This window comes from Paraburkholderia fungorum, from assembly GCF_046026025.1.
Classification (GTDB): Bacteria; Pseudomonadota; Gammaproteobacteria; order Burkholderiales; family Burkholderiaceae; genus Paraburkholderia; species Paraburkholderia fungorum_E.
The window spans coordinates 57,672-103,458 of the sequence record NZ_JAQQFL010000034.1; the positions used below are offsets into that span (position 1 = coordinate 57,672).

The 45,787-nt window shown below is 62.7% G+C and carries 33 protein-coding genes, 1 tRNA gene and 2 riboswitches (1 of these 36 running past the window's edge); of the genes, 14 read left to right on the forward strand and 20 right to left on the reverse strand.

Going from position 1 to position 45,787, the window contains the following annotated elements; genetic code table 11:
* The 3 genes from PQR67_RS29870 to PQR67_RS29880 all read left to right on the forward strand — a co-directional run.
* On the forward strand, nt 1-1,450 hold the 3' portion of the coding sequence (locus PQR67_RS29870; protein WP_408466418.1) for a primosomal protein N'. 797 nt of this gene lie to the left of the window's left edge; only the last 1,450 of its 2,247 coding nucleotides appear in the window; its start codon lies beyond the left edge, outside the window; its stop codon occupies nt 1,448-1,450.
* A 177-nt stretch (nt 1,451-1,627) separates the two neighbouring features.
* Complete coding sequence (locus PQR67_RS29875; protein ID WP_408466419.1) at nt 1,628-3,058, forward strand: YeiH family protein; 1,431 nt, start codon at nt 1,628-1,630, stop codon at nt 3,056-3,058.
* Entirely contained in the window at nt 3,058-3,303 is a 246-nt protein-coding gene (locus tag PQR67_RS29880) for a hypothetical protein (RefSeq protein ID WP_408466420.1), read from the forward strand. The genes PQR67_RS29875 and PQR67_RS29880 overlap by 1 nt, the downstream gene beginning before the upstream one ends.
* Nucleotides 3,304-3,453: 150 nt before the next feature.
* On the opposite strand, the gene PQR67_RS29885 is transcribed toward PQR67_RS29880, so the two are convergent.
* The gene (locus tag PQR67_RS29885; protein ID WP_408466421.1) at nt 3,454-3,624 is read right to left on the reverse strand and encodes a hypothetical protein; all 171 of its coding nucleotides are present in this window, start codon (nt 3,622-3,624) and stop codon (nt 3,454-3,456) included.
* A gap of 324 nt (nt 3,625-3,948) precedes the next feature.
* Here PQR67_RS29885 and putA point away from each other — a divergent pair, with 324 nt between their 5' ends.
* On the forward strand, nt 3,949-7,890 hold the full coding sequence (putA, locus tag PQR67_RS29890) for a trifunctional transcriptional regulator/proline dehydrogenase/L-glutamate gamma-semialdehyde dehydrogenase (RefSeq protein WP_408466422.1): 3,942 nt from the start codon (nt 3,949-3,951) through the stop codon (nt 7,888-7,890).
* Nucleotides 7,891-7,980: 90 nt separating this feature from the next.
* Complete coding sequence (locus tag PQR67_RS29895; RefSeq protein ID WP_408466423.1) at nt 7,981-9,129, forward strand: branched-chain amino acid ABC transporter substrate-binding protein; 1,149 nt, start codon at nt 7,981-7,983, stop codon at nt 9,127-9,129.
* Nucleotides 9,130-9,275: 146 nt separating this feature from the next.
* On the opposite strand, the gene PQR67_RS29900 is transcribed toward PQR67_RS29895, so the two are convergent.
* From PQR67_RS29900 to PQR67_RS29935, 8 genes are all read right to left on the reverse strand, one after another.
* Nucleotides 9,276-10,985 (reverse strand): thiamine pyrophosphate-binding protein, encoded by a 1,710-nt coding sequence (locus tag PQR67_RS29900; RefSeq protein WP_408466424.1) that lies wholly within the window; start codon nt 10,983-10,985, stop codon nt 9,276-9,278.
* 204 nt (nt 10,986-11,189) lie between these two features.
* The gene (locus PQR67_RS29905; protein WP_408466425.1) at nt 11,190-12,578 is read right to left on the reverse strand and encodes an L-serine ammonia-lyase; all 1,389 of its coding nucleotides are present in this window, start codon (nt 12,576-12,578) and stop codon (nt 11,190-11,192) included.
* Between the two features lie 27 nt (nt 12,579-12,605).
* Nucleotides 12,606-13,736 (reverse strand): alginate lyase family protein, encoded by a 1,131-nt coding sequence (locus PQR67_RS29910; protein WP_408466426.1) that lies wholly within the window; start codon nt 13,734-13,736, stop codon nt 12,606-12,608.
* 118 nt (nt 13,737-13,854) lie between these two features.
* Entirely contained in the window at nt 13,855-16,791 is a 2,937-nt protein-coding gene (gene gcvP / locus PQR67_RS29915) for an aminomethyl-transferring glycine dehydrogenase (protein ID WP_408466427.1), read from the reverse strand.
* 94 nt (nt 16,792-16,885) lie between these two features.
* On the reverse strand, nt 16,886-17,266 hold the full coding sequence (gcvH, locus tag PQR67_RS29920; protein ID WP_408466428.1) for a glycine cleavage system protein GcvH: 381 nt from the start codon (nt 17,264-17,266) through the stop codon (nt 16,886-16,888).
* A 65-nt stretch (nt 17,267-17,331) separates the two neighbouring features.
* A complete protein-coding gene (gcvT, locus tag PQR67_RS29925) occupies nt 17,332-18,450 on the reverse strand; it encodes a glycine cleavage system aminomethyltransferase GcvT (protein WP_408466429.1) in 1,119 nt (372 codons plus the stop codon).
* A gap of 80 nt (nt 18,451-18,530) precedes the next feature.
* Nucleotides 18,531-18,702, reverse strand: a riboswitch (glycine riboswitch).
* A 33-nt stretch (nt 18,703-18,735) separates the two neighbouring features.
* Nucleotides 18,736-18,837: riboswitch (glycine riboswitch) on the reverse strand.
* Nucleotides 18,838-18,978: 141 nt separating this feature from the next.
* The gene (locus PQR67_RS29930; protein WP_408466430.1) at nt 18,979-19,332 is read right to left on the reverse strand and encodes a hypothetical protein; all 354 of its coding nucleotides are present in this window, start codon (nt 19,330-19,332) and stop codon (nt 18,979-18,981) included.
* Between the two features lie 212 nt (nt 19,333-19,544).
* Nucleotides 19,545-20,594 carry an oxidoreductase gene (locus PQR67_RS29935; RefSeq protein ID WP_408466431.1) on the reverse strand — a complete coding sequence of 350 codons (1,050 nt, stop codon included), beginning with the start codon at nt 20,592-20,594 and terminating at the stop codon, nt 19,545-19,547.
* Nucleotides 20,595-21,006: 412 nt separating this feature from the next.
* On the opposite strand from PQR67_RS29935, the gene PQR67_RS29940 reads away from it, so the two are divergent.
* Nucleotides 21,007-23,097: a UvrD-helicase domain-containing protein gene (locus tag PQR67_RS29940; protein WP_153137962.1), complete on the forward strand. Its 2,091-nt coding sequence runs from the start codon at nt 21,007-21,009 to the stop codon at nt 23,095-23,097.
* A gap of 123 nt (nt 23,098-23,220) precedes the next feature.
* A complete protein-coding gene (locus tag PQR67_RS29945) occupies nt 23,221-23,799 on the forward strand; it encodes a hypothetical protein (RefSeq protein ID WP_408466432.1) in 579 nt (192 codons plus the stop codon).
* 108 nt (nt 23,800-23,907) lie between these two features.
* Here PQR67_RS29945 and PQR67_RS29950 read toward each other — a convergent pair whose 3' ends face one another.
* On the reverse strand, nt 23,908-24,807 hold the full coding sequence (locus tag PQR67_RS29950; RefSeq protein WP_408466433.1) for a c-type cytochrome: 900 nt from the start codon (nt 24,805-24,807) through the stop codon (nt 23,908-23,910).
* A gap of 297 nt (nt 24,808-25,104) precedes the next feature.
* Between PQR67_RS29950 and PQR67_RS29955 the strand changes: the two genes are divergently transcribed.
* Nucleotides 25,105-25,180, forward strand: a tRNA-Arg gene (locus PQR67_RS29955).
* A gap of 359 nt (nt 25,181-25,539) precedes the next feature.
* On the opposite strand, the gene PQR67_RS29960 is transcribed toward PQR67_RS29955, so the two are convergent.
* The 5 genes from PQR67_RS29960 to PQR67_RS29980 all read right to left on the reverse strand — a co-directional run bounded on the left by PQR67_RS29960 (nt 25,540) and on the right by PQR67_RS29980 (nt 30,463).
* The gene (locus tag PQR67_RS29960; RefSeq protein ID WP_408466434.1) at nt 25,540-26,589 is read right to left on the reverse strand and encodes a virulence RhuM family protein; all 1,050 of its coding nucleotides are present in this window, start codon (nt 26,587-26,589) and stop codon (nt 25,540-25,542) included.
* 601 nt (nt 26,590-27,190) lie between these two features.
* On the reverse strand, nt 27,191-27,445 hold the full coding sequence (locus PQR67_RS29965) for a SymE family type I addiction module toxin (RefSeq protein ID WP_408466435.1): 255 nt from the start codon (nt 27,443-27,445) through the stop codon (nt 27,191-27,193).
* A gap of 100 nt (nt 27,446-27,545) precedes the next feature.
* On the reverse strand, nt 27,546-27,902 hold the full coding sequence (locus tag PQR67_RS29970; RefSeq protein ID WP_408466436.1) for a helix-turn-helix domain-containing protein: 357 nt from the start codon (nt 27,900-27,902) through the stop codon (nt 27,546-27,548).
* A 359-nt stretch (nt 27,903-28,261) separates the two neighbouring features.
* Nucleotides 28,262-29,281, reverse strand: coding sequence for an NADP-dependent oxidoreductase (locus PQR67_RS29975; RefSeq protein ID WP_408466437.1), 1,020 nt, complete (start codon nt 29,279-29,281; stop codon nt 28,262-28,264).
* Between the two features lie 117 nt (nt 29,282-29,398).
* Nucleotides 29,399-30,463, reverse strand: coding sequence for an HAD family hydrolase (locus tag PQR67_RS29980; RefSeq protein WP_408466438.1), 1,065 nt, complete (start codon nt 30,461-30,463; stop codon nt 29,399-29,401).
* A 618-nt stretch (nt 30,464-31,081) separates the two neighbouring features.
* Between PQR67_RS29980 and PQR67_RS29985 the strand changes: the two genes are divergently transcribed.
* From PQR67_RS29985 to PQR67_RS30010, 6 genes are all read left to right on the forward strand, one after another.
* Nucleotides 31,082-31,876 carry a hypothetical protein gene (locus PQR67_RS29985; protein ID WP_408466439.1) on the forward strand — a complete coding sequence of 265 codons (795 nt, stop codon included), beginning with the start codon at nt 31,082-31,084 and terminating at the stop codon, nt 31,874-31,876.
* 172 nt (nt 31,877-32,048) lie between these two features.
* Nucleotides 32,049-33,536 carry a DUF1254 domain-containing protein gene (locus tag PQR67_RS29990; protein WP_408466440.1) on the forward strand — a complete coding sequence of 496 codons (1,488 nt, stop codon included), beginning with the start codon at nt 32,049-32,051 and terminating at the stop codon, nt 33,534-33,536.
* Between the two features lie 101 nt (nt 33,537-33,637).
* On the forward strand, nt 33,638-34,606 hold the full coding sequence (locus tag PQR67_RS29995; protein WP_408466441.1) for a SphA family protein: 969 nt from the start codon (nt 33,638-33,640) through the stop codon (nt 34,604-34,606).
* 36 nt (nt 34,607-34,642) lie between these two features.
* Nucleotides 34,643-35,803, forward strand: a complete 1,161-nt coding sequence (locus PQR67_RS30000) for a BamA/TamA family outer membrane protein (protein ID WP_408466442.1) — start codon at nt 34,643-34,645, stop codon at nt 35,801-35,803.
* Between the two features lie 166 nt (nt 35,804-35,969).
* Nucleotides 35,970-36,698 (forward strand): LbetaH domain-containing protein, encoded by a 729-nt coding sequence (locus PQR67_RS30005; RefSeq protein ID WP_408466443.1) that lies wholly within the window; start codon nt 35,970-35,972, stop codon nt 36,696-36,698.
* A 131-nt stretch (nt 36,699-36,829) separates the two neighbouring features.
* Nucleotides 36,830-39,214 carry a carbohydrate-binding family V/XII gene (locus tag PQR67_RS30010; RefSeq protein ID WP_408466444.1) on the forward strand — a complete coding sequence of 795 codons (2,385 nt, stop codon included), beginning with the start codon at nt 36,830-36,832 and terminating at the stop codon, nt 39,212-39,214.
* Between the two features lie 21 nt (nt 39,215-39,235).
* Here PQR67_RS30010 and PQR67_RS30015 read toward each other — a convergent pair whose 3' ends face one another.
* From PQR67_RS30015 to fliD, 5 genes are all read right to left on the reverse strand, one after another.
* A complete protein-coding gene (locus PQR67_RS30015; RefSeq protein ID WP_408466445.1) occupies nt 39,236-39,910 on the reverse strand; it encodes an acetyltransferase in 675 nt (224 codons plus the stop codon).
* Between the two features lie 32 nt (nt 39,911-39,942).
* Nucleotides 39,943-41,091 (reverse strand): dTDP-4-amino-4,6-dideoxy-D-glucose aminotransferase VioA, encoded by a 1,149-nt coding sequence (gene vioA, locus PQR67_RS30020; RefSeq protein ID WP_408466446.1) that lies wholly within the window; start codon nt 41,089-41,091, stop codon nt 39,943-39,945.
* Nucleotides 41,092-41,137: 46 nt separating this feature from the next.
* Nucleotides 41,138-43,507 (reverse strand): tetratricopeptide repeat protein, encoded by a 2,370-nt coding sequence (locus tag PQR67_RS30025; protein WP_408466447.1) that lies wholly within the window; start codon nt 43,505-43,507, stop codon nt 41,138-41,140.
* A gap of 299 nt (nt 43,508-43,806) precedes the next feature.
* Nucleotides 43,807-44,106 carry a flagellar protein FliT gene (locus tag PQR67_RS30030; RefSeq protein ID WP_408466448.1) on the reverse strand — a complete coding sequence of 100 codons (300 nt, stop codon included), beginning with the start codon at nt 44,104-44,106 and terminating at the stop codon, nt 43,807-43,809.
* 18 nt (nt 44,107-44,124) lie between these two features.
* Nucleotides 44,125-45,639, reverse strand: a complete 1,515-nt coding sequence (gene fliD / locus PQR67_RS30035) for a flagellar filament capping protein FliD (RefSeq protein WP_408466449.1) — start codon at nt 45,637-45,639, stop codon at nt 44,125-44,127.
* Between the last annotated feature and the right edge of the window lie 148 nt (nt 45,640-45,787).

Sequence of the window (45,787 nt, forward strand, 5' to 3'; positions counted from 1 at the left end):
GACGCCGCAGTTCGAGTCGGCCTTCCGTGCGCGCTTTGCCGCCCTCGACGGCACGTCGATCGTCACGTTGCACAGCGGCCTCGCGGAAGGCGAACGGGCCCGCAACTGGTTTGCCGCGCACACGGGGCGCGCCCGCATTGTGCTCGGCACGCGGCTCGCGGTGCTCGCCTCGCTGCCGAAACTCGCGATCATCGTCGTCGATGAGGAACACGATCCCGCTTATAAGCAGCAGGAAGGCCTGCGCTACTCGGCGCGCGATCTGGCGATCTATCGCGCCAAACAACTCGCGTTGCCGGTTGTGCTCGGCTCGGCCACGCCGTCGCTGGAAAGCTGGTGGCAGGCTGATCAGGGGCGCTATCAGCGGCTTACCTTGTCGCGCCGCGCGGTCGCCACGGCCGTTCTGCCAACCGTCAAGCTGATCGATCTGGAAGAAGAGCGCCGGCGCGGGCGGGCTTCGGTGGAAGGCCTGTCCGGGCCTTTGATCGCGGCGCTGAAGGCTCGGCTCGAGCGCGGCGAGCAAAGTCTCGTGTTTCTCAACCGGCGCGGTTACGCGCCGCAACTCGCCTGCGATGCCTGCGGCTGGGTGGCAGGCTGCCCGCGTTGCAGCGCCTACGTCGTGTTGCACAAACCCGAGCGCGCGCTGCGCTGCCACCATTGCGGCTGGGAGTCGCGCATTCCGCGCTCGTGCCCCGAGTGCGGCAATGTCGACATCGCGCCGATGGGGCGTGGCACCCAGCGCGTCGAAGAAACGCTGGCGAGCGCGGTGCCTGGCGCCCGCGTGCTGCGTATCGACGCCGATAGCACGCGCCGCAAAGGCAGCGCGCAGGCGCTGTTTTCCGACGTCCACGCAGGCGAGGTCGATATCCTCGTCGGCACGCAGATGATCGCGAAGGGCCACGACTTCCAGCGGGTGTCGCTGGTTGGCGTGCTGAACGCCGACACTGCCTTGTTTTCACATGACTTCCGCGCCAGCGAACGGCTTTTCGCGCAATTGATGCAAGTGAGCGGCCGTGCCGGCCGCGCCGGTTTGCCGGGCGAAGTGCTGGTGCAGACGCGCTATCCGCGCCATGCGCTGTACCACGCGCTGGGGCGGCATGATTACGTCGGCTTTGCCAATTCGACGCTGGGCGAACGGCGCGACGCTCATCTGCCGCCGTTCGTCTATCAGGCTTTGCTGCGCGCCGAAGGCCGCACGCTCGAAGCCGCGCTTGCCTTCCTGCAACAGGCCGCTGCCGCGTTGACCGAGATCCCGGCCGCAGGGCGCGTGACGGTCTATGACGCCGTGCCGCTCACCATCGTCAAGGTGATGCACGTGCATCGCGCGCAATTGCTGATCGAAAGCGCGTCGCGAGCCGCGCTGCAGGCCACGTTGCACGCGTGGCAGCCGATGCTGCGCGGCGTGAAAGGCGTGCTGCGCTGGAACCTCGAAGTCGACCCGCTCGACATCTGAAGTCGGTCACCGCGCCGTCCCCGGCGTTGCTCGTTACTCCTTTGAGTCATATTCATAGAGCGAATGGTCGTTTCGTTTTGCGTCTCCGCTCGCCTATATTTCGCCGAATCGGCGCATCGTTAAGCAAAACTCAAACATTCCCGCGCCGATGCAACTCAACTCACTCGGGGCATGACGATGAGCGATACCAATCAAACACTGCCGACCGGCGCGGCGCCCGGCAAACACCGCAGCGACCAAAGCGCGCACGGCGGCGGTCTCTTCTCCACCGAAGACTGGTGGGCCGTCTGGATCGGCCTGCTGGTGATCGTGATTGCCTGGGCGCTGTTCGCCTCCGGCAGCAGCATCAAGTGGCTGGCGGTAGCGCCGGCCAAATGGTCGAGCGTGGCGCAAGCTGCGCAGGACATCGGCAAGCATCTGCCGAATTATGTCGCGCTGTTCATCGTGTTCGCGGTGCTGTTCGGCGTCAGTCTTGCCGCGTTGAAGCAACGGGTCGGCGCATTCTTCGCGTCATTTCTGATCCTGTTCGTCGCATCGGCACTGATCTTCACGCTGGGCGCGTGGGTCAACGCGTCGAAGTACAACCTCGAGCCGCCGCTGGTGGCGCTGGCGCTGGGTCTCCTGATTTCCAATCTGTTCACGTTGCCCGAATGGTTCTCGGCGGGCTTGCGCGTGGAGTTTTACATCAAGGTCGGCATCGTGCTACTCGGCGCGACGCTGCCGTTCACCTTGCTGGTCTGGGCGGGACCGGTCGCTGTCGGGCAGGCGACCATCGTCTCGCTCGTGACCTTCTTCGTGATCTTCTTTGCCGGCAAGGCGCTCGGCCTCGACCGGCGGTTTGCGGCCGTGCTGGGGGTGGGTGGCGCGGTGTGCGGCGTCTCGGCGGCGATCGCGATTGCCGGCGCGGTGCGGGCCAGGCGCGAACAGGCGTCGGTGGCGATTACGCTGGTCGTGTTGTGGGCGATCGTGATGATCTTCGTGCTGCCGTTCGCATCGCGCTCGCTAGGCTTATCGACGGCGGTCGCCGGTGCATGGATCGGCACCTCTGAATTCGCCGACGCCGCGGGCATTGCCGCCGCGCAAGCCTACGGCGACTTCGCGAAGCATGCGGGCGGTGTGATTGCCGGCGCGCCCGAAGCGTCGCTGCAGGCGTTCACGCTGATGAAGGTCGTTGGCCGTGACATCTGGATCGGGATCTGGGCATTCGTGCTGGCGATTGTCGCCACGACACGCTGGGAGTCGCAGGACAGCGGCGTTCAAGCCAAGGCCAATGCGGGTGAAATCTGGGCGCGCTTTCCGAAATTCGTGATCGGTTTCGTAATCGCATCCGCACTGGTGACGTGGATCGCGAGCCACTACTCGTTGGCCGATTACCGCGAGGTCGTCACGCCCGAATTCGTCGCGCCGATCACCGCGCTGCGCACGTGGGCGTTCACGTTCTGTTTCCTGAGCATTGGGTTGACCACCCGTCTGCGCGCGCTTTCAGCCACCGGCGTGAAGCCGTTCCTGGCTTTTACGGCCGGGGTAGTGGTCAATATCGCCATCGGCTACGCGCTGTCCGCGCACGTGTTCGCACCGTACTGGAATAGCTTGGGGCAGGGCTCGTAATGAGCGAAGCCGTCCGCATCGCCGGCACGGCCCACGCACGCGGAGACGCGTGCGTGGCGCGCTGTGCACGCTGCCGGTATCGCGCCGAGGATCGGCATTCATTGGAGCAGAGCATTGCTGGCCTCGCCGTGTTCAGTTCCGGGTTTGGCGCGAGCGTGGCAGACAGCCGGCTTTGCCGTCTGCATGACCAGCTCGTTTCGCCTGACGACACCTGCGCCCGGTTCGAGCCGATCCCGCATCACTGACGCGCGCGTCTGCGGGGTCGCCGGTTGAAGAGCCGGGCGACGCGCATTCACAACTCGCTGTGTTAATCGCGGCCTCAATCGAGATATCAATCGCGATATCAATCGAGACCGGCCTCGCTTTGTCTAGCGCGAGTCGCCGGATTCAGCCGTTCAATCGTTCGCTGCGGCCCGTGCATCGCCCGCCGATGCGCGCGATGCCGGACGCGCGCGCCCCTCGGCGCCCGTGCGTTTGCCCGAACCGCCCGTCGCGCCACGGATGAACAGCACCGCGCACATTGCGCACATCGCCCAGATGCCTAATACGACCAACCACTTTTCCATTTCACCAGTCCTCTCAAACCCCGTACCGCTTTTTATGTGCGTGCCGTGAGGCCGCAACCATCCATGTTCTGTATAACGGCGCGCAGAGCAATCTGATAAGGGTAAAAGCGAAAAGAATCACGCCAGGGAAAGTACCAATCGCAACCGCCGTCGCCACGCGCGGCGCCATCCGGCGCAAACCCCCACCACACAAGGCTTTCACGAAGGTGCAACCATGCGCGATGCATGGTTGCACCTTTTTATTGGGAGGCGTACGATTCGCTCAACTTTTAGTCTCTCACCGGCGATACCCAGCGATGTCGTCTGGTATCCGAAGAAGGAAACATGGCTAGCACCACCCTTGGCGTCAAGGTCGACGACCTCCTGCGTTCCCGGCTGAAAGATGCCGCCACCCGCCTCGAACGCACTCCGCACTGGCTGATCAAGCAGGCGATCTTCGCATACCTCGAAAAGATCGAGCATGGACAATTGCCTCCGGAATTGTCAGGCCACACCGGCTCGGCCGATCTGGCTGATGGCGCCGCGGTGGAGCAAGACGAAGACAGCGCGTCGCATCCGTTCCTCGAATTCGCGCAAAACGTGCAGCCACAGTCGGTGCTGCGCGCGGCGATTACCGCTGCGTACCGCCGTCCCGAGCCGGAATGCGTGCCGTTCCTGCTCGGTCAGGCGCGTTTGCCGGCCAATCTCGCGGGCGACGTGCAGGGCATGGCGCACAAGCTGGTCGAGACGCTGCGTAGCAAGAGCAAGGGTGGTGGCGTCGAAGGGCTGATCCACGAATTCTCGTTGTCGAGCCAGGAAGGCGTGGCGCTGATGTGCCTTGCCGAAGCGCTGCTGCGTATTCCCGATCGCGCCACCCGTGATGCGTTGATCCGCGACAAGATCAGCAAGGGCGACTGGAAATCGCACGTCGGCCAGGCGCCGTCGCTGTTCGTCAACGCCGCGACGTGGGGCCTGATGATCACTGGCAAGCTGGTGACGACCAATAGCGAAACGGGTCTGTCGTCGGCGCTTACGCGCCTGATCGGCAAGGGCGGCGAGCCGCTGATCCGTAAGGGCGTGGATATGGCGATGCGCCTGATGGGCGAACAGTTCGTCACCGGCGAGAACATCTCCGAAGCGCTGGCCAACAGCCGCAAGTACGAAGCGCGCGGCTTCCGCTACTCGTACGACATGCTCGGCGAAGCGGCCACCACCGAAGCCGACGCGCAACGTTACTACGCGTCGTACGAACAGGCGATCCACGCAATCGGCAAGGCCGCCGGCGGCCGCGGCATTTACGAAGGCCCGGGCATCTCGATCAAGCTGTCGGCGTTGCACGCCCGCTATTCGCGTTCGCAGCAGGAACGCACGATGAGCGAACTGCTGCCGCGCGTGCGCTCGCTGGCGATTCTCGCGCGCCGTTACGACATCGGCCTGAACATCGACGCGGAAGAAGCCGATCGCCTCGAAATCTCGCTCGATTTGCTCGAAGCGCTGTGCTTCGACCCGGAACTGGCCGGCTGGAACGGCATCGGTTTCGTGGTGCAGGCGTACCAGAAGCGCTGCCCGTTCGTGATCGACTACCTGATCGATCTGGCGCGCCGTAGCCGTCACCGCATCATGGTTCGCCTCGTGAAGGGCGCGTACTGGGATACCGAAATCAAGCGTGCGCAAGTGGATGGCCTCGAAGGCTATCCGGTCTACACGCGCAAGATCTACACCGACGTGTCGTACGTCGCCTGCGCGAAAAAGCTGCTCGCCGCGCCGGACGCGGTTTATCCGCAGTTCGCCACGCACAACGCGCACACGCTGTCGGCGATCTATCACCTCGCGGGCAATAACTACTACCCCGGCCAGTACGAATTCCAGTGCCTGCACGGCATGGGCGAGCCGCTGTACGAAGAGGTCACCGGCCGCGACAAGCTGAACCGTCCGTGCCGCGTGTACGCACCAGTCGGCACGCATGAAACGCTGCTCGCGTACCTCGTGCGCCGTCTGCTGGAAAACGGCGCGAACACGTCGTTCGTGAACCGTATCGCCGACGAAAACGTCGCGATCAAAGACCTGATCGCCGACCCGGTCGACGAAGCCTCGAAGATCATGCCGCTCGGCGCGCCGCACGCGAAGATTCCGCTGCCGCGCAATCTGTTTGGGGCAGAGCGCCTCAATTCGATGGGCCTCGATCTGTCGAACGAACATCGTCTGGCGTCGCTCTCGTCGGCGTTGCTGGCGAGCGCGCATCACCCGTGGCGCGCCGCGCCGATGCTGGAAGACAACGAGATCGCCGTGGGCGTCGCACGTGACGTGCGCAACCCGGCCGATCATCGTGACCTCGTCGGCACGGTTGTCGAAGCGACCTCGGAACATGTGAGCGCGGCATTGGCGCACGCGGTTGCCGCCGCACCGATCTGGCAAGCCACGCCGGTCGATGCCCGTGCCGACTGCCTCGCACGAGCCGCCGATCTGCTCGAAGCGCAGATGCATACGCTGATGGGTCTCGTGGTGCGGGAAGCCGGCAAGTCGCTGGCGAATGCGGTCGCGGAAATTCGCGAGGCGATCGATTTCCTGCGCTACTACTCGACGCAGATCCGCAACGAATTCTCTAACGACACGCATCGCCCGCTCGGTCCGGTGGTCTGTATCAGCCCGTGGAATTTCCCGCTGGCGATTTTCATGGGCCAGGTCGCCGCGGCGCTCGCAGCCGGTAACACCGTGCTCGCGAAGCCGGCCGAACAGACGCCGCTGATCGCCGCGCAAGCCGTGCGTATCCTGCGCGAGGCCGGCGTGCCGGCGGGCGCGGTCCAACTGCTGCCGGGCGACGGCGAAACGGTCGGCGCTGCGCTGGTGGCCGATCCGCGCACCCGTGCGGTGATGTTCACCGGTTCGACCGAAGTCGCGCGTCTGATCAACAGGACGCTCTCGAACCGCCTCGACCCGGAAGGCAAGCCGATCCCGCTGATCGCCGAAACGGGCGGTCAGAACGCGATGATCGTCGATTCGTCGGCGCTTGCTGAACAGGTGGTGGCGGACGTGTTGCAGTCGTCGTTCGATTCCGCCGGTCAACGGTGTTCCGCGTTGCGCGTTCTTTGTCTGCAAGAAGACGTTGCGGACCGCACGCTGGAAATGCTAACGGGCGCGATGCGTGAACTGTCAGTGGGTAATCCGGATCGCCTGTCGATCGACGTCGGCCCGGTGATCGACCTCGATGCAAAACGCGGTATCGACGCGCACGTCGCGGCGATGCGCGAGAAAGGCCGCAAGATCGAGCAACTGCCGATGCCGGAAGGCGGCGCGCAAGGCACGTTTGTTCCGCCGACGCTGATCGAACTCGACAGCATCGACGAATTGAAACGTGAAGTGTTCGGCCCGGTGCTGCATGTGGTGCGTTACCGCCGCAGCCAGCTCGACAAACTGCTCGAACAGATCCGCACGACCGGTTACGGCCTGACGCTCGGCATCCATACGCGGATCGACGAAACCATCGGCCACGTGATCAGCCGCGCGCATGTCGGCAACATCTACGTGAACCGCAACGTGATCGGCGCGGTGGTGGGGGTTCAGCCGTTCGGTGGCGAAGGTTTGTCGGGTACGGGTCCGAAAGCAGGTGGCGCGCTGTATCTGCAGCGCTTGTTGGCGACGCGTCCGGCGGGGTTGCCGAAGTCGCTGGCGCAGTCGCTGGTCGCGGATGTACCGCAAGCCGGCCCGAACGGGGATAATCGCGGCGACAATCCGTCCGCGGCCTTGACGGCGCTGCGCGATTGGCTGATCGGCGAACAACAGCCGGTGCTGGCCGCACGGTGTGACGGTTATCTGTCGCATGTGCCGGCGGGCGCTACTGCGGTATTGTCGGGCCCCACGGGCGAGCGCAACACGTACACGCTCGGCGCACGCGGCACGGTGCTGTGTATCGCCTCGACGGCAAGCGGTGCGCGCGTGCAGTTAGCCGCGGCGCTGGCTACGGGAAATCGCGCGTTGTTCGAAGGCGCGGCTGGGGAACAATTGGTGTCGCAATTGCCTGCCGCGTTGAAGGCCCACGCAAGCGTGAAGAAGAGTGCCGATACGCCGTTCGACGCGGTGCTGTTCGAAGGCGATAGCGACGAACTGCTGGCGCTGGTGAAGGAAGTCGCGAAGCGTCCGGGGCCGATCGTTTCGGTGCAAGGCGTCGCGGCGCGCGCGCTGGAAAGCGGCGATGAAGACTATGCGCTCGAGCGTCTGTTGACGGAACGCTCGGTCAGTGTGAATACGGCAGCAGCAGGCGGTAATGCGAATTTGATGACGATCGGTTGAGCGAACCTCATTGATCCTTTTCAAAAAAACGGAAGCGGTACGGCGACCCCGAAAAACCGCTCCATCCACACCTGGTACCAAGGAGAAGCTATGCAACACAAGATGACAAAGCTGGCAGGCGCAGCACTGGTTGCGGCAATGTCGCTGGCGGGGACGGCCAACGCTCAATCGACCGAAGACGTGAAGATCGGTTTTGCCGGTCCGATGACGGGCGCACAGGCGCACTACGGCAAGGACTTCCAGAACGGCATCACGCTGGCTGTGGAAGACATGAACGCCACCAAGCCGATGATCGGCGGCAAGCAGGTTCGCTTCGTGCTGGATTCGGCCGACGACCAGGCTGACCCGCGCACCGGCACGACCGTTGCACAAAAGCTGGTGGATGACGGCATCAAGGGCATGCTTGGCCACTTCAATTCGGGCACCACGATTCCGGCTTCGCGCATCTACGCGAACGCGGGCATCCCCGAAATCGCCATGGCAACGGCGCCTGAGTACACGCAACAAGGCTTCAAGACCACGTTCCGCATGATGACGTCCGACACGCAGCAAGGTTCGGTCGCCGGCACGTTCGCGGTGAAGACTTTGGGCGTGAAGAAGATCGCGATCGTCGACGACCGCACCGCTTACGGCCAAGGTCTGGCTGATCAGTTCGAAAAGGCTGCGAAGGCTGCTGGCGGCACGATTGTCGATCGTGAATACACGAACGACAAGGCTGTCGACTTCAAGTCGATCCTGACCAAGCTGAAGTCGGTGCAACCGGACCTGATCTATTACGGCGGCGCGGATTCGCAAGCGGCACCGATGGTCAAGCAGATGAAGGCACTGGGCATCAAGGCACCGCTGATGGGCGGCGAAATGGTCCACACGCCGACGTTCATCCAGATCGCGGGTGACGCAGCGAACGGCACGGTGGCATCGCTCGCCGGCCTGCCGCTGGAAGAAATGCCGGGCGGTAAGGACTACGTCGCGAAGTACAAGAAGCGCTTCAACGAAGACGTGCAAACGTACTCGCCGTACGCGTACGACGGTGCAATGGCCATGTTCGACGCAATGAAGAAGGCTAACTCGACCGATCCGGCCAAGTACCTGCCGCTGCTCGCGAAGACCTCGATGCCGGCAGTGACGGCAGCGAACCTTGCGTACGACGGCAAGGGCGACCTGAAGAACGGCGGCATCACGCTGTATAAGGTTGTCGACGGCAAGTGGACGACGCTGCAAAGCGTGGGCGGGAAGTAAGCGGTTTTTCGCCATGAGTCTGTGAGGATCGCGCGCGGTTTCCGCCTGATGCTCACTGGCTCACTGCACAAAAAAGCCCTTCGGTTCGAACCGAAGGGCTTTTTCTTTGATGCTTCGCTATGCGTGCGGGACGCGACGTAACGCCATCACTCCCCTCGCAGCTTCCTGCCCTGCTCGCGCACCTGCTCCAATGTCGCGCCGGGCGTGCTCGCTTCCTGCGGCATACGGATCTCGATCACGGCCGCGCGTTTCGCTTCCATCGAACGCTGCAACGCCGGCAGAAAATCTTCGGTCCGCTCCACGGTCTCTCCATGCGCGCCGAACGATCTTGCGAACGCCGCGAAGTCCGGATTCGTGAGACCCGTACCGTGCACGCGATTCGGATAGTGTCGTTCCTGATGCATCCGGATCGTGCCAAAGTGGTTGTTGTTCACCACGATAAAGAGCACGTGCAGATCGTATTGCATCGCCGTGGCGAGTTCCTGCGCGGACATCATGAAACAACCGTCACCGGCCAGCGCAACCACCGCGCGTTGCGGGTAAAGCGACTTCGCCGCAATCGCAGCCGGCACGCCGTAGCCCATCGCGCCGCTGGTCGGTGCGAGTTGTGAGCGATAGTGCCGATAGGAAAAATGCCGATGCAGCCACGTTGCGTAGTTGCCCGCGCCGTTGGTGAGGATCGCGTCTTCCGGCAAATGCGCGCGCAATTGCTGGATCACTTCGCCCATTTGCACGTCGCCAGGAATCTGACGTGGTTTGCGCCACTCGAGATACGCTTGATGCGCTTCCTCCGCTGCGCCGTCCCAAGCGAGTTTGCCGGAAGACGGCTTTAGCGCCGCAAGCAGGGCCGCCAGTTCGGGCATGCCGGAGACAATCGGCAAGTCCGCTGCGTAGACGCGGCCTAGTTCTTCTGCACCTTGATGGACGTGCACCAACGTTTGCTTTGTTTTCGGAATATCGAGCAGCGTGTAGCCGTTTGTCGTCGCTTCACCTAGTCGCGGTCCAAGCGTAAGCAGCAGATCCGCATCGCGGATCCGTTGAGCCAGCGCCGGATTGATCCCAAGGCCGACATCACCCGCATAGTTCGGATGCTCGTTGTCGAGCGTGTCCTGAAAGCGGAACGCGAGGCCGATCGGCAATTGCCAATTCTCGACGAAACGTTGCAGGTCGGCGCATGCCTCAGGCGTCCAACCGCTGCCACCGGCAATCACCATCGGCCGTTGCGCGCCTTCCAGCAATCCACGCAACTCGTCCATCTGAGACGCGGACGGCGAGGCAGCAACGCGCTTGTATCTGGGCGCGCCAGTGGCCACTTCGCACGCGTCGCTCAACACATCTTCCGGCAACGACAACACGACCGGCCCCGGACGTCCCGACGTCGCCGTGTGAAACGCGTGGCTCAGATATTCGGGAATGCGCTTCGGATCGTCGATTTGCGCGACCCACTTGGCCATCTGCCCAAACATGCGCCGGTAGTCGATTTCCTGGAAGGCCTCGCGATCGAGATGCTCGCGCGCGCATTGGCCGATCAGCAGGATCATCGGCGTGGAGTCCTGAAACGCGGTGTGCACGCCGATCGAGGCATGCGTCGCGCCCGGTCCACGCGTGACGATCGCGACGCCCGGGCGTCCGGTCAACTTACCGACGGCTTCGGCCATATTCGCGGCCGCCGCTTCATGCCGGCAGACGATAGTCTGGATGTGATCGGTTTCGTCGTGCAGTGAATCGAGCACCGCGAGAAAGCTCTCACCGGGTACACAGAAAACACGTTCGACGCCATGCGTCAGCAAGGCATCGACGACGAGACGTGCGCCGGTAGTTTGGGCATTGGAAGAAGTTTCAGAAGCGAGCGGCATTGCGATGAAGCCTCCAGACAGTGCGTAGGGTGCGGCCGGATGTTGCCGCACCGGCTCAATGATGCCGATGGGCGCTTCAGCAGCTTACGCCGTCAGCGCGTCTGCTGTCACGGCGCAACTCAACCGTTTCCGCGCGGCGTTGCCAATTCGGAAACGAAAACGCGGGCCGTAGCCCGCGTCGTTATCTGCCGTTAAACACCGGCCTCAACACTCCACAATATTCACAGCCAACCCACCGCGCGAGGTTTCCTTGTACTTCGTCTTCATATCCGCGCCGGTCTGCATCATCGTTTTGATCACAGAGTCCAGCGACACGTAATGGGTGCCGTCCCCGCGTAGCGCCATCCGCGCGGCATTCACGGCTTTCACCGAGCCCATCGCATTGCGTTCGATACACGGAATCTGCACCATTCCACCGACCGGATCGCACGTCAGCCCGAGGTTATGCTCCATGCCGATTTCAGCAGCATTCTCGACTTGCTCGGGCGTGCCGCCCATCACCGCCGCGAGCGCACCCGCGGCCATTGAACAGGCCACACCCACTTCACCTTGGCATCCCACTTCCGCACCGGAGATCGACGCGTTCAGCTTATACAGAATGCCGATCGCCGCCGCCGTCAGCAGGAAGTCGATCACGCCCTGCTCGTTCGAGCCCGGCATGAAGCGCGTGTAGTAATGCAGCACGGCCGGAATGATGCCGGCCGCGCCATTGGTCGGGGCTGTGACCACGCGCCCGCCCGCCGCGTTTTCTTCATTGACGGCGATGGCGTAGAGATTGATCCAGTCGACCATCGACAACGGATCGCGGAGCGCCAGCTCAGGATTACTCGACAACGCGCGATACAACTGCGGCGCGCGGCGCTTCACCTGGAACGGACCCGGCAAAGTACCGTCCGCATCCGGATTGTTGATGCCGCACCCGCGCGACACGCACGATTGCATCACGCCCCAGATCTTCAGCAAGCCGGCACGCGTCTCTTCTTCCGTATGCCAGACGCGTTCGTTGTCCCACATCAATTGCGCGATGCTCTTGCCGGTCGATTTGCACAGTGCGAGCAATTCGGTGCCGCTGCGGAACGAATGCGGCAACTGTTCGACGGCGCTCAGCACCTTCGTATTCGGCGCGCCCGCCGTCACCACAAAACCGCCGCCGACCGACAAATACGTCGACTCGCGCAGCGTCTCGCCTTGCGCGTCGAATGCACGCAGTTTCAGGCCGTTCGGATGCTCGGGCAGCGCCTGGCGATAGAACGAAATGTGATCTTTTTGCACGAACGGCACGTCGTGCGTGCCGAGCAAGGCGAGCTTGCGCGAGCTCTTTACCGCATCCAGCCGTTGCGCGATGGTGTCCGGATCGACTGTGTCGGGTGCGTCGCCCATCAGGCCGAGCATCACCCCGCGATCGGTACCGTGACCCTTACCGGTCGCGCCGAGCGAACCGTACAGATCCACTTTCACCGACGCCGTCGCCCCAAGCAGCCCGTCACGTTCGAGCCCTTGCGCGAACATCAGCGCCGCACGCATCGGCCCGACCGTATGCGAACTGGACGGACCAATGCCGATTTTGAAGAGGTCGAACACGCTGACTGCCATTTACTGCTCCTGCTGATAAAAGTAAGTTTAGCGCGCCGGCAGCGGCAAACACACGGCGAGCCACGCGGGTGGCGTCGGTGCGAGCTGCAGCGCGATCGGCGTATAGCGTCCATCCAGACGCGCCGCCAGGTGAAACAGTTCCGTCGCGTTGTTCGGATCCCATTGACCCGAATAGCCGGGTAAGCCGGCCTCACGACGTTTGGCATCGAACGGAACGTTCGAATGCACGAATTCTTCATGCGTTTTGCTGCCGTCCGCGTACGGCGTGAGCCAGTTCAGCGCGCCTGCCAGCGACGCGCCGTTCGCCCCCTTCTCCGGCAACCAGTTGCGATTGTGGCGGCGCGCGGCAAGTGCGGCGGTCACGAGCGGCTGCAGGTCGTAGGTGACGTAGTGCAATGCATCGCGCTCGGAGAAATCCACGGTCGAGCCGTCCGGCGCGATGTTGTCGTCGATATGCTCGTCGAACAGGCGCTGCGCCGCGTTGATCATCTTGCGATTATCCAGCGTGAACGCGGCCATCGCGATCAGCTTGACCCGGTGGCTTTGCCAGTTGTTCCGGAACGTGCCCTTGAGCGGCCGCGGTTGCGCGTCAATCTGTGCGATATAGCCGCTCGCGAGCTTGGTCAGGAACGCCATCGAGGCATTGCGCGTCTTCACCGGCAACGCGCTCGCGGTCATGTCGTAGGCGAGGATCAGGCCTTCGAAACGGGTTTCGTCGATCGGATTGAAACTGGGTTGATAAGTCGTGACCCACGCATACAGCAAGCGGTCGACCAGTTTCAGATAGCGGTCGTCGCTGGTCGCGCGCCAGGCAAGCGCGGCGTCGCGCAGCAGATCCAGATCCTTCTCCGCCTCGACGCTTTGATCGTAGATGCCCTCATGCGGCAGCGTGCCTTCGGTATGCAGTTTCGCCAGCGCATGCGGCGCGTCGTTCAGATGCGCCTGCACATTGCTCACCAGCGCTTTGACACCCGGATCGGCATTCGTGCGCTCGCTGGTTTGCAGCGCGGGCGCTGCACAAAAATTCATCGCGGCCTGCGCCTGCCGCAGCGGCAGCAGCACGGCCGCGCTCGCCAACAGCCATGTACAAGCCTGCTGCCACGTCTGGGCTCGCCTTGCTTCGGTCCGGCTTTGCATCAATCGCACCTTTCGCGCCATGCGAAACTCCTCGTTAGGCTGATTCGGTGTGAGATGTTAGCCGTTTGCGGACCCAAGCGACAGAACCGCGCAACGCCTGCTTACAACCTTGCAGGCGATGCGCGGTTGGCGGCCACGCTTACTCGTAGTCGGCGATCGGCACGCAGGAGCAGAACAGATTGCGGTCGCCGTACACGTTGTCCGCCCGGCCGACCGGCGGCCAGTACTTCTTCGCGATCAGCGTGGGCAGAGGATACGCGGCGGTTTCGCGTGCATACGCATGCTTCCATTCGTTCGCGATGACCACCGCTGCCGTATGCGGCGCGTGCTTGAGCGGATTGTCTTCGCGGTCCGAGCGGCCTTCTTCGACGGCGCGGATTTCCTCGCGAATCGCGATCATCGCTTCGATAAAGCGGTCGAGTTCTTCCTTCGATTCCGATTCGGTCGGCTCGACCATCAGCGTGCCCGGCACCGGGAAGCTCATGGTCGGTGCGTGGAAGCCGTAGTCGGCGAGACGCTTGGCGACGTCGTCGACGGTGATGCCGCTGCTGTCCTTGATCGGGCGCAGATCCAGAATGCACTCGTGCGCGACCAGTCCGCCCGGGCCCGAATACAGCACCGGATAATGCGGCGCGAGTTTGTTCGCGACGTAGTTGGCGTTGAGGATCGCGGTTTCGGTGGCGGCGGTGAGGTTCTTCGCGCCCATCATCGCGATGTACATCCACGAAATCGGCAGGATCGAAGCGGAACCGTACGGTGCGCCCGACACCGCGCCGATACCGTTCGGCGCGCGCTCATAGCCCGATGCGATCTGATTCGGCAGGAATTGCGCGAGATGCGCGCCGACCGCAACCGGACCGACGCCCGGTCCACCGCCGCCGTGCGGAATACAGAAGGTCTTGTGCAGATTCAGGTGCGAGACGTCGCCGCCGAACTGGCCCGGCGCGCACAGGCCGACCATCGCGTTCATGTTCGCGCCGTCCACATACACCTGGCCGCCGTGCGCATGCACGATCTCGCAGATTTCGCGGACGTTCGCCTCGAACACGCCGTGCGTGGACGGGTACGTGATCATGATCGCCGCGAGCTTCTCGGCGTGCAGATCGGCTTTCTTCTGCAGGTCTTCGATATCGACGTTGCCTTGCGCGTCGCAAGCCACCACGACCACCTGCATGCCGGCCATTTGCGCCGACGCCGGGTTCGTGCCGTGCGCCGAAGCGGGAATCAGGCAAACATTGCGATGCGCTTCGCCACGTGACGCGTGGTAAGCGTGAATGATCAACAGACCCGCATACTCACCTTGCGAGCCGGCGTTCGGTTGCAGCGAGACCGCCGCGTAACCCGTTGCCGCGACCAGCATCTCTTCGAGCTGATCGATCATTTCGCGGTAGCCGACGGTTTGCTCAGCCGGTGCGAACGGATGGATCTGGCCGAATTCGGGCCACGTCACCGGCAGCATTTCCGAGGTCGCGTTCAGCTTCATCGTGCACGAGCCGAGCGGGATCATCGAGCGGTCGAGCGCCAGATCCTTGTCCGACAGACTGCGCAGATAGCGCAGCATTTCCGTTTCAGAATGATGACGGTTGAACACGTGATGCGTGAGGTACGCGCTGGTGCGCTCAAGCGCGGCCGGCACCGATGCGGTGTTCGACGCGGCGATCGTGGCGTCGAGCGCGTCGACTTGCGGCACGTCTTTCGCGCCCGCTGCTTCTGCAAACACGGCGAGCAGATCGGCCAGGTCATGGCGCGTTGTGGTTTCGTCGACCGACAGGCCGACTTGCGTGCCGCTCGCGCGGCGCAGGTTGATGCCGCGGGCTTTGGCAGCGTCGTGCAGCGCCTGGGTACGCGCGCCGCTTTCGAACGTCAGCGTGTCGAAGAAAGTTTCGTTGACCAGCGCATAGCCGAGTTGCTTCGCGCCTTCGGCGAGCAATGCGGCGATACGGTTCACCCGCAGTGCGATCGTTTTCAGACCGTGCGGGCCGTGGTAGACCGCGTACATGCTGGCCATGATCGCGAGCAGCGCCTGCGCGGTGCACACGTTCGAGGTCGCTTTCTCACGGCGGATATGTTGTTCACGCGTTTGCAGCGCCAGACGCAGCGCCGGATTGCCTTGCGCGTCGACGGTCACGCCGACGAGACGGCCCGGCATCTGACGCTTGAATTCGTCGCGCACGGCGAGGTAAGCCGCGTGCGGCCCGCCGAAACCGACCGGCACGCCGAAACGCTGCGTGTTGCCCACGGCCACGTCCGCGCCCCATTCGCCCGGCGGCGTCAGAACGGTCAGCGCGAGCAGGTCGGCGGCGACCACCACGTGGCCGCCCGCTGCGTGGATTGCATCAGCGAGTGCGCGGTAGTCGCGCACGTCGCCGTTCACGCCCGGGTATTGCAGCAGCACGCCGAATGCATTCGCGTTCGCGGCGTCCGCAGCCGGGCCCACCTTCACTTCGATGCCAACCGGCGTGGCGCGCGTTTTTACGACTTCGATGGTTTGCGGCAGCACGTCGTCGGCAACGTAGAACACGTTCGACTTCGGCTTGCCGACGCGTTGCAGCAGCGTCATCGCTTCGGCGGCAGCGGTGGCTTCGTCGAGCAGCGAGGCGTTCGAGATCGCCAGACCCGTCAGGTCGACGATCATCTGTTGGAAATTAAGCAACGCTTCCAGACGACCCTGCGAAATTTCCGGCTGATACGGTGTGTACGCGGTGTACCACGCCGGATTTTCGAGCACGTTACGCAGGATCACCGCCGGGGTGTGCGCGTTGTAGTAGCCCTGCCCGATGTACGAGCGGAACACCTGGTTCTTGTCCGCCAACTCACGCAGCGCGGCGAGCGCTTCTGCCTCGCTCTTCGGCTGCACGAAGGGGCCGAGCGGCAGGGCTTCGGCACGGCGGATCGTCTTCGGAATGACGGCGTCGATCAGGGCGGCGCGCGACGCGAAGCCGAGGGCTTCGAGCATCGCCTGCTGGTCGGCCGAATCCGGGCCGATGTGCCGTTCAGCGAAGGCATCATGCACTTCGAGCGCGGCGAGCGAGAGAGGAGTGCGGTTCATCAGACGATCCGGGTGTTCGAGCTTCATGAGGTGTTCCTGCCGGTGCGGGCGTCCGTTCGACGATTGAATCGGACGCGCCGCGCCTGTCGGGTTTAAACGTAATGGTGCAACGTGCGGCGAATCAGGCGCCGATCGCCTTGGAGTACGCGTCCGCGTCGATCAGGCGATCCAGCGAAGCGCCCGCAGCCGGCTTGATCTTGAAGAGCCAGTTGTCGTACGGCGCGCTGTTGACGCCGTCCGGCGTGTCGGCGACGGCCGGGTTCGCTTCGATGATTTCGCCCGCGACCGGTGCGTAGATATCGGAGGCGGCTTTCACCGACTCGATCACGGCGACGGTGTCGCCAGCGTCGACGGTCTTGCCCAGTTCCTGGACTTCGAAGAAGACGATGTCGCCGAGCGCTTCCTGCGCGTGGTCGGTGATGCCGACCGTCAGCGTGCCGTCCGCTTCGGTGCGGACCCACTCGTGCGATTCGGTGTATTTCAGATCGGCCGGGATGCTCATCGGATGCTCCTATGCGGTGTGATTCGTTAAAAACTCAAAAGTGGACTGACGTACGCGCCGGCTGCTTAAACTGCGAGCACCTTGCCGTTGCGCACGAACGGCAGTTTTACCACGCTTGCAGGGACGTTTTTGTCACGAATCTGGACGTGAACGGTGTCGCCCGGCTGCACGCCTTTCGGCACGCGCGCAAAGGCGATCGATTCCTGCATCGTGGGGGAAAAAGTGCCGCTGGTGATTTCGCCATCGCCGTGCGGCGTGACGACTTTCTGGTGGGCGCGCAGCACGCCTGCCGCCTTGCCGTTTTCCTTCAGCAGGATCAGACCGACGAACGCGGCCTGCGAGCCGTTGGCTTCGAGCTTGCCCTTGCCGACGAAGTCGCGCGGCGAGGTGAGGTCGACGGTCCAGGCGAGGCCGGCGTCGAGCGGCGAGACGGTGTCGTCCATATCCTGGCCGTACAGGTTCATGCCGGCTTCGAGGCGCAGCGTGTCGCGCGCGCCAAGACCCGCCGGGCGCACGCCTTGCGTTTGCAGCGCGTTCCAGAGCGCTGCGACGTGATCCGCCGGGACGATGATTTCGAAGCCGTCTTCGCCGGTGTAGCCGGTGCGGGCGACGGTGAGTTCGCCGAACGGCGTCTCTTCGACGCGCGCGGCGTTGAACGGCTTCAGGCTTTCAGTGGCGGCGCGCGCGGCAGGCACGGTTTGCCAGACTTTCTCGCGCGCGTTCGGACCTTGCACGGCGACGATCGCATAGTCGCGGCGCGGCGTGATGGTCAGGCCGAAGCTGCCTTCGGCGTTGAGCTGGCCGAACCAGGCAATATCTTTATCGGCGGTGCCGGCATTGACGACCACGCGGAAGTGATCTTCGCCGAAGTAATAGACGATCAGATCGTCGATCACGCCGCCATTCGGGTTCAACAGGCAGGAATAGAGCGCGCGGCCCGGCGTTTGCAGCTTGGCGACGTTATTGGCCAGCGCGTGTTCGAAGAAGGCGCGTACGCGCTCGCCGGTGAAATCGACGACGCACATGTGCGAGACGTCGAACATGCCGGCGTCGGTGCGCACGGCGCGGTGTTCGTCGATCTGCGAGCCGTAGTTGACGGGCATGTCCCAGCCGCCGAAATCGACCATACGGGCGTTGAGCGCACGATGGGTGGCGTTGAGCGGGGTGTGTTTGAGTTCGGTCATGGGGCCTCAGGCGTCTCGCGAAACAAAAAGGCCATGCGGCGCTACGCCTCGCGGCCTGCCGGCTGCGAGCGATTGCATTGCATGACCCCTCTGTCCTCGATACCTGAGAGATTGCGCTACCGAGCGATGTTGAAGCCGTGATCGCTACGGTGAAACGCGCGCCCCTTCGGTGGGCAGCTTGCCAGAATCCGCTCGATGTACGTTCAAGGTACGCGATGCAGACGGCTACTGCCGCTCTCCAGAGTGCGAAAAACCGATGTCCTGGTGCTGCCTTGACACGGGTTTTTCGACGCGGCCGGTCCTTTTGCCTGAGAGTTTGTGGGTGTGCCCCTTCGGCGGCGCGGTCTGCGATTTTCTGCGGCCAGCGCGCTCTCCCGACGCGTGCGGCGAATGTACGCGAGGGCCGGGGGCTTGTCAAATAAAGGCCCGCAACGGGCACGGGGCGCTGCGCTGCGGGCCCATTGAAATCAAAAAAAAGCGCGGGACGTAGTGCCCGCGCTTTTTTCTTCAGTGCCGGAACCGGCGCGATTATTCGCCGATGGCGTGTGCCGCGTTGTCCAGTTCCTGGTTCAGCACGCGCTGTTCGTCGCCGGACAGGCCGCCGCCGTGTTGCGCGGCCATGTCGTGCGCTTCCTGACGGATCACGTCGAGGCGGTGATGCAACGCGCCGCCTTGCGGGGGCGGGTAGTAGCCTTGGTTGACGTGAGCGTCAATGCGGCGGCTCAGGTTGTCAATACGGCCATTAACCTGGTTGAAGCGCTGATCCGCGATTTGCTGCGGATTAGGGCGCGGCGCCGGCGCGGGTTGCTGGGGAGCCACCACGCAGGCGGCGAGAGAGCTAAGCAAAGCGCATGCTGCTAGTGCGCGGACGATACGGGGCATGGACTCTCCGGAAGTCGTTGTCGTTTTGTGTAGTGCTACTGGGGTAGCAACGGCTTGCCGGGGATTTGCGCTGACCGCAAAGACCGGGTTATTTGTAACGTTATGTTCCTTTCGGGGTTGTCAGGATTTCTGCGCAGGGCGACGGCAATGTTTGCGTGCCGCCGCCAAACAACCCAAAAGGCCGGAAAGCGCTCCGTAGCGTAGGCAAAAAATCAGCGAATGCGCTCAAAAGGCAAGCGGACACCTTCTTCCGAGCTCCGGGCGGCAAGCTCGAGGATCGTCATCACGTCGACCGCATCCTGAGCGCTGACAGGAAACTTCACGCCGTTCTGAATGGCATCCGCCAAAGCAATATAGAAGCCGACGTAATCTCCGTTGCGCGTTGGCACCTCCCGCTCCACTTCCTGATCGCCTTCGAGCACGCGCAGCACGCCCGCCGCATTGCCGGCGCCGAACCCCTCGTCGCCAGGCCGCAAGCCGGCTTTCAGCTGATCTTCCTGGGTGTCGAGCCCGTATTTCACATAGCTCCCGCGCGTGCCGTGAATCGTAAACCTCGGTGCCACCAGCGCGGTCAACGCGCTTGCATGCAACACCACTTCAAATTCACCGTATCCCAACTGAATATGGACGTAGTCCGGCGCGCTAGCCTGGTCGCGATGCGTGCGAACCGTCGCGGACACGGTTTGCGGGGCGCCGAAGAGCGCCAAGGCCTGATCGATCAGGTGCGGTCCGAGGTCGAACAGCAAACCGCCGCCGCGCGAAGCCTCCTCGCGCCAACGCTGCCGAACCTCCGGGCGGAAACGGTCGAAATGGGACTCGTATTGTGTGATGCGGCCCAACTCGCCGTTAGCCAGCAGATCCTGGACGGTCAGAAAATCACCGTCCCAGCGCCGGTTATGAAAGGGCACGAACCGCTTGCTCCGCGCGAGTGCAATGTTGGCGAGCGTGTGGGCATCCGCGGCGCTCAGCGTGACCGGCTTGTCGACCACCACGTGCTTGCCCGCTTCCAGCGTGCGACGCGCCAGGTCGAAGTGCGTGTCATTGGGCGTCGCGATAACGACACAGTCGATTTCCTCCAGCGCCAGCAGTGCGTCCAGATCGGCCACCACCTTGGTATGCGGATAATCGGCCAGCGCGTGCTCGGGCTGACTCGTCGCGATGGCCGCGACGCTTGCTCGCCCGCAGTGCTCGATCACCGGCGCATGAAAGGTTGCGCCTGCAAAACCGTAACCCATCAATCCAATCTTCAGCGATGCGGACATGCGTGTCTTCCTGCAAAAACGGCGCGCCGTTTTGCCACCCTGGCGACGGCGCGCAACACTGTAATTGTGGCATGTCCCGAAGGCGGGCTGTCAGGGTTGTCGCGGGCGCATGTCAGGGATATCTGTCATCACGCCGTTCAAGCCAAGCGAGGCCCCGGCGCTGACTGGGCGCCGGGGCCAGGGCCGCCGGGCGCAGCGTGCCCGTTGCACTCGTCCGTTTCCAGTTCGCCGCATTCATCCGCGTCATTTATCCGTGTTAACATCGCTCCTCTCGCGCGCAAGCGTGGCGAGCCGGAACCCGCGGTACACGCGGCGCCGTTCCGGCTACCAGCCCCGCGCAGCATGCCCCCGGGCCTTCGGTCTCGCGATTCCGCACCTAAGCGCCCTCAACCGCATTACCCATCCACAGACGATGTCCGCAGGCCTGAACCCCGCTCAAAATGAAGCGGTCCGTTATCTTGACGGTCCGTGTCTCGTGCTCGCCGGCGCAGGCAGCGGCAAGACGCGCGTGATCACGCAGAAAATCGCGCACCTGATCGAGGCCAAAGGCTTCGAGCCGCGCCATATCGCCGCCGTCACGTTCACCAACAAGGCCGCGTTGGAAATGCGCGAGCGCGTGGGCAAGCTGCTTGAGGGCAAGACGCTCACCACGCCCGGCAAGGAAGGCCGCAAGGTGCCCGTCAACCAGTTGACGGTGTGTACCTTCCACTCGCTCGGCGTGCAGATTCTGCGGCAGGAAGCGGAACACGTCGGTCTCAAGCCGCAGTTCTCGATCATGGATTCGGATGACTGCTTCGGCATGATCCAGGAGCAGGTCGGCTCGACGGACAAGGGCTTCATCCGCAAGATCCAGTCGATCATTTCGCTGTGGAAGAACGGCATGATCATGCCGGAACAGGCCATCGCGATCGCCGCGAACGAAGACGAACACCAGGCCGCGATCGTCTACCGCAATTACGTGGCGACGCTGCATGCTTATCAGGCGGTCGATTTCGACGATCTGATCCGTTTGCCCGCCGAACTCTTCGAGAAGAACGAGCAGGTGCGCGATCGCTGGCAGAACAAGCTGCGCTACCTGCTGATCGACGAGTATCAGGACACCAACGCGTGCCAGTACGAACTGGTGAAGCTGCTGGCCGGTAAGCGCGCGGCGTTCACGGCGGTCGGCGACGACGATCAGGCAATCTATGGCTGGCGCGGCGCGACACTCGAAAACCTCGGGCAGCTCAGCAAGGACTTTCCGAAGCTGCATCTGATCAAGCTCGAACAGAACTACCGTTCGACGGTGCGCATTCTCACCGCCGCGAACAATGTGATCGCGAACAACCCGAAGCTGTTCGAAAAGAAGCTGTGGTCCGAACACGGCATGGGCGACACGATCACCGTCACGCCTTGTAACGACGAGGAGCACGAGGCCGAGTCGGTGGTGTTCCGTTTGTCCGCGCACAAGTTTGAGCGGCGCGCGAATTTCCGTGACTACGCGATCCTGTATCGCGGCAACTTCCAGGCGCGCATCTTCGAACAGGTACTGCGTCGCGAGCGGATTCCGTATGTGCTGTCGGGCGGCCAGTCGTTCTTCGACAAAGCCGAGATCAAGGACATCTGCGCCTATTTGCGCCTGATCGCCAACGCCAACGACGACCCCGCGTTCATCCGCGCGATTACCACGCCGCGCCGCGGCGTCGGCAATACGACGCTCGAAGCGCTCGGCTCGTTTGCGGGTCAGGCGAAGGTGTCGCTATTCGAAGCGGTCTACATGGGCGGCATCGAGGCCCGCTTGTCGCCGCGTCAGATCGAACCGATGCGCGTGTTCTGCGACTTCATGCAGCGTCTCACCGACCGGGCCGAGAAGGACGCCGCCGGCCCGCTGCTCGACGAGCTGATGGACGCGATCCACTACGAAGCCTATCTGTACGACGCGTTCGACGAGCGTCAGGCGCAGTCCAAGTGGCAGAACGTGCTCGAGTTCATGGAGTGGCTCAAGCGCAAAGGCACCAAGGCTGAGCCCGAGGGTTCGGAGAAGAGCGAGGCCACGGGCTACGACACGGCCGACGGCCTCGGCGACACCGGCAAGAATCTGCTCGGTCTGATCCAGACCGTGGCGCTGATGTCGATGCTCGAAGGCCGTGAGGAAGATCCGGACGCGGTACGGCTCTCGACCGTGCACGCATCGAAGGGATTGGAGTATCCGCACGTGTTTCTGGTGGGCGTTGAGGAAGGCATCATGCCGCACCGTGGCGGCCCCGACGACGAGCCCATCGACGACGCGCGCATCGAGGAAGAGCGGCGTCTGATGTATGTTGCGATCACGCGGGCGCAGCGCAGCCTGCATCTGAATTGGTGCAAGAAGCGCAAGCGCGCGCGCGAAACCGTGGTGTGCGAGCCGTCGCGCTTCATCCCCGAGATGCTGCTCGACGACGCGCCGCCGCCGACGCCCGAAGAAGCGCCGATGTCGCCGAAAGACCGGCTCGCGAGTTTGAAGGCGCTGCTGCAGAAGCCTTGAACGTAGTAGGGATGCAAAACCCCGCGTGCGGCAGGTGCATCGGCGGTTTTTCTGCGTACGCAGGCTACAGTGGCACGGCCCGTCGACTGGAAACCAGGCGGGCGCCAACCGGAGACCGCCCGCATGCCCACGCCGTCGCTCGCGCAGTATCGCCGCGCGCTCGAAACCTACATCGACGCGAAAGACAACACGCGTGCTGAGCGTATCGCCGAGGCCTTTGCCGCGAATGCTGTTCTCACTATTTCGCTTGCTACGTCGACTATCGCGTTTCCGGCGCGCACAGTCGGCGCCGATGCGATCGCGAAAACGCTCGTCACCGATTTCGGTGCCCAATACACACAGTGCCGTACCTACTACGTGGGCGATTCGCTCGCGGTGAATGACGGCACGATCGACGCGTTGCCCTGGCTGGTGGTGATGCGCGAACGGGGAACCGGCGCAGTGCGCGTCGGCCACGGGGTGTACCGGTGGAGTTTCGACGCGACGCCGGCCGTCACGGGGTTCCATATCCACATTGCACGCATGGACGTCGTGCCGGACGTTGACGGCACATTGCTCGAAGCGTTGCAAGATGGGTTGAGCTACCCGTGGCTCGCGCCTGCCGACTTGCACGCGCATTTCACGTCGCTCGCTCGCAGCGAGCCCGGGTTGGCGTTCGTCGAGGCGTTCAGCCGCCCCGCGGTGGCGCCGGCCGGTACCTGACCTGGGGGCGCATCGAGCGCTTGCACATGAATAATCCCTGCCCGTGTCGCCACGGTACAGGGATTTTTTTGGTCTGCGGTAACTGCAGGAAGCAGTCCTGGAAGCGCCTTATTTCGCCGCGCTGACCATGTAGTCGACGGCGGCCTTCACGTCCGCATCGGAGGCAGTCGAGCCGCCTTTGGGTGGCATCGCGCCCTTGCCGTGCAGTGCGTAGTTGTAGACCGTGTCCATCGAGTCTTTCAGGCGCGGCGCCCATGCGTCCTTGTCGCCGAACTTCGGTGCGTTCAGCACGCCGGCCGCGTGACACGCCTGGCAAACCTGCTGATACAGCGCCTTGCCGGCTTGCGAGGCGTCCGCGCTTTGCGCTCCGCCTGCTGCCGGTGCGGCCGCTTGCGGCACGCTTGCCATGGCTGCCAACGCGGCGGCCGCTTGTGCTGCGCCGGCGTCCGAAGCACCCGCCGGTGCTGCCGCAGCGGCGCCGGACGCGGCGGCTGCCGCTCCCGCTGCCGGTTGCGCCGGTTCAGGGAAGCTCGCGCCGGAATTGTTCGCCATGTAGACCACCGCGCGGGCGATTTCGAAGTCGCTGTAATCGTCCGGGCTGGTGCCGCCGCGTGGGGGCATCGCGCCCTTGCCGGCGAGCGCCGTGTGCCACAGCGTGTCGAAGCCCTGCGAAATGCGCGGGGCCCAGTCGGCGGCATTGGTGAATTTCGGTGCGCCTGCCGCACCCGCCGCGTGACACGCGGAGCAAACGGCCTTGTAGACCTCTTCGCCGGTCTTGTAGACGCGCGGTGCATTGGCGTCGCGAATGTCGACTTGCGCGAGCGGCTTGATGCGCGCGCTGACCTCGGCTTCGGAAAGGCTATCGGTTCCGGCGCCAGTGCGCGTCGAATTATCGACGTAGATCACTAGCAGAACGATGATGACGATCGGTACCGCAAAACTGGCAATGATCGCGGCAATGAGCTGCCCGGGGGTTTTGATTGGGGCTCCGTGTGGTGCTTCGCTCATGCTTGTCTCGTCTCCGTGGGTATGTGAGCGGTACAGCGTGACGGCAACTTCTAGTTCTTGATTCAGCCACGGACGATTATAGACGGAACATTTCAGCGGCGGCGAGGGGCGCGGCGAGGTTGTTCAGCAGGCGTTTACCCGCACCGTAGGGCATGGCAGGTGCAGCCTGGAAGGTGTGGCGCAGGGTCCCGATCCCGCCATATAGGCCGTCCGGTGGACGGTTTGGCCGAAACCGGGTATTCTCTCGGTCTCACTTTGGCGTCGCTCCTGTTCAGGTTGCCGCGCTCTCGTGTTGAAGCGCCCGTAGCTCAATGGATAGAGTACTGCCCTCCGAAGGCAGGGGTTGCTGGTTCGATCCCAGCCGGGCGCACCATCTGGTTTTCCGTAGAAATCCCCTGAAATCCTGAAGACCCTTGCCAAATAAGGCGTTGCGGGAAATTTGCGTCCGGGGAAAGCCGAGCGGATCCTGGAAAATCCGGCGGTTGCATGTGCTAGGCGGTGCACCCTAAATTTTGGTTTTCCTCGATTTTAATTCTGGAGTACATCATGGGATACCTGTGATGACTTCGTTGGGCATGCCGGCCTCGAAGTAGTTTCGGAAGAAGTCAGCGTCGGCTTCAACATCCAGGTTTGACTCCGAAGGCGCGTCACCCGCTCAGCAAACCTTGCTTGCCTTTGGCCAACCTCGTTCGGATTTCGGCAACGGAGTGCAGAGTTGCCAGCTTCCATCCCTCAGGCAACATCGTTCCCCCCCTTCCCACTCTTGCGTCGGCCGCTGATCTGTTTCTCCACCTGCTCCAGTTCACGCATCTCCGCCTGATCTGCCTCTAGTGCTTCAGCCCGGCGCCGTGCCGCATCGAAAGCCTCATAGCGTTCGTGCGCGATGGTGGTCATGGCCTGGTGGCTCATTCGGCCTAGGCCCTGCAGCACAGCCTGCTCGTTGAAAGTCATGAAGCTATCGACATAGGTCCGCCAGTCGGCCATGCGGAGATCCTTGCGCTGCATGGAGCGCAGCTCGGCGAAGTCCAGGAACATGCTGACGATGCGGTTGAGCTGGTCCAGCTCCTCGGCATTGAGGTAGTTCTTGGCCACCGTCACGTCACTCTTGCGCACGCGCCCACCTTTCCACGAGGTGAGCGCCATGTTGGGCTCGGCCGGGTCCGCGCGTTGAACGATCAGTTCGGCCGCCGTCTTGCCTGTTACGGCGAAGAACATCTTGTTCTGAACGTCTGCGAAGAAAAGGCCGGTGGCATGCCCGTCGTCGGCATAGTCCACCGAGAGGGCAAACAGATCGCGCACCTTTTGGTAGAAGCGCTTTTCCGACGAGCGTATGTCGCGGATGCGCTGTAGGAGCTCGTCAAAGTAGTCCCAGCGGTCACCGTTCTTGAGGCGCTCGTCATCCATGACGAAGCCCTTGACCAGGTACTCTTTGAGGTTGGCGGTTGCCCACTGACGGAACTGGGTGCCGCGCGGTGACTTCACCCGGTAGCCGATGGCCAGGATCATGTCGAGGTTATAGAACTTGACCGTGCGACGCACCTGCCGGGGGCCCTCCATTTGAACTATTAAGTCATTTTTAATAGTTCGAATTTCGGTCAACTCATGCTCATCCAGCACGTTCTTGATGTGAATATTGATGTTTGGGATGGAGGTCTGGAACAGTTCGGCCAGTTCGGCCTGGGTCAGCCAGACGCTGCCATTCTCGGCGCGCAGGAAGAACTGGGCTGCCCCATCTTCGGTTGCGTACAGCACCAGCTCTGCGTGAGATCTGGATTCACTCATAGCCGAGTTCCTTCAGGTAAGGCCGGCGACTTGATACGCAGCAGAAAGAAGTTTGGAGAGCAGACCGTGGGCTTGGGCACTTCCCTCAGGCAGACGGCGTAATTGCGGGCGCCACGGGCGATGAAGACCACGTCGCCGGGCGTCAGCCACTGAACCGACTTCGTCGTGTCCACCTCTGTACACACCAAGCCATCCCAAGCGACTTCGCCCGCTGGGCTCAGGTCTCGCGTCTGTAATGCGTAAGCGTTTCCCTCCTCCGCAAGAGGAACACTGCCCCGAAAAGGGTGGCCGGCTTGGACATCGACGAGGTTCTTGAGTATCTGGTTCAAATTGCATCAATCCGATTGATGCGAGATTGTGCTTGCGCTTGGTCACGGCTGCAACTGCCATGCCGAATCGAACGCATCATTGAGATTGATGCAAAGTCGTTAAAGGGCTGAGCATGAAAGAGTACGAGGTGAACTGCGTGAACAAGCCGAACCGCTAGTGGCACGGCGCGTATGCACATCAAGTCAAAGAAACTCCACTAGGCGTGTGACAAGAACCCAGTGGAACAACCGATTATATGGAGGGCCGCAATCACGGCCCTTCATCGCGCCTGTCACCCGAGAAATGGCCTGATGGTCAGTCGGGCGTAACGGTAGTCAATACTGAAACTGACACGATCGCCGGGTTTGAATCCGGCGGAAGCGAGCCATCGGTCGGCAAGTTCCATCCAAGGGAAATACGGCTGCCCGTCTGGTGCCATCGGCCCCGGATCAGGGGTATTTTGCAGGAAGCCGCTGCGGTGCTCGTACTCCGGCTGACGAGGTTTACGGGGTTTGCGTGGTTGTGCTTTAAGATTGGCGTTAGCCATGATCAACTCCCTCTATGAGTTGGTGGTGGTTAGCGGGCGGTGAGTGTTGGCGCACCCATTGCCCGCGCTTCTTCTACATCTACGTCTACTCCATGACTCGCTATCGTTGGCGGCTCATAACCTTCTGAACCTGCGTTTTTCTGACGAAACTATCTATCACCAGAATCAACGCCTGCTGCTCCGCGTCGGGCAAGCTATCCACCTGTTGGCAGAGATTAAATAACTCATGATTGTGAATCTTGAGTTCCGCTGGAGCGGCCGTTCGCCCTGCAAGTTCATCGAGCGTGATTTGAAAGATGTCGGCGATCCGCACGACGGTATCGAACTGCGGCGTTGCAAGACCGCGTTCCCATCGGTTATAGACACGAGGGTTCACTTCAAGCAACTCCGCGAGTCGCAACTGGGTCATCTTTCGTGCGAAGCGCAACAGACGAAGTCGTTCAGCAAAGACAGACATATCAACGCATTCCAATGAAAAAGAGATTCGGCCGTTCTAGGTTCCCTTTTGTTTAGCTTGCAATTTTACCAATTTGAAGTGAACTCATCAGTCTATCAATCGGTGTGCTAATTGATCTTTAGCAACAAGAGTGAATCTTGACCCGCATCCTCACTGTCGAGATTGAGCGCATGAAGGCCGACGTGATGGCGGAGCGCTTCCAATGGCACGTTGGAAGACGCAATGCAGAAAGATCGGCGGCACGAGTAACCGAGTTGGGAGTGAGGGGGTTGCTGGTTCACCACCGCCCGTCCCGCGCAGCTCTTGGGCGAACGACGGCCATCGTCACGACCGGCTGCCACCCGCCTCACCTCACCCGATCACACCCTCACCAGCAGCTTCCCAAGATTCTTCCCTTCGAACAGGCTATTCAGCGCATTCGGCAACGCGTCAAACCCATCGACATACGTCTCCTGGTAAACGATTTCCCCATTCTTCACCCACGGCGCGACGGTCTGCAGCATCTCATCCATCCGATGCACGAAGTCACGCGCCAGAATCCCCTGGATCGTCGCGCGCTGAAACAGCATGTGCTGCAGGAAGCGCGGCGCGAGGTCCGGCGTATCCAACCCGCCGTCGTATTGCGCGATCGCCCCGCAGATCACGATCCGCGCGCGGCGCTTGATGAGCGGAATCACTGCATCGGTGACCATGCCGCCCACATTGTCGAAGTAGACATCGACGCCGCCGGTCGCCGCCTGCAGCGCTGAGCGCAAGCCTTCGAGCGTGGGATGCGCCCGATAGTCGACTGCGCCGTCGAGTTTCAGTGTGTCGGTCAGAAACGCGCACTTGTCCGGGCCGCCCGCGATCCCGATCACGCGGCATCCGGCGCGTTTGCCGAACTGCGCCACCAGCGAGCCGACCGCGCCCGCCGCTCCGGACACGACCAGCGTGTCACCCGGGCGCGGCTTACCCGCTTCCATCAAACCGAACCACGCGGTACGCCCGGGCATGCCGAGCACGCCGAGCGCGGTCGAAACCGGCGCCGCGGCAGGGTCGAGTTTGGTCAGCTCGCTGTGATGGCACTTGGCGTACAGTTGCCAGCCGCTATAGGCCGACACCCAGTCGCCTTGCTTGAAAAGCGGACTCGCCGACGCCACCACTTCACCCACCACGCCCGCCCGTTGCACGATCCCGAGCGGATGCGGCACGTCGTAGGTATTGCGTTCGTGCTGCTGGATTCGAATGTACGGATCGACGCTAATAATGCGCGCGCGAATCAGCACTTCATTCGATGACAAGGTGTCGTCGAGTTCGCTTTCGCGCAACGCGTAATGCTCATCGCCAACGCGTCCGTCCGGACGCTTGACGTAAAACCACTGGCGATTCTGATAATTCATGGGGAGACTCACTGCGGTCGTAGAGGGTGATCGATCTTACCAGCGGGGCCAGCGCACGCTTGCGCGCCGGATGTCGCGGGTATTCGGCAATCACACCGGCGCAACGGTGTTCCAGGATTAGTTGGAGGGCGCCGCAGCCGCAGCCGTTGCCGCGCTATCCGGCTTGAATACCGTCTTCCAGTCATCCTTCATATCGACGACGAGCCAGCCTTTCGTGCCGGCTTCGTCCAGACCCTTGTCGAGCTTGCCGCTTTTCGCCGTGCGGTCGTACGCATACTCGCGTTCCCCGTCGGTGTGATGCAGCAGTACCGCCAGACGTGGGCCGTCGCCGGCAGCGGTCCATTCGAGCATCGGCACGTCGCCGTCCGCGTTGCCGAACGCGATCACCGGACGCCTGCCGATCACGCGGTCGATAGCGAGCGGTTTGGCTGCGCCGTCGACGAGATTGTCGACCTGCGCCAGCCGGGTCAGCGTGACGGCGCCGTTGGTCTGGCCGTACTTGTATTTGACGGTGCTGCCGATCACCTGCTCGGGCGGAATGCCGTACACACGCTGCGCCATGTCGCGGACGAACTCGACATCGCTGCCCGTCACCAGATAGGTTTTGAAGCCGTTGGCGCGCAGATAGGCGAGAAGTTCGAGCATGGGCTGATAAGCGAGGTCGGCGTACGGGCGGTTAAAACGCGGGTCATTCGCCGAGTCGAACCATTCGTGCGCGAGCGCGGCGAATTGATCGCTGGTCATGCCGGCATGCGCTGCCGCCAGCACTTTCATCGAGCCGGCGTCACCGCTCGCCGCGATACTTTTCAGATTCCCTTTCAGAATCGAGCGGAACGGTTCCTGCCGTTTCCATTCCGGATGCCGCCCGGCCACCGTCTTCACCCGTTGCAGCGCGAACACCAGTTGCACCGAGGCGGGTTGTTCAGGCCATAACGTGCCGTCGTTGTCGAACACGGCGACCCGGTCAGCGCGCGCGATGAAGTCCTTCGACTCGGGCGTGGTGACCAAGGTGACGAAATCGACAATCGAGCGCCTGGCCGCGGTGTCGTTCCATGACGCAAGGGCCGTGGCGGCCGACGCGCCGGCCGGCGACCCGCTCGCGTCGTGACGCGGCGTAACGGTGCAAGCTGAAAGAACCACAACGGTCAAAGCAACGCAGTACCGGTGCATCGTGCGAATCATGAAAGCCTCATCAAAAGCGGTGGGTCGAATCTAAAGCGAGCGCCAGTCTAACGGGGCGCGGTGAATGTTGTGGCCCAGTCTGTTGCTTTTTTGAGCGGCGGCGTCAATCACGGCAATTTTCAATGGCATATGCCGTTATGCGAATTCCTATGAGACGAGCAAAACAATTCTTAAGACCATCGCGAAATATGCAATCGGAATGACGATAAAGTCTTAATTCGGAGGGAATTTTCCGAGCTTTTTCCGTGTTACAAATTTATCTCTGTAATCTCCTGAAACGTTTGCTACCATTTCCCCACGATGTCCCGCGTTGGGAACTTTTTACCTCCCTCATGCTTTGTTTGATGCCGCGTCTCTTGAGTCTGAAAGGAGCGTTCATGCAAGCCCTGTATCCGGCCATATCGTCTTTCCTGCCTGCGCGAAAGGCTTAGCGCTTTTTAACTGCGCGTCTTATCTGTTTTGCGTATTTCCCTGCTGCTTTTGGCTGCCGGGTGAGCGAACACGCTTGCGCGATTAGTTTGATTTAATAAAAACACGAATGCTGTTTCCCGGGTTTATTTACATCGGGTAACGACGAATGAATTCGCCTATAAGAAATGCCCGTAGACGAGGTGCGGAATGGGTTGTAAATACGTGCTCGGCGCGGCCGCGTTATACGCCGCTTCGGTGTTGCCGTCGCCCGCGTTCGCTCAGGCTTCCGCCGACGACGCCAATAAAAGTAATAACCCGCTGAATCTGGCTGCCTCATTCAACATTCAGAATTACTACACGCCGAGCGTGTTCGGCGCGAGCGCGCACACCAACGATCTGCTGTTGCGCCCCACCGTGCCGATCGGCCCGAACAGCCTGATCGGCGTGCCGCAAATCTTCCGCGCCACGGTGCCGGTCAGCACGCGGCCCGCTCCAGGCGGCGGTTATAACACCGGCCTCGGCGACCTGAATCTATTCGACATTTTCCTGCTGTCCCAAGGTGACGTGCAACTGGGTGCCGGCCCGCTCGTGACCATGCCGACGGCCACCGATCCGAGCCTCGGCACGGGCAAATGGCAGGCCGGTCTTGCCGCGGTCGCCGTGAGTGCGACGAAAGCGCGGCTGATCGGCGCGCTGGTGCAGTGGCAACACTCGTTCGCGGGGCAAAGCAGCCGGCCCACCACGCAATCGCTTACCGCGCAGCCGTTCGGCATCTTCAACCTGCCGGGTGGCTGGTACATCCGCTCGACTGGTATCTGGAGCTTCGATCTGCAGCACGGCAGCTATTACATTCCGGTCGGCCTTGGCGCCGGCAAGGCGTGGAAGGGCGGCTCGACCATCTACAACGCATTTATCGAACCGCAGTACTCCGTTGCCCATTCCGGTGCAGGGGTGCCGAAGTTCACGATTTTCGCAGGCTTGAATATGACGTTCGGCAAATAGACCGGAACCTGAGAGAAAACAGACATGAGATCGAACCGGCTGGCGGCGCCCCGAGGCGTGTACGACCTCGTCGTGCGGATCCATGGTCCGGACGAGGAAGAGCTCGACGGCGATTGGACATTCCCCGAGCCACAAAAGCGCTAAACCGCGCATGGACGAACCTGAGAGCGATATGAACAGGAAAACCGTGACATGGGTCACGGCTGCCGTACTGGCATCGGTCGCCGCGCCGATTCTGGCAAAGACGCAGCAGGGTCAGCCGACCCACGCGCCGGCCGCCACGGCATCCGTGCCGGGCCCGGTGGCCGGCTACGCGATCTCCGACGAATACGCGCGGCTGGTGGCGCGCCAGACCTACTTCTGGGCGTGGCCGATGGTGAACGTCTACGGCCGCCTGCTGGCGATGAAGCAGGTACCGCGGCCGGGGCTGAACGGCGGCATCGTGCCGGTCGCGCCGCCCAATCATCTCGCGATGTTGCGCGACTATATCCAGCCGCAGGAGCGATTTGTCGCGTGTCCGAATCAGGACGTGGTCTACGGTTCCGCGATCCTCGATCTGAACCAGACGCCGGTGGTCGTGCAGGTGCCCGATTTCGGCAAACGCTTCTGGGTCTATCAGGCGGTCGATCTGCGCACCGACGGCTTCGCAAGCCTCGGCAAGATGTACGGCACGCGTCCAGGCTTCTATCTGTTAGCCGGTCCTGACTGGCACGGCCAGGTGCCGAAGGGTATCCGCCAGGTGTTCCGCTCGTCGACCGGGGTCGGCAGCTTCATCCCGCGTGTTTTCATGGACGACACACCTGAAGATCGTCTGGCCGTGCAGTCGGTGATCGCGAAGGTTGGCCTGTATCCGCTTGCCGAGTACGACGGCAAGGTCAAGGAGACCGACTGGTCGGCGTTGCCGAGTTTTGGTCCGGCTGGTGGCGCCGCAGGCGGCAACGCCGAAGAGATCAAGTGGGTCGATCCCAACCGGTTCTGGGACGAATTGCCCACTGTGCTCGACGAGACGCCACCGCAACGCGGCGAAGAAGCGCTCTACGCGCAGGCGCGTGCGCTGATCGCGGCGGCGCAAAAAGATCCGGCGATCAAGACCGCGATTGTCGACGAAGCGGCCAGGGCCGAGGCGGATCTGGTCACGCCATTGTTCAACTTCAACACCTTCGGCAAGCGGTTGCCCGCCAACTGGAACACCATCAGCAACGGCGCCGCTTTCGGCACGGATTACTTCACGCGCACGGCGGTAGCGAAGTCGAACATCTTCGTCAACAAGCCGAACGAGACCAAGTACTTCTATGCCGACGCCGACGCATCCGGTCAGCGGCTCGACGGCAACGCGCACTACACGGTGACGTTCGCCAAAGACAGTTTGCCGCCGGTCAAAGGATTCTGGTCGCTGACCCTGTACAACGCGCACCACTTCTTCTCGCCGAACGCGCAGAACCGCTACTCGCTCGGCACCAAGAACAAGGACCTGAAGTTCAACGCCGACGGCTCGCTGACGCTCTACGTGCAGAACACGAGCCCCGGCGACGACAAACTCGCCAACTGGCTGCCGGCGCCGGCCAATGAAGCGTTCTCGCTGTATGTCCGCGCCTATTGGCCGCAGCAGCCGGCGCTTGACGGCAGCTGGACGCCGCCGCCGGTTGTGCGTCAGCCGTGAGAGCCCTTTCGTCGCCCGCCGGTGTGGCCTGTGGCCGCACTTCGTCTATACCTTGGTCCGCATGCCCGAGCATGTGGAAATCTTTTTTCGTGAGGATGACTATGAGTCGCCCTGGTCGTTTGTTCGAAAACCGGTCACTCGCCAGGTTGTGCGCGGGTGCGCTTCTGACTACCGCCGGCCTCGCGGTTTCCCAGCAAGGGTGGGCGACTGAAGGAGGTATTGGCAGGCCGATCACCGGCATGCAGGTCACGCCATACGCCGGCGTCGTGCCGCCTACCGATGACTGGATCGTCTCGGCCACCACGATCTATTACGAAGGCTCGCTAGGCGCGAGCAAGACTATTCCGATCGCCGGGCAGATTACCGCGGGCGTTGACGTGACGGCGGTGTACACCATTGTCAATGCGGTCAAGACGTGGGGCATTACCGTGGGCGGCTGGAATTTTGCGTCTTCGTTCGGGGTGCCGTTTCAGTACACCGACATCTCGTCGTTCCACGGCCGCTTGCCGAATGATCACAACACCCAGTTCGCCGACCTGTTTTTCACGCCGGTCGTCGCGGGCTATCACCTGACCAAAACCGACCACATCGCGCTTAGCGTGCAGATCTATGCGCCAAGCGGCGCTTACTCTTCCAGCCGGCTTGCCAATGCCGGACAGAACACGTGGACCTTCACACCGACCGTCGCGTATACGAAGCTATTCCCGAAAGAAGAGATCGAGTTGTCCGTGAACTACGGCATCGGGTTCTATACGGCCAACGGCGACACGCACTATCACAACGCGCCGGTCAGCGTGCTCGACTTGCTGGCGCTCAAGCGCTTCGGCGGCTGGGGCGTGGGCGTCGTGGGCGGGTATATCCAGCAGATCGGTCATGACAGCGGCGGTCTGGCCGATCTCAGCGGCGGAAATCAGGGGCATTCCGTGGGTATCGGGCCGATGGTCACGTGGTCGGGCCAGGTCCAGAAAACGCCGGTGTCGGCATCGCTGCGTTGGGTCAACGAGTTCAACGTCAGCAATCGGCCAAAGGGGAATGCGGTGGAACTGTCGATTAGCGCCACCTTCAAGTAACGGCGCATGCCGCTATCGATCCGTCGTTCCTTTTATATGCGGTGGCCCGTCGGCGCGAGCGCGCCCGTCGAGGCTGAAAAGGGTAGCCGCCGCGGATGGTGCGCGCCGGTTGTGGTCGCGGCGTTGCTGCTTGCGTCGGCCCACGTTCACGCGGCGTCGAAATTCATCGACCCGGAAGACGGCGCATTCGACGTGAGCGATCTGCTGCTGACGCATCGCGGCGTATTGCCTGTGCCGACGCTCATCACCGAGCCTGCGGTCGGCTACGGCCTGGGCCTCGGCTTGCTGTATTTCACGATGCCGAAGAAGAGCGCGGACGCGCCCGACGATGCCAAGGCACCGCCGAATGTCACCGGCCTCGGCGGTTTCGCGACGGGTACGCATAGCTGGGGTGCGGGGCTGATGCACTTCCACACCTGGGACGACGACCACATCCGCTATCTCGGCGTGATCGGCGAGGTGGGGCTGCATCTGAACTACTACGGCATCCAGAATCAGCCGCGCGCCTACCAGCTCGACGGTATCGCCGTGGTGCAGCAGGTGTTGTTCCGGATCGGCAATAGCCATTGGTATGTCGGCCCGCGCTATACCTTCTTCGATTCCCGCACGCGTTTCGGTCCGGTTATTCCGCAAGGGATTCGCCAGTTCGAGAAGGATCAGCGTGTCGCCAAGGCTGGCGTGGTGATCGACTACGACACGCGCGACAACATGTTCTATCCGTCGAGCGGCACGTATGCGGAGCTCGAAGCCGATCTCGCGCGTGGCGGTATTGGCAGTTCGACGAACTTTCAGGAGCAGACCGCGCGTGGCTACCAGTGGATTCCGTTGTCGAAGAGCTGGGTGCTCGGGCTGCGAGCCGACACGGGCTTCTCGCAAGGGAACATTCCGTTTTTTGCGCAACCGTATGTGTCGCTGCGCGGGGTCTCCGATGCGAAGTTCCAGGACAGCAACCAGCTTACGGCGGAAGCCGAAATCCGCTGGAACGTCACGCCGCGCTGGGCGGTGCTTGGCTTTGGCGGAGTCGGCAAAGCCTACGGCCATCTGCATTCGTTTTCCGATGCACCCGCGGCCTTCGGCTTCGGTACAGGTTTTCGGTATCTGATTGCTCGCAAGCTCGGTTTGTCGATGGGGATCGATGTCGCGCACGGGCCAGGGCAGAACGCGTTTTACGTGCAGGTGGGCAGCGCCTGGCGCTGACTGGTGAAAGGTGGTTAGGGATCGAAGTGATCGTGAAATGTGGTCCTATTCGACGAAGTGCGCTATCGCGCCCGTCGATATGCTGTCTGGGCCATCGTCGCCGTTCGCGACCTCAATGTTGAGGCCTGGCCGGCGACGCGATGCGAACCACCTTTTGCGGACCACCATGAACGTAACCACATCAGACGACTTTATCGGAGTGCAGTCCCAGCATCCCTTTTCGAAAACCTTCATTGTGCTTGGATACCGGGATGGATCGATCTCGACGATCCCGAATGACTTCTTTCGCAACTGGCTGGATGAAGAAGCCAAGGTTGGAACCTTCGTGATTGGCAAGTGCACGGGAATCGGCGTCGGTTCGATCGCCAAGTACGACGGCGAGTTTCAGAAGCTGGTGATCGGAAAGTTCGTCGCGGGCGGGCTGAGATTGAAGTTCCTGCTGAATGGGCAGCACGACATGCGGACGATTTCAACGTCGATGCTGAGCGCTTACGGCAGTGGACTGAGGAATGTGCCGCCGCCGCAATACGGCGACACGGTCGTCCGTAACGACGTGTGGATCGGCGACGAAGCGATGTTTCTCGGTGGTTCCACCATCGAAAACGGATGCGTGATCGGGGCGAGAACCGTGGTGCCGCCTAATTTCAAAAGCGAACCCTACGGCATTTACGTGGGCAGCCCCGCACGCCTCGTCCGGTTCCGCTTCTCCGAGCGTATCCGCGAGAAGCTTCTGGAGCTTGCATGGTGGGACATGCCGATGTCGTGGATGCAAAAGAACAACGACCGCTTTCTTGTTGACCTGACGGTAGACGAGGGGCAGTCGGTGGAAATCCTGACCGAGTTGCTGCGCGCGAAGAGCGGGCCCGTCGAGGCAGTGGCCGCGGCAAAGATGTGATGCGTAAGCACGGGCGGGATGGCATTGCTTGATATGGAGGTCACGCTGACAGCGAGCAGGAGCGAAATCGCATCCTTGCCGATCAGCGTGACCGGTTTATCCCGCCGTCAGTGCTTATGGAGCGACGCATCATGAACATCGCGATGAAACGATCCCTGCTGTTGCTCGCCGGCGTCTGCACCTCGCTTGCGGTGACACTCGCCACGCCGGGGCAAGCGCTCGCCGCTGCCGCTGTAAAACCCGCATTGCAGCCCGCGTTGCAACCGCTTCCGACAGCCTGGCCACGCGACTTCGATAGCGCACAGCAACGCATCGAGCTGTATCAGCCGCAGGTGGAAGTGTGGCAGGGCAACCGGATCGAGGGCCGGGCGGCTTTCGCGGTTGGCGCGAAGGGCGCCACACCGAGCTACGGCGTCGCGCATTTCACCGCGCGGGCCGAAGTCGACAAGACGAGCGCGACTGTGCAACTGCTCGATATCGTGTTCGACCAGGTTGACATGCCGGCCACGCCGTCCGCTGCCGGCAGCGTCAAGGCCGCCTTGCAGGCGCGCATTCCGAAAGACGGCCTCATCACTTCGCTCGAACAACTGCAGGCCAGTTACGCCAGCACGCACGAAGGCAGCGAGCCCGGCCTCGCGGTGCAGAACAACGTCCCCAACATTATCTTTGCCGAACGTCCCACGTTGCTCGTGCTGGTCGACGGCGACGCGAACTGGCGCGCGCTTGGCGACGCGCACTATCAACGCCTGATCAACACGCGAGCGATGCTGCTCAAGGATGCGAGCGGCACGCTGCATCTGAACGCCGCGGGCTACTGGTACGAGGCGAGCGCGCTCGACGGTCCATGGCATCTGAACACGGCGCCGTCGCATGAACTGGTTGCCGCGGCGAACGCAGCGCAAACCAATCTCAAGTCCGATCCAATGTTGCCCGCCGACGGCAAGAAGCCCGCGCAGGCGCCGGACGTGGTGGTGGCCGCGCAGCCGGCCGAACTGGTGGTGACGAACGGCAAGCCGGCGTTGCAACCCGTGAAGGGCGTGAATCTGCTGTCTGTCACCAACGCCGACCACGCGCTCTTCGTCGAGCCGCGCGACAGTCACTACTACCTGCTGCTGTCGGGCCGCTGGTTCAGCGCAGCGAGTCTCGCCGGACCCTGGACCTTCGTCGACGGCAAGAGCCTGCCCGCCGACTTCTCGAAGATCGCGACCGACGACCCGCACGCGAACGCGCTCGTCTCCGTGCCGGGCACGCCCCAGGCGAAAGAGGCGGCGATCGCCGCCACCATCCCGCAGACAGCAACCGTGTCGCGCAAGACCACCACGTTGAAGGTCGTCTATGACGGCGCGCCGAAGTTCGCCGGTATCGCGGGCACGTCGTTGTCGTACGCGGTGAATACGGCCACGCCGGTGATCCAGATCGCGCCTTCGCAATTCTTCGCCGTTGCCAACGGTATCTGGTTCACCGCGAGCGCGGCGAGCGGACCATGGCACGTCGCCGACACGGTGCCGCCCGCAATCTATACGATTCCCGCGGCGTCGCCCGTGCATTACGTGACCTACGTTCACGTCTATTCGGCGACGCCCGATACGGTGGTGGTCGGCTATACGCCGGGCTACATGGGCGTGGTCGTCAATGCGGACGGCACCGTCGTGTACGGCACGGGCTATGTCTATCCGCCCTATGTCGGCGAGGTCTATTACGGCTATCCGGCCACCTACGGCTACGGCGCGGGCTTCGCGCTCGGCACCACGGTGGGTTTCGCCTTCGGCTTTGCGATCGGCGCCACGTGGGGCGCAGCGTCGCCGTACTGGGGGCCGTATTGGGGCGGCGGCCCATGGAGCTGGCAATACGCGAACGTCAATCAGGCGAATATTTACGGTCGCTGGGGGCAGGGCACCGTGACACACGCGAGCGGCTGGAACGGCTGGACCGGCAATAGCTGGGCCGGCACCGCGGCATCCGGCTTCAATCCGTATACCGGCGGCCACTTCCAGGCGAGCCGTGGCGCGGTCGAGAACGCCTACAACGGCAACTTCGCGGCGGGGCGGCAAGGCTCGTTCAGCAATCCTTCGACGGGACGCAGCGGCGCGGCGCGCGGCGGCGTGGCGGGCAACGAAGCCACTGGCGATTATGCGGCGGGCCGGCAGCGCGCCGGCTATAACGCGCAGACCGGGCGCTATGGCGCGGCCGAGGCCGGCGTGACCGGCAATGCGTATTCAGGTGATCATCAGGCGGGCACGAAAGGCATCGTGGGAAACAAGGACACGGGCAAGGCCGTCGCCTGGAACAACGGCAATGTCTATGCGGGTAGCGACGGCAACGTCTACCGGCACGATCAGGGCGGCGGTTGGGAGCAGCACAGCGCCGACGGCTGGCAGCCCGTGCAGCCGAACGCGAGTCAGACCCAGAAGCTCGACTCGCTCAGGCAGGGCCATGATCTCGGGAGTGCGCGGGCAAGCGGGCAGTTTCAGCCGCAGCGGCGGTTTGGAGGCGGGGGCGGGCGGTTCAGGCGATGAAGCCGTGGCGGCCGATTCCGACTAAAGGTATTTGTCGCCCGGCTGGCGAGCCCGGACTTTTTTCGCGGGACTCCCGTATGCCACCGAAAAAGCGTCGACCGGTTTCAACACAATTGATCCGGCGCCCACCACGCTGTGTTCGCCAATCGTGATTCCATGGCGCAACACAGCACCAATGCTCACGGCGGCGTGGCTGCCGATGCGGCAATTGCCGCCAGTGGTCACGCCGGGCGCCAGGCTCGAAAAATCCTCCATGATGCAATCGTGATCGAGCGAGGCCTTCGTGTTCACGATGCAGAAGCGGCCCACGCGGCAATCGGCGTTGATCACCGCGCCCGCCATGATGACCGTGCCGGTGCCGATGCGGGTCCCCTTGCCGACGCAGGCCGAAGGGTGAACCACGCTGACGAACGCCAATTGCGGGCAGGTATCGGCTACATGCGCGGCCACAAGCGCAGCCACCTTCGCGCGAACGCAGTTGTCCCCGATCGCGACGATGACGCCCTGCAGGTCATGCTCAATAGCGAGGCGCGCCAGATCGGCTTCACCGCCGAGCACCGGATAGCCCAGCGTCGTTTCACCGACCGCCCGAAAGGCGTCGATGAGCCCGGCGATCCGGTAGGACCCCTGCTTTTCAACGATGTCGATAATGACTTTGGCGTGGCCGGAAGACCCGACAAGCACGATGTTTTGCATGGCCCACGTTCCGCTTTTAAGACGGGCTCACTTCATTGAATGCCGGCGATGATACTGACAATGCGTTCAACGTGTACCGGGTTCAGATCGGGATAGATCGGCAGACACAGAATCCGTTTCGACGCCGCGCTGGCCGCGCTGAGATTGTCCTTGTTCGAGGACGGCAGGCCACGATACATCGGGAATTCGGAAATCAGCGGGTAGAAGTAGCGGCGCGCATAGATATCGTGTTCCTTCAGGCGCTCGTAGAGTGCGTCGCGGCTGATCGGAAAGCTGTCTTCGACCTGAACCGGAAAGTAAGCATAGTTCGCGACTTTTTCGCCGGCATCCGAGAGGCAGCGGATGCCCGGTACGTCGGCCAGCAACTCGCGATACTGCGTGTCGATCATCTTGCGCCTGGCCAATGCATGGTCGACGTGTTGCAGTTGCAAAAGCCCGAATGCGGCGTTGATTTCGCTCATCTTGCCGTTGATGCCGGCCGCCACGACCGTCACCTCATCCACGAAACCGAAGTTCTTCAGATGGTCGATGCGCTGCTTGGTTTTCGCGTCCGGGCAGATGATCGCGCCGCCCTCGAACGTGTTGAAGACCTTGGTGGCGTGGAAGCTGACAATCGACAGATCGCCATGCTTGAACACGCTGCCCTCTTCGGTCTGCACGCCGAATGCGTGCGCGGCGTCGTAAATGACCTTGAGGTTGTAGTTGTCGGCGATCTTCTGGATGGCTTTCACATCGCACGGATGGCCGTAGCAATGCACCGGCATGATCGCGGTCGTTTGCGGTGTGATCGCGGCTTCGATCTTTTCCGGGTCCAGATTGAGCGTATTCGGGTCGACGTCCACGAAGACCGGCTTGATGCCGTTCCAGAGCAGCGAATGCGCGGTGGCGGCGAACGAATAGGGCGTGGTAATGACCTCGCCGTTGATGCGCAGCGCCTGTAGCGCCGTCACGAGCGCGAGCGTGCCGTTCGCGAATAGCGCGAGGTGCTCCACGCCCAGATACTCGCAGAGCGCCTTCTCGAGTTGCTGGTGGAACGGCCCCCCGTTGGTCAGGGTTTTGCTGTTCCAGATCTTTTCGAGGTATGGCAGGAACTCGGCCAGCGGCGGCAGATGCGGCTGAGTTACATAGATGCGTTCGTCGTCCAGTGACGTGATCGCACGAAGAGGAGCGCTTGAGCCCATGGTTTCCTCGCTACTGTTTTTTAGTTCGGGTCACGATCGACGGCGGTTATGCGGTGTGAACCGGGTTGCCGCCGGACTTGCCATCGGCTTGTGCTTGCGGATCGTCCGCGCTGAAGGCGGCGGGCGCGAGGCCGGCGGACCAGCGCTGCCACATCGTGCGAAATGCGCGCGAAAGGCTCTCCGCGACAAGCTCCGGCCGGAACGGCGGCGACTCCATGCAGCGCTCCCGCAACGCCGTGCGAATGCTGGCGAGCGCGGGGATGTCGGAGGCCAGCTTGACCCCTTTGGCCACGAAGTCGTCCGCATCTTCGGCCGCGAACGCGTCGAGACCCGAATGGGCGAGCCATGCCGTCGCGGCCCGGCTTGCCATGGTCTTGCCGGCGATCGTCAGCGTGGGTACGCCCATCCACAACGAGTTCAGAACGGTCGTCGAACCGGTGTAGGGGAAGGTGTCGAGACAGATGTCGACCTGAAAGTGCTGTTGCAGGTAGACCTCGACGCGGGTACGCGGACGGAACGTCAGGCGGTCTCGTGAGATACCTTCGTTGACGAACCAGCTAATGAGGTTCTCATCGCCTTCGTCGCCGTTCATCGAACCGAGCACCATTCGGGACGTGGGCAATTCGCGAAGCAGTCTCGCCCACACGGCGATCACGTCGGGACGCAACTTGTTCAGCCGGTTGAAGCTGCCGAACGTGACGTAGCCGTTATGCATGGCCGGCAGGATGTTGACCGGCGGCGCATTCCGGTCCGGCTGGAACGGTCCGATGGAGGCCAGGTGCACGAGCTTCTCGGAGAACTGCTGCTCGATGTCGCCGAACGGCGTAAAGAAGCGGTCGCTGAGGTAGTAGTCCATCGCGTCGAGACCGGTCGTCGCCGGATAGCCGATCCAGCTGGCCTGAATCGGCGCGGGCTTGCGCGCGAACGCCTCCAGCCGATTGCGGCCGGTGTGCCCGCTCAGGTCGATCAGGATATCGATTTTATCGGCGCGAACCTTGTCGACGAATTGCTCGTCCGACATGCCGGTGGTCATGGTCCATTGGTGGGCCTGGTCGCGCAACCACTGCGTGTAGTCGTCCTCGTGCACATGGTTGTAGTAGACATGGAGCTGCAGGCTCTCGTCTTTCGCGAGCGGTTCCATGATCGGCAGCAGGTAGGAGGCGACTGCGTGCCGGAACAAGTCACCGGAGACGATGCCGATTTTCAACTGGCGATCGGGCGCACGGCTATTGGTATGACGCGGCTTCGGCAAGCGCAGCGATGCTTCATGAATCCGGGCAAATTCGCGATGCTCGGCGTAGATTTGCTCCGCGGAGATGTGAGGGTTGTGCGCGATGCAGAAGAGCAAATTGCTGCGCGTCGGTCCGATTTTGGGATCAAGCTCGAGCGAGCGGCGAAAGCACAGTTCGGCCTCGTCCGTGACGCCCGCGTTAAGCAGCACGACGCCCAGCGTGCTATGTGACTCGGAGTAATCGGGCGTGAGTTCGGTTGCCCGACGGCACGCGGCAATCCCTTCGGCGGTGCGGCCCAGGCTCGCGAGCACCATGCCAAGGATACGATGGCCTTCTGAATGGTCTGGATGCAGTTCAAGCAGTTTTCTGCACTCGGCTTCTGCACCGGGAAAGTGGCCAAGCAAGCGCAGCAAGTCGGCCAGCGCCTTCCGGGCGTCGGCATCGTCGCTACCAAACTTTATGGCGTTTCGCAGGGGCTCCGCGGCATCGCTGTATAGGGCGGCTTTATGAAGCGCGATACCGAGGCAGCGCCATGCGAGGCCGTTCGTCGGAAATCGTTCCGTCAGGCTTCGTCCGAGCTTGATGGCATCCGGTATGTGGCCCTTGGTGAAGAGCGTGTTGAAGCGGTGTATTTCCTGTGGGGTGGGGCGGCGCGTATCGAGTGCTGCCGTGGTGGCGTCCGGGGTGTTCCGATCTGTCGAAATCACTACCGTCAAAGAGGGTTCCGGCGACGCCGCGACAGGCGCGACAGCGGCGGTGGCGTACCCGACACCGCCGTGTGCCATCCGCGTAATCAGTCCGTCGACTGCCGGCCCCTTCAAGCCCCTTTGCTGACCCATTTCCAGCGCCAGCCAGGCCGCCTGGATCTGGTCCGCGTCGATCAATGCGTTGATGTAAGCAACCCAGAATTGCCCGTTGTTCGGCGCGCCGCCGAGCGCGGCTTCCAGGTGAGGCAAGGCGTCCGCAGGACGACTGCGCTGCACGTACAGCACGCCGAGGTTGTACTGCACGTCGGCGTGGCCGGGCCTGGCGTCGAGGATCGCCTTATACAGCGCTTCGGCGTCGTCGAACTCTTCCTTGTGGTGGTGAGCCAGCGCGGTCTGCAAAACCAGAGCGATGTCTTGCTCGAGCTGTTGCTCGGGCGTCAAGGGTTCAGCCGTCGGCTGCTCGTGGAGGAGAGTCATGGTCTCAGCGCAGAATGGTCTATGACGGAAATTGTGCGACCGGGCGGGCCTTTCCGATGCGCGGAGATGACGGTGAAAAGGCCGCCTGTTTGCCGTATGGGGCGGGGCGGCGGAAGCGCCGAACGGCAAGAAAAAAGCCCGCACGAGGCGGGCCGAGGGAACGAGCGCGCCTCACTTCAGCGCGTAGTTCTTATTATTCGGTACTGCAGGCCGGTGCTGCGGCGCCCTCCTGAGGGCGGGTCCCGCGGTTCGGCCTGGGCGGTGCGGCCGGGAGCGGTCGCACCTGATCTCGAGCCTGCTTACAGCCGGGCGATCCGTTGATATTCGCCGGCGGCCTTGGTGCGTCCCATCGCCGCTTCGAACTCGACGTGCAGTTCGTTCTGGGTGGTTTCCGCGTCGGCGAGCAGCGCTTCGTCGATGGCCTGGATCCGGCGGATCATCTCCAGCGCGGCCGGTTCCTGATCCGCGGACAACGACATCAGCAGCGGCGAGCGTTCCTCGGTCAGGCGGGCCGCTTCCGGCCAGTCGGCGAGCGAGGCAGCGTGCTCGATTTTCCGGGTCATCGACAGCAGCCGTTCGATCAGTTCGGTCTGGTTCATTTCGATCGGTCCATGGACTTAGGTATTGTTGGCGGACGCCAGCGCACCGGCGCTGTTGGCGCCGCCGAACAGAGCGGTCAGGTACTGCGAATTGTTGTTCATTGTAGCCATCAGCGTGTCGAGCGCGGTGAACTGCGCCTGATACTGGCTCGTCAGTTGGGCGGTGTAGTCGGCAAGCGCGCTTTGCTGCGTGGTGATGCTCTGCAGGTCGGTGTTCAGCGCGCTGGTGCGCGTATCGATCAGGCCGCCGGTCTGCGTAAAGTTGGTGATGCTGCTGTTCAACTGCTCGGCAATGCCGTTGGTGGAGTTGAAGAGCGAGGCGACGCTCGCAGGGTTGGCCGTCAGCGCGGTGCTCAACGTCGTGTTGTTGATCACCATGGTGCCGTCGGCCGGGTCGTCCTTCAGCGTAATGCCGATTGCCGCCAGCGTGCTGCCCGTCGTGCCCGAGCCGACCGCGCCCCCGACGATCGTGGCCAGCGTGTTCTGGATCGTCTGCAGTGTCGAGTCGCCCAGCAGCGGACCTTGCGACGAAGACGAGGAGTTGAACGACGTGAGCGTCGACATCGTCGTGACGACGGTGTTGTAGAGGCTGACGAAGTTGTTGATCGCGGTGCTTTCCGCCGTGGTGTCCGCCGCGACGGTCAGCGTCTGCGTCGAGCCCGCGGACGCAGCGGACAGATTCAGTGTGACGCCGGAAATGGCGCTGGTCACCGAGTTGGTCGAGCTGCTGGCGGCGATCCCGCCAATCGTGAATTCCGCGTCCTGGGCAACCGAGCTTTGCGTCCAGGCGTTGCTCGAATTTGCCGACGTGAACGTCGATTGACCGCCCGTGGTGCTCGCGGTCGAGGTCACGCCGAGGCTCGACAGGCCGTTGTCGGTGGTGGCGTTGGTCGTGATGTTGATGACGTTGGCCGCGCCGGTATTCGCCGCGCGCAGCACGAGGTGGGCGCCGTCCGAGCCGGTCACGATGGTCGCCGTCACGCCCGGGTTGCCGGTGCCGGAGTTGATCGCGGCAGCGATGCCGGAGAGCGTGTTGTTCGTGCTGTCGACGTTGATATTCATCGACTGGCTGCCGATCGAGATCGTCATCGTGCCGGTGCCCAGCTGCGTCGTGGCGCCAAAGGCTGCCGAGGACAAGGCCTGTGAGCTGGCGATCTGCGTGACGCCGACCGAGTAGCTGCCGGCCACGGCGCCGGTACCCGCGGTGGCGGTCAGTCCCGTGCCGCTCGCGGTGGCGGAGAAGGTCGACAGCGTGGAGCCGCTGGCAAGGCCGGCGATGCCCGACTGCAGCGCGTCCAGCGCGGCGGTCAACGCGCCGTATGCGGACACCTGGGTGTTGTCGGTGGTTTGTTGCGCCGTCAGAGCCGCGGCTTGTCCCGCGGTCTTCGCGTTCACGAGTGCCGTGACGAGCGTTCCCACGTCCATTGACGAGTTGCCGGTCGAGCCGCTGATGATCGATTGCGCGGCCGATTGCAGCGCGGCATTGGCAGCGGCGGTCGATGCCGCGGAAGACGTGGTCGAGATCGAGGACATTGCAGAGGCTCCGGGCGTCTGGGAATCTGTATTGGGTGGTGCGCGATGCTACATCACTTCATGATCGGAATGCACAGCGGGAGGCGAGCCTCCCGTTGTCTGTAACCCGGCGAGGGGGGGGGCGGGGGGGGGGGGGGGGCCCCCCCCC

Excerpts from the sequence above, each read along its gene's own strand:
- PQR67_RS29875 (WP_408466419.1), top strand. The coding sequence starts at position 1,628 with ATGAGCGATACCAATCAAACACTGCCGACCGGCGCGGCGCCCGGCAAA.
- PQR67_RS29880 (WP_408466420.1), top strand. The coding sequence starts at position 3,058 with ATGAGCGAAGCCGTCCGCATCGCCGGCACGGCCCACGCACGCGGAGAC.
- PQR67_RS29885 (WP_408466421.1), bottom strand. The coding sequence starts at position 3,624 with ATGGAAAAGTGGTTGGTCGTATTAGGCATCTGGGCGATGTGCGCAATG.
- putA (WP_408466422.1), top strand. The coding sequence starts at position 3,949 with ATGGCTAGCACCACCCTTGGCGTCAAGGTCGACGACCTCCTGCGTTCC.
- PQR67_RS29895 (WP_408466423.1), top strand. The coding sequence starts at position 7,981 with ATGCAACACAAGATGACAAAGCTGGCAGGCGCAGCACTGGTTGCGGCA.
- PQR67_RS29900 (WP_408466424.1), bottom strand. The coding sequence starts at position 10,985 with ATGCCGCTCGCTTCTGAAACTTCTTCCAATGCCCAAACTACCGGCGCA.
- PQR67_RS29905 (WP_408466425.1), bottom strand. The coding sequence starts at position 12,578 with ATGGCAGTCAGCGTGTTCGACCTCTTCAAAATCGGCATTGGTCCGTCC.
- PQR67_RS29910 (WP_408466426.1), bottom strand. The coding sequence starts at position 13,736 with ATGGCGCGAAAGGTGCGATTGATGCAAAGCCGGACCGAAGCAAGGCGA.
- gcvP (WP_408466427.1), bottom strand. The coding sequence starts at position 16,791 with ATGAAGCTCGAACACCCGGATCGTCTGATGAACCGCACTCCTCTCTCG.
- gcvH (WP_408466428.1), bottom strand. The coding sequence starts at position 17,266 with ATGAGCATCCCGGCCGATCTGAAATACACCGAATCGCACGAGTGGGTC.
- gcvT (WP_408466429.1), bottom strand. The coding sequence starts at position 18,450 with ATGACCGAACTCAAACACACCCCGCTCAACGCCACCCATCGTGCGCTC.
- PQR67_RS29930 (WP_408466430.1), bottom strand. The coding sequence starts at position 19,332 with ATGCCCCGTATCGTCCGCGCACTAGCAGCATGCGCTTTGCTTAGCTCT.
- PQR67_RS29935 (WP_408466431.1), bottom strand. The coding sequence starts at position 20,594 with ATGTCCGCATCGCTGAAGATTGGATTGATGGGTTACGGTTTTGCAGGC.
- PQR67_RS29940 (WP_153137962.1), top strand. The coding sequence starts at position 21,007 with ATGTCCGCAGGCCTGAACCCCGCTCAAAATGAAGCGGTCCGTTATCTT.
- PQR67_RS29945 (WP_408466432.1), top strand. The coding sequence starts at position 23,221 with ATGCCCACGCCGTCGCTCGCGCAGTATCGCCGCGCGCTCGAAACCTAC.
- PQR67_RS29950 (WP_408466433.1), bottom strand. The coding sequence starts at position 24,807 with ATGAGCGAAGCACCACACGGAGCCCCAATCAAAACCCCCGGGCAGCTC.
- PQR67_RS29960 (WP_408466434.1), bottom strand. The coding sequence starts at position 26,589 with ATGAGTGAATCCAGATCTCACGCAGAGCTGGTGCTGTACGCAACCGAA.
- PQR67_RS29965 (WP_408466435.1), bottom strand. The coding sequence starts at position 27,445 with ATGGCTAACGCCAATCTTAAAGCACAACCACGCAAACCCCGTAAACCT.
- PQR67_RS29970 (WP_408466436.1), bottom strand. The coding sequence starts at position 27,902 with ATGTCTGTCTTTGCTGAACGACTTCGTCTGTTGCGCTTCGCACGAAAG.
- PQR67_RS29975 (WP_408466437.1), bottom strand. The coding sequence starts at position 29,281 with ATGAATTATCAGAATCGCCAGTGGTTTTACGTCAAGCGTCCGGACGGA.
- PQR67_RS29980 (WP_408466438.1), bottom strand. The coding sequence starts at position 30,463 with ATGATTCGCACGATGCACCGGTACTGCGTTGCTTTGACCGTTGTGGTT.
- PQR67_RS29985 (WP_408466439.1), top strand. The coding sequence starts at position 31,082 with ATGGGTTGTAAATACGTGCTCGGCGCGGCCGCGTTATACGCCGCTTCG.
- PQR67_RS29990 (WP_408466440.1), top strand. The coding sequence starts at position 32,049 with ATGAACAGGAAAACCGTGACATGGGTCACGGCTGCCGTACTGGCATCG.
- PQR67_RS29995 (WP_408466441.1), top strand. The coding sequence starts at position 33,638 with ATGAGTCGCCCTGGTCGTTTGTTCGAAAACCGGTCACTCGCCAGGTTG.
- PQR67_RS30000 (WP_408466442.1), top strand. The coding sequence starts at position 34,643 with ATGCGGTGGCCCGTCGGCGCGAGCGCGCCCGTCGAGGCTGAAAAGGGT.
- PQR67_RS30005 (WP_408466443.1), top strand. The coding sequence starts at position 35,970 with ATGAACGTAACCACATCAGACGACTTTATCGGAGTGCAGTCCCAGCAT.
- PQR67_RS30010 (WP_408466444.1), top strand. The coding sequence starts at position 36,830 with ATGAACATCGCGATGAAACGATCCCTGCTGTTGCTCGCCGGCGTCTGC.
- PQR67_RS30015 (WP_408466445.1), bottom strand. The coding sequence starts at position 39,910 with ATGCAAAACATCGTGCTTGTCGGGTCTTCCGGCCACGCCAAAGTCATT.
- vioA (WP_408466446.1), bottom strand. The coding sequence starts at position 41,091 with ATGGGCTCAAGCGCTCCTCTTCGTGCGATCACGTCACTGGACGACGAA.
- PQR67_RS30025 (WP_408466447.1), bottom strand. The coding sequence starts at position 43,507 with ATGACTCTCCTCCACGAGCAGCCGACGGCTGAACCCTTGACGCCCGAG.
- PQR67_RS30030 (WP_408466448.1), bottom strand. The coding sequence starts at position 44,106 with ATGAACCAGACCGAACTGATCGAACGGCTGCTGTCGATGACCCGGAAA.
- fliD (WP_408466449.1), bottom strand. The coding sequence starts at position 45,639 with ATGTCCTCGATCTCGACCACGTCTTCCGCGGCATCGACCGCCGCTGCC.